The organism is Alicyclobacillus suci, assembly GCF_017329615.1.
In the GTDB taxonomy this organism is placed as follows: Bacteria; Bacillota; Bacilli; order Alicyclobacillales; family Alicyclobacillaceae; genus Alicyclobacillus; species Alicyclobacillus suci.
In genome coordinates this window covers 1-57,671 of the sequence record NZ_JAFMTW010000010.1, presented here as the reverse complement: position 1 = coordinate 57,671, position 57,671 = coordinate 1, and the positions used below count along the sequence as shown (strand labels likewise).

General features: G+C 54.2%; 63 protein-coding genes and 1 pseudogene (1 of these 64 running past the window's edge). 59 read left to right on the top strand and 5 right to left on the bottom strand.

The window, feature by feature from the left end; genetic code table 11:
- The 5 genes from dnaX to J3482_RS07500 form a co-directional block, all read left to right on the top strand.
- Positions 1–1,575, top strand: partial view of a DNA polymerase III subunit gamma/tau gene (gene dnaX / locus J3482_RS07520; RefSeq protein ID WP_146823559.1) — the 3' portion only. Its footprint begins 159 nt before the window's first position; the window shows 1,575 of its 1,734 coding nt (coding positions 160–1,734); the start codon falls outside the window, past its left edge; it ends in the stop codon at positions 1,573–1,575.
- 5 nt (positions 1,576–1,580) lie between these two features.
- The gene (locus tag J3482_RS07515; protein ID WP_146823557.1) at positions 1,581–1,886 is read left to right on the top strand and encodes a YbaB/EbfC family nucleoid-associated protein; all 306 of its coding nucleotides are present in this window, start codon (positions 1,581–1,583) and stop codon (positions 1,884–1,886) included.
- A gap of 1 nt (position 1,887) precedes the next feature.
- Positions 1,888–2,487 carry a recombination mediator RecR gene (gene recR, locus J3482_RS07510; RefSeq protein ID WP_146823555.1) on the top strand — a complete coding sequence of 200 codons (600 nt, stop codon included), beginning with the start codon at positions 1,888–1,890 and terminating at the stop codon, positions 2,485–2,487.
- A 109-nt stretch (positions 2,488–2,596) separates the two neighbouring features.
- Positions 2,597–2,944, top strand: coding sequence for a YaaL family protein (locus tag J3482_RS07505; protein WP_146823553.1), 348 nt, complete (start codon positions 2,597–2,599; stop codon positions 2,942–2,944).
- A 13-nt stretch (positions 2,945–2,957) separates the two neighbouring features.
- A complete protein-coding gene (locus J3482_RS07500; protein ID WP_206922233.1) occupies positions 2,958–3,230 on the top strand; it encodes a pro-sigmaK processing inhibitor BofA family protein in 273 nt (90 codons plus the stop codon).
- Positions 3,231–3,335: 105 nt separating this feature from the next.
- On the opposite strand, the gene J3482_RS07495 is transcribed toward J3482_RS07500, so the two are convergent.
- Positions 3,336–5,024 (bottom strand): putative polysaccharide biosynthesis protein, encoded by a 1,689-nt coding sequence (locus tag J3482_RS07495; RefSeq protein ID WP_146823551.1) that lies wholly within the window; start codon positions 5,022–5,024, stop codon positions 3,336–3,338.
- Between the two features lie 128 nt (positions 5,025–5,152).
- Here J3482_RS07495 and ytaF point away from each other — a divergent pair, with 128 nt between their 5' ends.
- The 9 genes and pseudogenes from ytaF to rsmI all read left to right on the top strand — a co-directional run bounded on the left by ytaF (position 5,153) and on the right by rsmI (position 11,629).
- Positions 5,153–5,761 (top strand): sporulation membrane protein YtaF, encoded by a 609-nt coding sequence (gene ytaF / locus J3482_RS07490; RefSeq protein WP_223204178.1) that lies wholly within the window; start codon positions 5,153–5,155, stop codon positions 5,759–5,761.
- 77 nt (positions 5,762–5,838) lie between these two features.
- On the top strand, positions 5,839–6,057 hold the full coding sequence (locus tag J3482_RS07485) for a sigma factor G inhibitor Gin (protein WP_146823550.1): 219 nt from the start codon (positions 5,839–5,841) through the stop codon (positions 6,055–6,057).
- Positions 6,058–6,235: 178 nt separating this feature from the next.
- A complete protein-coding gene (locus J3482_RS07480; RefSeq protein WP_146823548.1) occupies positions 6,236–7,648 on the top strand; it encodes an aminotransferase class I/II-fold pyridoxal phosphate-dependent enzyme in 1,413 nt (470 codons plus the stop codon).
- On the top strand, positions 7,645–8,298 hold the full coding sequence (gene tmk, locus J3482_RS07475; protein ID WP_206922232.1) for a dTMP kinase: 654 nt from the start codon (positions 7,645–7,647) through the stop codon (positions 8,296–8,298). Before J3482_RS07480 ends, tmk begins: the two co-directional genes overlap by 4 nt.
- A gap of 11 nt (positions 8,299–8,309) precedes the next feature.
- Positions 8,310–8,639, top strand: a complete 330-nt coding sequence (gene darA, locus J3482_RS07470) for a cyclic di-AMP receptor DarA (protein WP_146823545.1) — start codon at positions 8,310–8,312, stop codon at positions 8,637–8,639.
- Between the two features lie 59 nt (positions 8,640–8,698).
- Entirely contained in the window at positions 8,699–9,631 is a 933-nt protein-coding gene (locus J3482_RS07465) for a DNA polymerase III subunit (RefSeq protein ID WP_236017995.1), read from the top strand.
- Positions 9,624–10,262, top strand: a pseudogene (locus J3482_RS07460) (PSP1 domain-containing protein); the annotation flags it as partial. The gene J3482_RS07465 and the pseudogene J3482_RS07460, both read left to right, overlap by 8 nt.
- A gap of 39 nt (positions 10,263–10,301) precedes the next feature.
- The gene (locus tag J3482_RS07455) at positions 10,302–10,610 is read left to right on the top strand and encodes an initiation-control protein YabA (protein WP_021294665.1); all 309 of its coding nucleotides are present in this window, start codon (positions 10,302–10,304) and stop codon (positions 10,608–10,610) included.
- A gap of 152 nt (positions 10,611–10,762) precedes the next feature.
- A complete protein-coding gene (rsmI, locus tag J3482_RS07450; protein WP_146823543.1) occupies positions 10,763–11,629 on the top strand; it encodes a 16S rRNA (cytidine(1402)-2'-O)-methyltransferase in 867 nt (288 codons plus the stop codon).
- Positions 11,630–11,757: 128 nt separating this feature from the next.
- Here rsmI and J3482_RS07445 read toward each other — a convergent pair whose 3' ends face one another.
- Entirely contained in the window at positions 11,758–11,997 is a 240-nt protein-coding gene (locus J3482_RS07445) for an AbrB/MazE/SpoVT family DNA-binding domain-containing protein (protein ID WP_021294663.1), read from the bottom strand.
- 201 nt (positions 11,998–12,198) lie between these two features.
- On the opposite strand from J3482_RS07445, the gene J3482_RS07440 reads away from it, so the two are divergent.
- From J3482_RS07440 to J3482_RS07415, 6 genes are all read left to right on the top strand, one after another.
- The gene (locus J3482_RS07440) at positions 12,199–12,615 is read left to right on the top strand and encodes a hypothetical protein (protein WP_206922231.1); all 417 of its coding nucleotides are present in this window, start codon (positions 12,199–12,201) and stop codon (positions 12,613–12,615) included.
- A gap of 24 nt (positions 12,616–12,639) precedes the next feature.
- A complete protein-coding gene (gene metG, locus J3482_RS07435; protein WP_206922230.1) occupies positions 12,640–14,613 on the top strand; it encodes a methionine--tRNA ligase in 1,974 nt (657 codons plus the stop codon).
- On the top strand, positions 14,610–15,392 hold the full coding sequence (locus tag J3482_RS07430) for a TatD family hydrolase (RefSeq protein WP_146823539.1): 783 nt from the start codon (positions 14,610–14,612) through the stop codon (positions 15,390–15,392). The genes metG and J3482_RS07430 overlap by 4 nt, the downstream gene beginning before the upstream one ends.
- On the top strand, positions 15,385–15,966 hold the full coding sequence (gene rnmV, locus J3482_RS07425; protein WP_146823537.1) for a ribonuclease M5: 582 nt from the start codon (positions 15,385–15,387) through the stop codon (positions 15,964–15,966). The genes J3482_RS07430 and rnmV overlap by 8 nt, the downstream gene beginning before the upstream one ends.
- Positions 15,956–16,822 carry a 16S rRNA (adenine(1518)-N(6)/adenine(1519)-N(6))-dimethyltransferase RsmA gene (gene rsmA / locus J3482_RS07420; RefSeq protein WP_146823535.1) on the top strand — a complete coding sequence of 289 codons (867 nt, stop codon included), beginning with the start codon at positions 15,956–15,958 and terminating at the stop codon, positions 16,820–16,822. The genes rnmV and rsmA overlap by 11 nt, the downstream gene beginning before the upstream one ends.
- A 122-nt stretch (positions 16,823–16,944) precedes the next feature.
- Entirely contained in the window at positions 16,945–17,466 is a 522-nt protein-coding gene (locus tag J3482_RS07415; RefSeq protein WP_223204176.1) for a ribonuclease H-like YkuK family protein, read from the top strand.
- Here the strand turns inward: J3482_RS07415 and J3482_RS07410 are convergent.
- Positions 17,463–18,311 (bottom strand): hypothetical protein, encoded by an 849-nt coding sequence (locus J3482_RS07410; RefSeq protein WP_206922228.1) that lies wholly within the window; start codon positions 18,309–18,311, stop codon positions 17,463–17,465. The genes J3482_RS07415 and J3482_RS07410 overlap by 4 nt on opposite strands.
- 82 nt (positions 18,312–18,393) lie before the next feature.
- On the opposite strand from J3482_RS07410, the gene yabG reads away from it, so the two are divergent.
- The 25 genes from yabG (at position 18,394) to J3482_RS07285 (ending at position 40,982) form a co-directional block, all read left to right on the top strand.
- Complete coding sequence (gene yabG / locus J3482_RS07405) at positions 18,394–19,254, top strand: sporulation peptidase YabG (protein ID WP_146823532.1); 861 nt, start codon at positions 18,394–18,396, stop codon at positions 19,252–19,254.
- A 136-nt stretch (positions 19,255–19,390) separates the two neighbouring features.
- Positions 19,391–19,666 carry a biofilm formation stimulator Veg gene (gene veg, locus J3482_RS07400; RefSeq protein WP_031217611.1) on the top strand — a complete coding sequence of 92 codons (276 nt, stop codon included), beginning with the start codon at positions 19,391–19,393 and terminating at the stop codon, positions 19,664–19,666.
- Between the two features lie 209 nt (positions 19,667–19,875).
- Complete coding sequence (locus J3482_RS07395) at positions 19,876–20,061, top strand: small, acid-soluble spore protein, alpha/beta type (RefSeq protein ID WP_021294654.1); 186 nt, start codon at positions 19,876–19,878, stop codon at positions 20,059–20,061.
- Positions 20,062–20,258: 197 nt separating this feature from the next.
- Positions 20,259–21,101: a cyanophycinase gene (locus J3482_RS07390; protein ID WP_021294653.1), complete on the top strand. Its 843-nt coding sequence runs from the start codon at positions 20,259–20,261 to the stop codon at positions 21,099–21,101.
- On the top strand, positions 21,098–23,755 hold the full coding sequence (gene cphA, locus J3482_RS07385; RefSeq protein ID WP_206922227.1) for a cyanophycin synthetase: 2,658 nt from the start codon (positions 21,098–21,100) through the stop codon (positions 23,753–23,755). Before J3482_RS07390 ends, cphA begins: the two co-directional genes overlap by 4 nt.
- Positions 23,756–23,830: 75 nt before the next feature.
- On the top strand, positions 23,831–24,730 hold the full coding sequence (gene ispE, locus J3482_RS07380; protein WP_321198843.1) for a 4-(cytidine 5'-diphospho)-2-C-methyl-D-erythritol kinase: 900 nt from the start codon (positions 23,831–23,833) through the stop codon (positions 24,728–24,730).
- An 82-nt stretch (positions 24,731–24,812) separates the two neighbouring features.
- Positions 24,813–25,628 (top strand): pur operon repressor, encoded by an 816-nt coding sequence (gene purR / locus J3482_RS07375; protein ID WP_146823527.1) that lies wholly within the window; start codon positions 24,813–24,815, stop codon positions 25,626–25,628.
- A gap of 5 nt (positions 25,629–25,633) precedes the next feature.
- Positions 25,634–26,008, top strand: a complete 375-nt coding sequence (locus J3482_RS07370) for a Rid family detoxifying hydrolase (protein ID WP_188332282.1) — start codon at positions 25,634–25,636, stop codon at positions 26,006–26,008.
- A 227-nt stretch (positions 26,009–26,235) separates the two neighbouring features.
- The gene (gene spoVG / locus J3482_RS07365; RefSeq protein WP_021294648.1) at positions 26,236–26,541 is read left to right on the top strand and encodes a septation regulator SpoVG; all 306 of its coding nucleotides are present in this window, start codon (positions 26,236–26,238) and stop codon (positions 26,539–26,541) included.
- A 316-nt stretch (positions 26,542–26,857) separates the two neighbouring features.
- Positions 26,858–28,270 carry a bifunctional UDP-N-acetylglucosamine diphosphorylase/glucosamine-1-phosphate N-acetyltransferase GlmU gene (gene glmU, locus J3482_RS07360; RefSeq protein ID WP_206922226.1) on the top strand — a complete coding sequence of 471 codons (1,413 nt, stop codon included), beginning with the start codon at positions 26,858–26,860 and terminating at the stop codon, positions 28,268–28,270.
- Complete coding sequence (locus J3482_RS07355; RefSeq protein ID WP_021294646.1) at positions 28,260–29,204, top strand: ribose-phosphate diphosphokinase; 945 nt, start codon at positions 28,260–28,262, stop codon at positions 29,202–29,204. Before glmU ends, J3482_RS07355 begins: the two co-directional genes overlap by 11 nt.
- 31 nt (positions 29,205–29,235) lie before the next feature.
- A complete protein-coding gene (gene pth / locus J3482_RS07350) occupies positions 29,236–29,808 on the top strand; it encodes an aminoacyl-tRNA hydrolase (RefSeq protein ID WP_146823524.1) in 573 nt (190 codons plus the stop codon).
- 75 nt (positions 29,809–29,883) lie between these two features.
- On the top strand, positions 29,884–30,123 hold the full coding sequence (locus J3482_RS07345; RefSeq protein WP_146823522.1) for an anti-sigma-F factor Fin: 240 nt from the start codon (positions 29,884–29,886) through the stop codon (positions 30,121–30,123).
- Between the two features lie 186 nt (positions 30,124–30,309).
- A complete protein-coding gene (gene mfd, locus J3482_RS07340; protein ID WP_146823520.1) occupies positions 30,310–33,867 on the top strand; it encodes a transcription-repair coupling factor in 3,558 nt (1,185 codons plus the stop codon).
- Positions 33,868–34,008: 141 nt separating this feature from the next.
- Positions 34,009–34,551 (top strand): stage V sporulation protein T, encoded by a 543-nt coding sequence (spoVT, locus tag J3482_RS07335; protein WP_146823518.1) that lies wholly within the window; start codon positions 34,009–34,011, stop codon positions 34,549–34,551.
- A gap of 158 nt (positions 34,552–34,709) precedes the next feature.
- Positions 34,710–36,311: a putative polysaccharide biosynthesis protein gene (locus tag J3482_RS07330; RefSeq protein ID WP_146823516.1), complete on the top strand. Its 1,602-nt coding sequence runs from the start codon at positions 34,710–34,712 to the stop codon at positions 36,309–36,311.
- Positions 36,312–36,324: 13 nt separating this feature from the next.
- Positions 36,325–37,800, top strand: a complete 1,476-nt coding sequence (yabN, locus tag J3482_RS07325) for a bifunctional methyltransferase/pyrophosphohydrolase YabN (protein WP_146823515.1) — start codon at positions 36,325–36,327, stop codon at positions 37,798–37,800.
- Positions 37,730–38,137, top strand: a complete 408-nt coding sequence (locus tag J3482_RS07320; protein ID WP_223204175.1) for an HU family DNA-binding protein — start codon at positions 37,730–37,732, stop codon at positions 38,135–38,137. Before yabN ends, J3482_RS07320 begins: the two co-directional genes overlap by 71 nt.
- 2 nt (positions 38,138–38,139) lie before the next feature.
- A complete protein-coding gene (locus J3482_RS07315; RefSeq protein WP_021294638.1) occupies positions 38,140–38,436 on the top strand; it encodes an RNA-binding S4 domain-containing protein in 297 nt (98 codons plus the stop codon).
- Positions 38,437–38,626: 190 nt separating this feature from the next.
- Positions 38,627–38,890 carry a sporulation protein YabP gene (gene yabP, locus J3482_RS07310; protein WP_051189293.1) on the top strand — a complete coding sequence of 88 codons (264 nt, stop codon included), beginning with the start codon at positions 38,627–38,629 and terminating at the stop codon, positions 38,888–38,890.
- Positions 38,887–39,486: a spore cortex biosynthesis protein YabQ gene (yabQ, locus tag J3482_RS07305; protein ID WP_146823513.1), complete on the top strand. Its 600-nt coding sequence runs from the start codon at positions 38,887–38,889 to the stop codon at positions 39,484–39,486. Before yabP ends, yabQ begins: the two co-directional genes overlap by 4 nt.
- Before the next feature lie 24 nt (positions 39,487–39,510).
- Positions 39,511–39,858, top strand: a complete 348-nt coding sequence (locus tag J3482_RS07300; RefSeq protein ID WP_223204174.1) for an FtsB family cell division protein — start codon at positions 39,511–39,513, stop codon at positions 39,856–39,858.
- A gap of 147 nt (positions 39,859–40,005) precedes the next feature.
- Positions 40,006–40,476, top strand: coding sequence for a S1 domain-containing RNA-binding protein (locus tag J3482_RS07295; protein ID WP_146823511.1), 471 nt, complete (start codon positions 40,006–40,008; stop codon positions 40,474–40,476).
- 116 nt (positions 40,477–40,592) lie between these two features.
- A complete protein-coding gene (locus J3482_RS07290) occupies positions 40,593–40,793 on the top strand; it encodes a hypothetical protein (RefSeq protein WP_146823509.1) in 201 nt (66 codons plus the stop codon).
- 9 nt (positions 40,794–40,802) lie between these two features.
- Positions 40,803–40,982, top strand: a complete 180-nt coding sequence (locus J3482_RS07285; protein WP_146823507.1) for a hypothetical protein — start codon at positions 40,803–40,805, stop codon at positions 40,980–40,982.
- Between the two features lie 111 nt (positions 40,983–41,093).
- Here the strand turns inward: J3482_RS07285 and cmpA are convergent, their stop codons facing one another.
- A complete protein-coding gene (gene cmpA / locus J3482_RS07280; protein ID WP_146823505.1) occupies positions 41,094–41,204 on the bottom strand; it encodes a cortex morphogenetic protein CmpA in 111 nt (36 codons plus the stop codon).
- Between the two features lie 162 nt (positions 41,205–41,366).
- Complete coding sequence (locus J3482_RS07275; protein ID WP_146823503.1) at positions 41,367–41,810, bottom strand: deoxycytidylate deaminase; 444 nt, start codon at positions 41,808–41,810, stop codon at positions 41,367–41,369.
- 140 nt (positions 41,811–41,950) lie between these two features.
- Here J3482_RS07275 and spoIIE point away from each other — a divergent pair, with 140 nt between their 5' ends.
- From spoIIE to lysS, 14 genes are all read left to right on the top strand, one after another.
- On the top strand, positions 41,951–44,413 hold the full coding sequence (spoIIE, locus tag J3482_RS07270) for a stage II sporulation protein E (protein ID WP_223204172.1): 2,463 nt from the start codon (positions 41,951–41,953) through the stop codon (positions 44,411–44,413).
- A gap of 83 nt (positions 44,414–44,496) precedes the next feature.
- Positions 44,497–45,237 (top strand): vWA domain-containing protein, encoded by a 741-nt coding sequence (locus J3482_RS07265; RefSeq protein ID WP_223204171.1) that lies wholly within the window; start codon positions 44,497–44,499, stop codon positions 45,235–45,237.
- Complete coding sequence (locus J3482_RS07260) at positions 45,234–46,250, top strand: protein kinase domain-containing protein (RefSeq protein WP_206922225.1); 1,017 nt, start codon at positions 45,234–45,236, stop codon at positions 46,248–46,250. Before J3482_RS07265 ends, J3482_RS07260 begins: the two co-directional genes overlap by 4 nt.
- An 18-nt stretch (positions 46,251–46,268) precedes the next feature.
- Positions 46,269–47,732: a tRNA lysidine(34) synthetase TilS gene (gene tilS / locus J3482_RS07255; protein ID WP_206916421.1), complete on the top strand. Its 1,464-nt coding sequence runs from the start codon at positions 46,269–46,271 to the stop codon at positions 47,730–47,732.
- Positions 47,733–47,755: 23 nt separating this feature from the next.
- The gene (gene hpt / locus J3482_RS07250) at positions 47,756–48,307 is read left to right on the top strand and encodes a hypoxanthine phosphoribosyltransferase (RefSeq protein ID WP_021294625.1); all 552 of its coding nucleotides are present in this window, start codon (positions 47,756–47,758) and stop codon (positions 48,305–48,307) included.
- Between the two features lie 83 nt (positions 48,308–48,390).
- Complete coding sequence (gene ftsH, locus J3482_RS07245; protein ID WP_146823495.1) at positions 48,391–50,211, top strand: ATP-dependent zinc metalloprotease FtsH; 1,821 nt, start codon at positions 48,391–48,393, stop codon at positions 50,209–50,211.
- A gap of 133 nt (positions 50,212–50,344) precedes the next feature.
- Positions 50,345–51,427, top strand: a complete 1,083-nt coding sequence (locus J3482_RS07240; protein WP_146823493.1) for an HD-GYP domain-containing protein — start codon at positions 50,345–50,347, stop codon at positions 51,425–51,427.
- 27 nt (positions 51,428–51,454) lie between these two features.
- Positions 51,455–52,240 (top strand): type III pantothenate kinase, encoded by a 786-nt coding sequence (locus J3482_RS07235; protein ID WP_146823491.1) that lies wholly within the window; start codon positions 51,455–51,457, stop codon positions 52,238–52,240.
- A gap of 14 nt (positions 52,241–52,254) precedes the next feature.
- Positions 52,255–53,157 carry an Hsp33 family molecular chaperone HslO gene (hslO, locus tag J3482_RS07230; RefSeq protein ID WP_146823489.1) on the top strand — a complete coding sequence of 301 codons (903 nt, stop codon included), beginning with the start codon at positions 52,255–52,257 and terminating at the stop codon, positions 53,155–53,157.
- A 5-nt stretch (positions 53,158–53,162) separates the two neighbouring features.
- Positions 53,163–53,942 carry a dihydropteroate synthase gene (gene folP / locus J3482_RS07225; RefSeq protein WP_223204170.1) on the top strand — a complete coding sequence of 260 codons (780 nt, stop codon included), beginning with the start codon at positions 53,163–53,165 and terminating at the stop codon, positions 53,940–53,942.
- Positions 53,926–54,429 carry a 2-amino-4-hydroxy-6-hydroxymethyldihydropteridine diphosphokinase gene (folK, locus tag J3482_RS07220; RefSeq protein ID WP_146823487.1) on the top strand — a complete coding sequence of 168 codons (504 nt, stop codon included), beginning with the start codon at positions 53,926–53,928 and terminating at the stop codon, positions 54,427–54,429. The genes folP and folK overlap by 17 nt, the downstream gene beginning before the upstream one ends.
- The gene (locus tag J3482_RS07215; RefSeq protein ID WP_146823486.1) at positions 54,410–54,637 is read left to right on the top strand and encodes a helix-turn-helix domain-containing protein; all 228 of its coding nucleotides are present in this window, start codon (positions 54,410–54,412) and stop codon (positions 54,635–54,637) included. Before folK ends, J3482_RS07215 begins: the two co-directional genes overlap by 20 nt.
- Positions 54,638–54,864: 227 nt before the next feature.
- Positions 54,865–55,341, top strand: coding sequence for a transcription elongation factor GreA (gene greA / locus J3482_RS07210; RefSeq protein ID WP_021294617.1), 477 nt, complete (start codon positions 54,865–54,867; stop codon positions 55,339–55,341).
- Between the two features lie 70 nt (positions 55,342–55,411).
- Positions 55,412–56,944, top strand: a complete 1,533-nt coding sequence (lysS, locus tag J3482_RS07205; RefSeq protein WP_206916424.1) for a lysine--tRNA ligase — start codon at positions 55,412–55,414, stop codon at positions 56,942–56,944.
- Positions 56,945–57,671: the final 727 nt, after the last annotated feature.

Here is a 57,671-nt window from a genome sequence, read left to right as displayed (position 1 = left end):
GCGGCCAAATTGTTTGCGAAGGCCGTGAATTGTGAGCGTCGAAATGGCGCGGAGCCGTGTAACGAGTGTAGTGCGTGTGTGTCGATTACCAATGGCTCAAACGTCGATGTCGAAGAAATTGACGCGGCATCCAACCGCGGCGTCGATGAGATTCGCGAGTTGCGCGATAAAGTCCATTACGCACCGACTACCGTAAAGCGCAAAGTTTATATTGTGGATGAAGTTCACATGCTGACCACAGAGGCGTTTAACGCGCTCTTAAAGACGCTCGAAGAGCCGCCGGCACATGTTTTGTTCGTGCTTGCGACGACGGAGGCGCACAAGATTCCGGGGACGATTGTATCGCGGTGTCAAAGGTTTGATTTTCACCGCATCTCCCCTGAAACGATTGTCGAACGCCTACAGGAGGTCGTGGCGCACCAAGGCTGGACGTGTGATGTCGGCGCGCTGTGGAAATTGGCAGAGGCGGCAGACGGCGGGATGCGCGATGCCCTTGGGCTTTTGGAGCAAGCCGCTGCGTTTGGCCAGGGCACCATCAATGAGGCGCACGTGGCTAGTGTCATTGGCGGCGTCGACACAGGCGAACTGCTGGCATTGGTCAGCGACCTGATGGACGCTTCGTACCTCGAGGTGCTCAATCGAATTTCTTCGTGGTATGCCGGGGGCAAGGATGCGAGCCGCATTGCCTTCGACTTATTGCAAGTATTGCGCGATTTGTTTATTGTCATGCTATCTGCTGGTGATGACGCGCTGAACGGAAAACCCGTCGCCCCGTACCGATTCGTTACGTCGAAGCCCACTTGCAGCACAGACTGGTTACTTCTGGGCGTCTCCAAGTTAGGAGAACTATATACTCAGCTGCGCTATGTGGAACAACCGCGGTTGGCTTTAGAAGCAACTTTGATGTCGATTGCCACTGCGCCCAAGGTGAGTGCCGTGGCCGATGGAGCGGCGCCCGTGGTGGTTCAACGGAAAGATGAGGTGACGGCGGCAATGCCTGCGGCAGAGGCGTTGCGGGATGTCCAGCGGCCTCCTACGACGCCAGACGAAGCGCAGAACGAGAGCGCTCCACGGGTAGCGACGGAAGCAGAGGCGGTTGCAACGAAGCGGCGTTCACGGGCGGCTGAACAGCGAATTTCCGCTGCAGGGCGCAAACGAGAGACACTTGCGCGATTGTATCGAGATAGGCATCCGCAGGTGGAGGCGATGGTTCACGAGCGTTGGCCGGATATTCTGCACAAAGTCAAACAGGATCGAATTCAGTCGCACGCCTGGCTGATGCATGGCGAGGTTGCAATGGCCACGGAATTTGCCGTCGTATTGTCATTTGCGAGCCGCATTCATCGCGAGGCGGTGATGAAGCCGGTAGATAGACGGGTGATAGAATCTGCGGTATCGCTCATGATGGAACGCGAGATGCAGATTTTTGCACTCTTGAAGGAAGATTGGGACGAGTTTACTGCATCGCTGACCCGGGTGGACGATGGTTCTCAGCGGGCAGAGCAAGAGGATATTGTCGGTCGAGCACGTGCGTTATTCGGCGAGGATAAAGTGGTTGTAGAAACGAAGGAGTGAACCTCATGAAAAACATGAATCAGTTGATGCGACAGGCGAAGAAAATGCAAGAGGACATTATGAAGGCGCAGGAAGCCCTGGGTGAGCGCACGGTGGAGGGCACGGCCGGCGGTGGTGCTGTGAAGTTGGTGATGAACGGGCATAAGGAGCTTTTGTCGGTTGAAATTAACCCGGATGTCGCGGGGGATGTGGAAATGCTGCAGGACTTGATTCTAGCCGCATTTCAGGATGTCAATCAAAAGGTGACGGAATTGACGGAGTCGGAGATGGGCAAGTACACAAAGGGCATGAATATCCCGGGACTGTTCTAAAATGTGGGGCTATCCAGAACCTGTTTCGCGCATGATTGAGCAGTTTATGAAGTTACCAGGCATCGGGCCGAAGACAGCGGCCCGACTTGCATTTCACGTGATGGGGATGGAGCAAAAGGACGTTGATGAATTCGCCAAGGCTTTGAAGGATATCAAAACAAAATTGACGGAGTGCGCCATCTGCTGCAATATCACGGAAACGAGCCCTTGTTCGATTTGTGCGGATCCGCGCCGCGACAAACTGGTCATTTGTGTGGTTGGCGAGCCGCGAGATGTCGTCGCTATGGAACGCACACATGAATATAACGGTACCTACCACGTCCTGCACGGTGCCATCTCACCGATGGAGGGAATTGGCCCGCAAGATATTCGGATTAAGGAACTGGTGACGCGGATTGGTCAGGAAGATATTGATGAAGTGATTTTGGCGACCAACCCAAACGTCGAGGGCGAGGCGACCGCGATGTATATCTCGCGTTTGCTCAAGCCATTCTCTTTGAAGATCACGCGGATTGCACATGGTCTACCAGTCGGCGGTGATTTGGAGTATGCCGACGAGGTGACGCTCGCCAAAGCCTTGGAGGGCCGGCGAACGCTCTAGTCCTCTTCTGTCCCCTTTGAGGGTTTACTAACTTATTGACAGAGCTACAGGCATAATTCGCCTCCTTGCCAACTATGATTTACTAAGCTTTGGACAAGGAGGCCGTTTTATGACGTCGTCGCAATTACCAATCGAGGCGCAGGCCATCACCGGTGTGTCTAGTTCGTCTGACTCCCGCCCCCATCAAGAGACCCTTCCTCCAAGCCATCAGCTAGATTTGTCGCGGTTTGACAAGCAGTCGCTTCTCACAGAAATCCTGAAGAGTCGCCGCGAGCTTATGATAGCGAGACAACAATTTGAGCAGGTCTCTGATCCGCTACTGATTGACCATATCGTATTTCGCATCAGCGCGGCCGAGCGTCAGTTGAACTTCTTGTTCCGATTGGCCCGGGAAAACGGCGTTTCATTTGATGGAATACAGTGGCAGTGGCGAGACGAGACATGGCAGGTCGACTAGGGGAGGGCGTGCTATGCATATTCCGGCCATGTGGTTGTGGGTCTGCGTCATTGTCATCGTTGCATTTTTAATCGGTCAGTTCTTTCGCAAGCCGGGAACGGTCGCATGGTTGATTGTGCGGAATTGTGCGCTGGGATGTCTGTTTGTGTTCGCGGTGAACTGGGTGGGGACGTATTTACACTTTCATCTGCCGTTTAACCCAATTACGGCGCTTACCGCCGGATTTTTAGGGTTGCCCGGCATCGCAGCGCTGGTCGCGCTCAAGCTCTGGGTGTTTGCGGGGTAGTGCCTGTGTTAGTCCTGACGCGCAGCTCGATGCGTGGAATGGTGGTTGGTTGACGGTTAAGATAGGGGAACACCATATTGGGTAGTAAACCGCATGTGCGGTTTACTACCTTCTTCTTTTTGCTCGGGTACGTGCGGGGGGTTTTCGTTGTGTTCTAGCGATACGGCGGCCAAACTTACTCAAATACCTGCCGACACCTGGAACCGACTGAAGTTCATCTGTGCGCAGCGCGCCTGTTCTGATAATGGTGTATAGATACACCACGGCGCCAATCCCGCCCGCAATGAGCAATTGAAGGACATAAATGAACCGCTTGTCTCCAACCACGTCGACCAACGTCATGTGCGCAAGTGCGTTGACTACGAACAGGCAGACGACCAGGATGACAGAGGCCAGCAAGAACGGCCTCATGATTCTGCGGACAGAGAAATGCACCTGTCCATATTTTTTGACGGCCATGATATTGAGTGCCGACGATACCAAGTAGCCAATCGTCGTCGCCAACGCCGCACCAATTACCGAGTGCAATACGAGAATCAAAATGAAGTTAAAACCAGTCTTGATAGCGACGCCGAGAAACATATTCCGCACGGGGCGATACATTTTGCCGAGCCCTTGCAGAATATAGGTTGAAATCAATTCAAGACTTGAAAAGATACTCATGAACGAAACGGTTGAAATAATCGACCAGCCCGCCGACGCGCCAAAAATGGATTCGTTGATTGCCCGGCTGAGAACCAGGAGAACAGCCGCCGTCGGAAAGCTGATGAGAAACATACTGCGCAGGGTAAAGACAATGCTCTCTTGAATTTTTACGTGATTTTGACTTGCCTTGGCGGCGGATACTGCGGGTAACACAGAAACGCCAATCGCATACGCGAACGCCATCGGCAGTTGCACGAGATACATTGCCTGACGCGTGAGAATGCCGTAATTTGCGGTGGCTTCCTGAAAGGTTTGGCCAACACTTTGCAGCAGATTGGTCACCGTCCAAGAATCGACCAAGTTTGCAATCGGCACGACGAGCCCGCCTAGGCTGACCGGAATGGCCAGGCGGTAGACCATACGCAAAATCTGGCTGTCGCGGAACGGACTCTCTTCATAGCCGTATGTGCGCTCTGTGCGGCGGAGCGGTCGTACGGTCACAATCAGGAGAACGAGCCCGGCGACACCGCCCACAAAGCCGCCGAAAGTTGCAGCGGCTGCGCCCGCCACACTCTTACTTAACCCCCACTGATTGACCACGAGATACGCGCCGACGACCATCGCGATGACGCGGAATAGCTGCTCCACTGTCTGCGAGTAGGCGGGGCCGGAAAGTTGCTGAAATCCTTGCAGGTATCCACGTAGTCCGCTCATGGCAGGAATCACGAGGAGCATCAAGGACACCGCGTGAATCGAGGGGACGTTCTGTGCAATGGACGCTTTTGGGTCTTTAAATGAAATCAGATGCGCAAACAGCGGTGCGCCAAACCACATCAGTAAAAAAGCTATCACGCTGAAAACCATCAGGGACCGCATGGTCACACGATAAATATGCTCAACGATAGCCCGGTCACCAGTGGCGCGCCGTTCGCTGATAAGCTTGCCCATGGCGAGCGGAAATCCACTGGTCGCAAGCTGTTGAAGGATGTTGTAGACAGAATAGGCATTGGAGTAGATGCCAAGACCGGCGCCACCAATCAGTGCCGTGACAGGGATAATCCACACAAGGCCCAAGACCTTCGCGAGTGCGACACAGATAACATATAAAGAGGCTCCACGGGCGAGGTTCGACGAACCTGTTCGACTCACCTCTCCACCTCCGTTTCGACAAGCATTATAGCATAGCCATCCCGCATCACGCCGATGACTTCTGGCGATATCTGAAACAAGGCCAAGCGTTGCTCATAAGGTGTTGTGAAGACCGGGGGTGGGCACGCGTGATATCCAGTATTTTGACAATGGCAGCCCTCGCTGTCGCGGCAAATTTGGATAATGCCGGAGTCGGAATTGCATATGGTGTGCGCAATATTCAAATCTCCTCGGCCGCGAACCTTCTCGTCGCCGTGATTTCGGGCATTGCGACGATTTTATCGGGATGGGTAGGTCGCTTGATGAGCCACTATATTCATCCGTCTGTCGCGTCATACATCGGCGGTTTCGTGATGTTTGCGGTGGGGATATGGGTACTGAGCGAACCATTGCGCGCCAAGCGCAAAGAACGCAAAAAGCGGCAATCTGGCGTCATCGGCCGAATTCTCGAAGATCCCGTGGTCGCTGACTTTGACCAGTCACAGACAATCAGTTTGACGGAAGCGACCGTACTCGGCGCCGCGTTAGCGATGAATGCTTTCGCTGGAGGATTCGATGCGGGTGTTACCCACTTAAACGTATGGTGGACGGGATTATTTGTGGCGATGATATCGTACGTCTTGTTGGGGTTCTCCGCATTTTTTGGCCGCCGTTACGCAGCTCGGGCGCTTGGTAAACACGCAACGTTGTGTGCCGGATTGCTACTACTGGCCATCGGGGTTCATCAAATTTGGTAGCTAGGTATAGAAAAAAGCAAATAAAGTCAAGACTGACATTAGGTTATCAATTTCGGATTCGCGTGAGATGTAGGTAGGTGAGTGAGTTGGAGAAGCAGGTTGCGGCAGATTCATCCTGTATTATCTGTCATCTAGAAAAGCCCCATGGAATTCGCATTTGTGGTCAATTTATCTGCACCGACTGCGAACGCGACATTGTACATTCTGAGGTGAACGATGCGCATTATCAACACTATGTCACAGAGATGAAGCGCATCTGGTTATCCGCACAATCAACCTATACAGAAACGCCCTAGGCAGTGAAAAAAACTACGTGACAAGAAGCATCGGGGATTGTCTGGAATTTGCCAAACTAGTTGGTTGCAAATTCCGGAGTCTCCGATTGTCGTTTTTCAGTCCTATGTTTTCGTTGCTTCGGATAAACAATCATCCTATCATGAGAGAAGCGATTCTGAAGATAAGGACGGGCGACGTTTGCGAGATAGAAAAGTTTCGACACCCATTATCGACCAGTTGATTGCGCACGCGATGCGCGAAAAAGTTTCCTTGCACGTACCAGGGCATCATCAGGGTCGCACGCTCTTCGGCCCGCTTGCCCAGTGGTTGGGACAGGCTACCAAATGGGACGTGACTGAGTTGCCCGACCTCGATAATCTGCATCATGCCACTGGCTGTATTCGGGCGTCACAGGCGCTTGCTGCAGCCCACTATGGGGCAGATCATTGTTTTTATAGCGTGAATGGTGCCACGGCGTGTGTCATGGCGGCCATCGCCGCGAGTGTGCAAGCCACAGGGCGAAATCAAGTCGTCATTCTTGGGCCATGCCACATGAGTGCTTGGCGTGGGCTCGTTTATGCCGACGCCGGCGCGGTGTTTGTGCCAAGTCCCTGGCGGCAGGAGATTATGACCTTTGGGCCGCCTAATCCGGTACAGTTAGCGAATCAGTTGGCACAAATGCGCGATGTTGCGGCGGTTTTTGTCACGTCCCCGACTTATCAGGGCGTCGTGGCGCCGGTTGCCGAGATTGCACGTGTCGCCCACGAATATGGTGTGCCGCTGATTGTCGATGAAGCGCACGGGGCGCATTTCGGGTTGATTGACGCCTTTCCGCGCCACAGCGTGGAGCAAGGGGCGGATATTGTCATTCAGAGTCCGCATAAGACGCTTCCTTGCTTGACGCAGGCGGCGTGGGTACACGTCAGCGGGCCGTTGGTCGAAGCTAGGCTGGTTGAGGAGCGTTTGTTGTTTCTTGAGACGACCAGCCCATCCTATCTGCTTCTGGCGTCGCTGGACGGGGCGCAGGCGTGGTTGCATACAGAGGGCGCAGAAGCAGCGCAGCGGACGTTCGAGTGCCTTCAACAGTATCGGAGTGCCCATGCGCCCATTGGGATGGCAACCGACCCGATGCGGGAGTGGATTCCGACGGGAGCAGCCAACGAGAGCCAGCGGCTTGAGACGATGCTGCAAGAGCGCGGCATCTTCATAGAGTTTGCAGATGCCAGCGGCGTCCTCGCAATGTTTGGTTTCTCACAGCCCGCATATGAATATGGGAAATTTTTCGAGGTCCTGGAGGCGTGGCGGAAAACGCGTGTACCAGTCACGGCAGATTTTGCGCTGGTCGCAGAACTTTACCAGCTCGCAGGAAGAACGCGTGCAGTTCTCTCGCCAAGTGAAGTCACGCGGCACAGACGCGTAGCCGTGCCTATCGGCCAGGCAGCGGGGCGCATTCTGGCGACGCCGGTTGCGCCGTATCCCCCGGGTGTGCCCGCGCTGTGGCCGGGGCAGGAGATTGGCCAGGCGCTTGTCGATTCGCTTATTGCGTGGTTGCAGCTTGGTGGGACGGTAGTCGGAATTGACGAACAGTGCCAGTTGGAGGTCATTGAGTGACACGCGGGGTATTTATTACGTTTGAGGGCATTGACGGTGTTGGAAAGACGACACAGATTCAGTTGCTAGCGAGGGCGCTGGCCAAGGCCAACGTCGATGTCGTATGTACGAGAGAACCAGGTGGGACGCAGCTCGGTGATCAGATCCGGTCTTTATTGTTGAGTCGGGAGAACCAGTCGATGGCGCCGCGGACGGAGGCTTTGCTCTACGCTGCCTCGCGGGCACAGTTGGTTGAAGAGGTCATTGTGCCGGGCTTACAGGCGGGAAAGGTCGTGCTTTGTGATCGATATGTGGATGCGTCTATTGCGTATCAGGGCGGCGGCCTTGGACTCGGTGAAGAGGCGGTAGCGCAGATGAATGAATTTGCCGTGAACGGCGTGTTGCCTGATTTGACAATTTTGTTTGATCTCCCATTGGCCGATGCCAGGGAACGCCTGCGGCAATCGCGGGGGGCGGCCCATTTGGATCGCATTGAGTCCCGTGACGCTGCATATTTTAGTCGTGTACAGGCTGCTTTTGCCAGATTGTCTGCAAAGGCCAAATCGCGTATTCAAATCGTCGATGCGCGCCATTCCGTCGATGCACTGCAGCAGGAGATTTACCATATCGTATGGAAACACATCGCGAGGGAAAAAAATCTTGAACGGTAGGTGGAGCCGATATGAAGTTGGTAGTGGCTGTTGTGCAGGACAAGGATAGCGCGAAATTAGCCCAAAATCTCGTAAATGCCAATATTCGGGCGACTAAACTGGCCTCGACTGGCGGCTTTCTCCATGCAGGCAACACCACGTTTTTGATAGGTACGGATGACGATAAGGTCGACGAAGTCAAGCAGATTATTCAGCAGTCGTGTAAAGCGCGTGAACAGGTCGTCGCACCCATGTCTCCGATGGGAGCAAGTATGGAGTCCTATATTCCGTATCCGGTCAACGTCTCCGTTGGTGGAGCGACTGTCTTCGTGCTCGATATCGAACAATTTGATCAGTTTTAGGCGATACCAGCAACAATCGATAAAGGGTTGCGGGCAAAGCCGTGGAGGTGGAGTCTGCGATGACGCAAAAGATTATGATGCCGCCTTCTGATTCATTTATTTTACCGGACGCAATTGCCGAGGCTGTGGCGGCGGGCCGGTTGCCACATGCCACGTTGCTGGTGGGGCCGTCTCGGGCTACGATGACGGCTGCCCGCTATCTTGCAAAGGCGCTGTTGTGTGAAGATACGACTTGCCCCTGTGGGCGGTGCAGCGCGTGCATTCGATTCCAGGCCGGGACGCAAACGGATTTTTTTGAAGTCGGTGGTGAATCCATTAAAACGGCGGACATTGAAGCGATGCAGCGATGGTTGTCCGTGCGCGGACACTCCGGGAAAAAAGTGTATACGTTGTATGGTGCCCACCAGATGACCGGTGTCGCCGCAAATCGTATTTTAAAGACGCTGGAAGAACCACAACCTGGCGTGTACGCCTTACTGACCGCCACAGCGCGCCAGTCTGTTTTATCGACTATCCAATCCCGCTGTACCGTTTATCCTATCGCCGAGCCGGGGGTATCCGCACATACGGATGTCCAGGTCATCCCTTTATTGGAGGATGCGATGAAGGAGACGGAAAATCATTCGTTTGATGGGTTCATCAATAAAATGATAAAATGGGTGCAGATGTGGTTGGTCGATGGTACACAGGCCCTCATCTTGGCTGCCCAGTGGCAGATGATTTGTGAGGAAGTATCCGCAGCGGACAGTTTGACGCTGCTCGTCGAATACCTTCGTGACATTTTGCATACTCGTGTCGGTCAGTCGAACATTCGCTTTCAGGACTGGGAATCTCATATGAAGCGCGTCGCTCCCATACTTGAAGTGAGACAGTGGTCGCGTGCCATCGAGATTGTTCTCGATAGCCGTCAGCGAGTGGAATCTCATGTCGCAACCCTGTTGAACTTTGAGCAGATGTGCATCCGACTACGGGAGGTTCTGCCGGATGTATGAGATTGTCGGTGTTCGTTTTAAGCCTGCCGGGAAAATTTACTATTTTGACCCAGGAGATTTGCCGATACACAAGGATGCACACGTGATTGTTGAGACTGCGAGAGGCGTTGAATACGGAACGGTCGTTGTGGACAAGCGCGACGTGCCGGAGGATTCCGTCGTCTTACCCCTGAAACAAGTGATGCGGATAGCAACTGCGGAGGATTCGCAGACGGTCGAAGAAAACCGAGCGCGTGCGCGTCAGGCGATGCAGGTGTTCCGGGAAAAGGTGGAAAAGCATTCGCTGGAGATGAAGTTGGTGGATGCAGAGTACACGTTCGACCGCAACAAGTTGATTTTCTACTTCACGGCCGAGGGGCGTGTGGACTTCCGGGAACTCGTCAAAGATCTCGCGAGCGTGTTCCGCGTTCGGATCGAATTGCGTCAAATCGGCGTTCGAGACGAAGCCAAGATTTTAGGTGGCATTGGTCCGTGTGGGCGCCTGTTGTGCTGCTCCACATGGATGGGGGAATTTGACCCTGTCTCGATTCGCATGGCAAAAGATCAGAGCTTGTCGCTAAACCCATCGAAAATTTCGGGCCTGTGTGGGCGTTTGATGTGTTGCCTGAAATTTGAGAACGATTCTTACCAAGGCGAAGACGCAATGGCGTAAGCGGGGTCGGTACGGGCCATGGACAAACAGTCGTTATTCGTACAGGTCGCCAACCTCGAAGAGCGCATTGGCGAACTGTACGTAGAATTAGGTACGTTAAAGCAAAAGATTCAAGACTTGATTGAGGAGAACCAACGGCTTGAACGCGAGAACGAGCACTTTCAGCAGGAGTCGCTCGGGAAGCAAAGTGTGCATGAGCCGGGTTCTGCTCAGGATAACTTGTTACGTATTTATCGAGAAGGTTTTCACATTTGCAATGTCAAGTATGGGAGCTTGCGTACTGAAGGGGAATGTCTTTTCTGTCTGTCGTTTATCCAAAAGACGTAACCAATGGATGGCCGACGGGGTGATGCGAAAGAAAGAACGTAGTATCCCGTCTGCACCATATCACGCCCGTTCGAAAAGAACGGGCGTTTTTATCACGTCGCAAAGTCGGCGTTGGTTTCCGAGACACCTTACATGGGCGGTGGCATACATACATGGTTCAAGAGATGAAAAATAACGCGGGAGACGGCCCGAAGTTGTACGTATGCAGTACACCCGTCGGCAATTTGTCGGATGTCAGTTACCGGCTGCTTGACATCTTGCGCTCTGTTGACGTCGTGGCCTGCGAGGACACACGCCACACTCGCAAACTGCTGACGCACTTTGACATTCACCCGGATCAACTCATTAGCTACCATCAGCACAACGAGCAGGCGCGTACTGGATTCGTCGAGCGCATTTGGGAGGAGGGACGCTCTATCGCGCTCGTGTCCGATGCGGGCACGCCGCTTTTATCTGACCCGGGTGCAGTCTTGGTCGATCTCGCCATCACACGTGAAATCCCTGTCATTCCTATACCTGGCCCCAGCGCGCTCCTAGCGAGTCTCGTCGGCAGTGGGTTGCCGCTGACGCCATTTGTGTACCTAGGGTTCGCGCCGAGGCAGGGGAGTGCCGCTAAGGCGTGGTTAGCGCCATTTCTGTCGGTTGAGGCGACGTTTGTCCTGTACGAGTCGCCACATCGGTTACACGCTACATTACAGGTGTTGCTCGAACAATTGGGGGACAGGCCTGGCGTGCTGGCGAAAGAGTTGACCAAGCAGCATGAGACGTTTGTGCGGGGGACGCTGAGCGAGTTGGTCGAGTACACCGAGGAAAAAGACGCCAGAGGAGAATATGTGATTTTGGTTGACAATCGCGGTGGGCATGCCGAGCCAGAAAATGACCAGGCACGTATGGAAGAAGCCGTTGCATTTGTTGAAGCGCGGGTCGCTTCCGGTGAGCGTCACAAATCTGCCGTACTGGAGGCGGCTGAAAAGTACGGGGTTAACCGCCGAACACTGTATAACGAAACGCTGCCTTAAGGGAACTTGTACGCAGTTAATAAAATTCAAAAAAAGGCTGGCGTCAATGCGCCAGCCCCAGGATTCACTTTTCTATCATCATTCCATATGAATCCATGTGCGAGTCTCAATCATTTCGTGGCAATCCGTCAGGAACTCATTTCAGCAATACAGGACGGGCAGATGTTCTTTCCTTTGAAGTGGATAATTTCATCAGCCTGGCCACAGAAAATACATGCAGGTTCGTACTTTTTCAGAATGATGCGGTCGCCATCGACATAAATCTCGAGTGCGTCCTTTTCACCGATGCCCAGTGTACGACGGAGTTCAATCGGAATCACGACACGACCTAATTCATCAACTTTGCGGACAATTCCTGTAGATTTCATTGCTTGTACCATCCCCCGGTTCTAGGATTTTGGGTTCTCTGTGTCTAAATGAAGTAACTTGCGACCGTTCAGCAGGAATTCACTATCACAGCATGCAAATACTTCAATTGACTTAAATATAAATGATCACGCATTTTTTGCAAGTACTTACAGTTTAAATTCGGAACTTTGACACGAAAATTGACTCAAGAGAGTTTTCTCATGTATGGTAATGATGTAGACCGTCGGCTGCGTCTGACGGCAGAACGTCAGGCAACAATACAGGATATGTCGATGAAGGAATGGTACCCAGACAAGCCTTTGCGTGTCCCGTTTGGACGCTTCAGCGAGCCGGGGTGGTGGAAGCCGGTAATGGAGCTGCTGGGGAGTATGGTTCCGGAGGATGTGTGTCGAACGGCGCTAGCCGCCTTGAGGCACACACGGGAGGTTCCCGTTATAGAACTCAGAACGAGGCATACGTCGTCACGCGGCGGTGCGAAGTTGGGTGGTACCGCGAGTAACCCTCGTCCCAATGTGGACGGGGTTTTTTTGCGTTCAAAAATGTCGCAGGATGCCAAAGGTACGAAAACAGGATGTTTGGTGAGTGGCAGTTTGCAATCACGCAACCAACGGTTGTGAAACTTTTCTGAGGAAGGTGATTTCATGGACAAACCGACATTCTATATTACGACGCCGATTTATTACCCCAACGACAGGCTCCACATTGGTCACGCCTACACGACGGTGGCGGCGGACGCGATGGCTCGTTACAAACGCCTTCGTGGTTATGACGTGTTCTTTTTGACGGGGACCGACGAACACGGCCAAAAAATCCAAACGCGCGCTGCGCAGGCGGGATTGGCGCCGAAGCCGTTTCTTGATCCCATTATTGAGTGGATTCAAGGGCTTTGGAAAAAGCTCAACATATCTTATGACGACTTTATCCGCACCACAGAACCGCGACATACGAAGGTCGTCGAGGATATTTTTGAGAAGTTGCTGAAAAAGGGCGACATTTATCTCTCCGAGTACGAGGGGTGGTACTGTACGCCGGATGAATCGTTCTGGCTGGAGCGGGAACTCAAGGACGGCAAATGTCCCGAATGTGGACGAGAAGTTCAGTTTGTCCGGGAGGAGTCGTACTTCTTCCGCATGAGCAAGTATGTCGACCGACTCGTGCAATACTACGAGGAGAACCCAGGCTTTATCGAACCGATTGGCCGCAAGACGGAGATGCTGAAAAACTTCATCGAGCCGGGGTTGCAGGATTTGTGTGTCTCTCGTACGTCGTTCGACTGGGGTGTGCATGTCAAGAGTGATCCCAAACATGTCGTCTACGTTTGGCTGGATGCGTTGACCAACTATATTACGGCCATTGGTTATGGGGCGGATGATGCACAAAAACGCGCGCAGTTTGAACGCTACTGGCCGGCAGACGTCCACGTGGTGGGCAAGGATATCGTCCGCTTCCATAGCATTTACTGGCCTATCATTTTGATGGCACTGGATTTGCCGCTGCCAAAGAAGGTTTACGGTCACGGTTTCTTCTTGGCCAAAGGTGGCAAGATGAGCAAGTCTAAGGGCAACGTCATCGACCCCTTGCAGCTCGTCGATAGATACGGTCGTGACGCTTTCCGGTACTTTTTGTTGCGCGAGGTTCCGTTTGGCCAGGATGGCATCTTCACGCCGGAAGGGCTCGTTGAGCGATTAAATTACGATCTCGCCAACGACTTCGGCAACCTCATCCACCGCACAGTCGCGATGCTCACGCGCTTTAACGACGGTGTGGTGCCTGCGCCAGGTCAACGGGAAGCGGTTGACGAAGCGCTTCAACAGGTCGCCGCCGATGCACAAAAGGCGGTCGAGGAAGCGATGGACGCGATGCAGTTCTCGGTGGCGCTCACAGAACTCTGGACACTGGTCCGCCGGGCCAATAAGTATATAGACGAGTGTCAGCCGTGGAAATTGCACAAAGAGGGCGAGACAGAGCGCCTGTACACGGTGTTGTACAACATGGTTGAGGCGATTCGTCTCGCGACCATTATGGTTCAACCGTTTATGACGGACGCGCCAGTCGCGATTGCGAAGCAGTTCGGCTGGTCGGGTGATGCGTTCAGTTGGACATCGCTCTCGTTTGGCGAGGGCCCGAATGGGCAGAAGGTTACGGAGGAGAAGCCGCTCTTTCCACGGCTCGATGTAGAAAAGGAGATTGAAGCGTTGGAAGAGATGACAGGAGCAAAGGCACTGCAAAATCCGGAAGATGCGGGTAAGGATAAGGACGCCGCAAAGGGCGAAGTAAAGCCTACAGGCAAAGCGCAAATTGGCATTGATACGTTCGACCAAGTTGAGTTGCGCGTCGGGCAAATCAAGACGGCGGCGAAGGTCGAAGGCGCTGATAAGTTGCTGCAATTTCAGGTGGACCTTGGTTTTGAGACTCGCCAAATTGTTTCGGGTATCGCAAAGTATTTTACGCCGGAGGAACTGGTCGGTAAGAAGGTTATCGTCGTGGCCAATCTAAAGCCTGTTAAGCTGCGTGGCGTTGAGTCGCAAGGGATGATTCTCGCCGCGTCTGAGGGCGATACCTTGACCTTGGCGACCGTGCCCGACACGATGCCGAACGGGGCGATTGTCAAGTGACCTTGTTTGATACGCACTGCCATCTGATGGACGACCAGTTTGCGGATGATCTCGCTGCCGTTCTCGAACGCGCGCATAGCGCAGGCGTTTCCTACGTGGTCGTCCCGGCGGTGGACGTTCAGAGTGCGCGTCGAGCCATCGCGATTGCGGAGCAGCATGAAGGGGTGTATGCCGCCGTCGGGATTCACCCAGAGGCGGCGAAAGATGTGCCAGCGTCAGATTTTGACGAGGTGGAACGACTGGCCTTGCACGAGAAGGTCGTCGCTATCGGTGAAATCGGGTTGGATTATTATTGGGACGCAGCACCGCGGCCGGAACAGGCGGCTGTGCTGCGGCGGCAAATCGAGATCGCCAAGCGGGTGAAACAACCTGTCATCATCCACAATCGCGAATCGACACAAGATATCGTTCAGTTGTTGCAAGACTCCGGTGTGGATGAAGTGGGCGGCGTCATGCACTGCTTCAATGAGACGTTGGACGTGGCAAAAGCCTGCATGGCGCTTGGATTCTACATTTCGTTCGGAGGGCCTGTCACGTTTAAGAAGGCGGAGGATGTGCGTCAAGTGGCTGCGCAAATTCCGGATGACCGGTTGCTTGTGGAGACGGACAGCCCTTATTTGTCGCCGCACCCGTTTCGCGGCAAGCGCAACGAGCCAGCTCGTGTGCGGCTGGTGGCAGAGCAGGTTGCTCAAGTTCGCGGCGTCGGCGTCGACACGATTGCGGCGCTGACCACAAAGAATGCGCTGGCGTTGTTTCGAGGGGTCGTACCGAATGAATGAGGATGTCCAGCGCCCGGTTATTCATGAGATTGTAGTGGTGGAAGGGATTCACGATAAACAGGTCGTGGATGTCGCCGTCAAAGCAGACGTGCTCGTCCTCGGCGGCGACCGAATTGGCCAGCGGACAATGGACGTCCTCCGTCGCGCGGTGCGCACCAGAGGCGTCATCGTGCTGACCGACCCAGACGGCGCTGGCGAGCGTATTCGAAGGCGGATTGACCGCGCAGTGCCAGGATGCAGCCACGCGCACGTCGCTCGGCGTCAGGCCGTCAACCGTCAGGGCTTAGGCGTGGAACACGCCGACGCTAGGGCGGTGCGCGAAGCGCTCCTGCGCGCGCGGGGACAAGTTGCGCCAACGCGATTGGAAAACCGCGTGGAGTTTACGCAGGAAGATTTGTTGTCCGCGAGGTTGCTTGCTTGTCCTGAGGCCTCCGTGCGGCGGATGGTGATTGGCGACCAATTGGGCATTGGCTATGGGAATGCGAAGGCGTTTTTGAACAAGCTGAATACGCTTGGCGTCACTCGCGAGGAGTGGCGTCAAGCTTTAGAGAGGTTAGAACGAGATGACGGCTGAACAACGCCACCCGGGTCCAACCATGCGGGATTTGCTGGCGAAGCACGACTTTCACACGAAAAAGCAATTTGGTCAGAACTTCCTTGTCGACCGTAACGTCCTCTCGCGCATCACGGACGCACTTGGCGCAGATGATGAGACACTGGTGTTGGAAGTCGGTCCCGGGGCTGGGGCGCTGACGGCACAACTCGCAGAGCGAGCGGCCCAGGTCATTGCTGTTGAAAAGGATGAGACGCTGCGACCCGTGCTTGCCGAGGCGCTTGCACCTTACCCGAATGTCGAGGTGAAGTTCGCAGATGTCTTAGAACTTGATCTCTGTGCGCTCCTCAAACCGTATTTAACTGAAAATCGCAGGTTGTGTTTTGCGGCCAACCTGCCGTACTACATTACGACACCCATTTTGTTTCAGGTGCTGGAGTCGAATTTGCCGATGGAACGCGCAATCGTCATGGTGCAAAAAGAGGTGGCCGACAGGATGGTCGCGCAACCTGGTGGCAAGGCGTACGGCGTGTTGTCTGTGGGGATTCAGTACCGGTCCCGGGCGACGCGGCTGTTTACGGTTCCGCCAGCGGCGTTTGCACCACAGCCTGGCGTGGACTCGGCTGTCGTCCTACTCGACTGCACGCAGCGGGCCGATGTCTTTGTCGAGGATGAAACGTGGTTCTTTCGCGTGGTGAGAGCGGCGTTTTCCACGCGTCGCAAAACACTCTTAAACGCGTTATCCAATAGTCTTTCGGTCGGCAAGGATGCGTGCCGAGCGTGGATTGAGGCGGCTGGTATCCAACCGGATGCGCGGGCGGAGACGCTCTCTATTGCACAATTTGCGGCGCTTGCGAACCAGTACCCGCGGACGTAAGGGGAATCAGCTAAGGGAATCAGACGTCTCTCTGGCGCAGGCGCGGGTGGGCACCCCGCCCTGCGCCTTCTCTAAATCTGACAAGTTGGAATATACTAATGTCAGACAGGGGGGGATTGGACGTGTTGTTCTTAAGCCCGACGCGTGGCATGCTCAGCCTGGAGGATGTTGCATACGACATCCTGAGAGAACGAAGTATGCATGCCGACGCGGACTACAAGTTGGTCGTCGGCACTGACTCGCAATTGCATGGAAATGGTTCTGTGGCGACGTTTGTGACGGCCATCATCCTTCATCGAGCAGGAAAGGGCGCGCGTTACTTCGTCCACAAATCCATTCACGAACACCTCACCTCTCTTCGTCAGCGAATGTTTACCGAAGCTGCGCTGTCCCTCCAAACAAGCGGCCAGTTGATGGAGCAATTGCAGAACTTCAGCCAGCCAGAAACGTTTTCCACCCCTTATTTTCCTGCGCGTTACGATGAATGGCACGTCGAAGTCCATCTGGATATGGGCGAACGAGGCGAGACCAAACAGTGGATTCGCGAGATTGTCGCCTGGATTGAAGCAAGTGGCTACGAAGTGCGTATCAAGCCGGACTCGTACGGGGCTTCGACGGTGGCGGATCGATATACGAAGCACTAACCACGGTAGGTTTTCGGGGCGCGCACTCTTTTCGTGCGCGGCAGAGGCCATGTGGCTTGTGCCGCGCAACTGAGCAGGGCGGCGAAGTTGCGGGGGGGAATGCCACTTGGGGATGGGGTGTTTTTGCACCGCCGCCCGCTCAAAATGGCGTGCGCTGTGTGCCCATCCAACGCGATGCGCGCCCGCATCGCTTGTGCGTGCTGACGATTGCGACTGCGGTGGCCGGTCAATCGCTGGTCCCAAACGTCGAACGTGTGCCAGGAAATGCTTTGCAACATTGCACAACGTGCGATAAAGACGCCTGGATGAGCGAGCAGGAGGGGCGACAACTGGTGAAACAGGCGCGTGTGCACAAGCATTGGCACCATGAACGGGAGTGCGTCGACAGGCACCACTTGTTGCAGCGTGAGCGCCTGTTGCCAGGATGTCGCTGCAGTGCGCATCGCGTCGTCGACAAGGCACGTTCTGGATAACGATAAGACGTCGGCGTCGCGCTCGATTCCGAAGGTGATGAAGTCGTGTAAGGCTGGGCCAAACGCCCCTGACCAATCGCCATCAATGTACAGACACAGGGCCTCTGCGCCCACGGGCAGTCGCCGCAACAACGCGTAGGTGCCGACTGCGCGGGCCACATCGTGGCCGAGTGGAGAGGGGATGGAGGTCGCGCAGATAGGATATGGCGAAGTGCGGGCTATCGCCTGTGTGCGCTCGTAACTTTCGTCTGTGCAGCCGTTGCAGATGACCATCGCCCCTGCCACTTTGCTGCGCCAGAGCTGTCGTAGGACATTCTCAATGCTGAGCGCTTCGTCTTTCACACCGATAATCGCGTAGACTGGCTTGTTCACCGCAAATCACTCCACGTTTGTCACAAAGGCGGGTACGTGACATATGGTAAGGGCAGATGAGCCTCGGAGGAGGGGTGGTTTCATGTGGAGAATAGGCGACATGGTCACGCGAAAATCATACGGGAAGGACGTCTGTTTCGTCATCGTCGAATTGGATGACGCGTCCGAGACGGCCATTTTGAAAGGCCTTGATGTCCGTTTGATGGCCGACGCCCCGTATGAAGACCTGGAACAGGTCAGTGACGATGAACTGCGCCAATTCGAAGCCGCTCGCACACAGGTCGAAGGCGAGTGTCTTCGGCTAATTCAGTCGCGTCGCGCAATGGAACATGAAAAGCGTGCGCTGCGTCGGGAAAGTCGCTTCCAAGCCAACCCGGATTTTTTTGAGCGGCCCGGTCGGGTTCTTCACCTAGATGGTGATGGAACGTACCTGAAAAAATGCATGACAATGTATCGTGAACTCGGTATCCGGGCGATCGGACAACATGTACCGGAAGCGCAAATGCCCAGCTTGGTCAATTCTCTTCTGCAACAGTATGAGCCAGACATTTTAATTATTACGGGACATGATGGGGTCATTCGGAAGGGCAAGGACTGGGCGGACATTCAGAACTACCGCAACTCACACAACTTCGTGCGGACGGTGGCAAATGCGCGTAAGCACGCGCGAAATATGGATGACCTCGTCATTATCGCGGGCGCCTGTCAATCGCATTTTGAGGCGATTTTAGATGCAGGCGCTAACTTTGCGAGTTCTCCGCAGCGCATTATGATTCACGCGCTCGATCCGGTGTTTATTGCTGAAAAAATCGCTTTTACCCCGATTCACGAGACGGTGGATTTGTACGAGGCGGTCAAGTCGACGTACACGGGGACAGACGGGATTGGTGGATTGGAGTCCCGCGGGAAATACCGTTTGGGGGTGCCGAAGTCAACCTACTAAGGCGCCTCAAAGGAATGAAAAAGGTTATAAAATACCCATTGACAATAAAATTCATGCGCTGATATAATTATTCTCCTTGTGTTGACAGGACTGCTTTTTTCGTGCTATACTGATGCACGGAAAGAGGTGGTGTGTGTTGGCAAAAAATGCGCTCCACGAAATTAAAAAGAGTCTAGACGGACTCATCGGCGAACGCGTGCTACTCCGCGCCAACGGGGGCAGAAGAAAGACAGTTGAACGCTTCGGAGTCTTGGAAGAGACTTATCCATCGGTATTTGTTGTGAAGTTAGATCCACCCGATGGGTCGTTCGAACGTGTTTCGTACAGCTATGCGGATGTCTTGACGGAAACAGTAGAGCTCATGCTTTGTACGGAAGACGGCAACACGTCGAAGTTTGCAGTCGAACAGTAACAAAGCGGGAACTTGGATATGGGATAGACGAAGAGGCGGAAACGCCTCTTTCTTTATGATTAAATTTCCTTCGATTTCCTCCTTTACTTCCTCCGTTGTCCGTTTTTTCTACATAATTATTCCAATTAGACAAGGTTTGACAGCGTATTTGAAAATTTCTTCGCGCATGCTACGTTTTGTCGTCATCACTGTGATAGGGGGCGAACGGCATGGCGAGACGCAGGACAATGTCAGAGGCGTTCAAAGTGGAACTTGCAAAAGACCTTGGATTCTATGACACAGTCGCACAAGAGGGCTGGGGTGGCATTCGAGCGCGCGATGCAGGGAACATGGTGAAACGTGCCTTGGAAATTGCTGAACAAGCTATGGCGAAATCCAACCACACAACAGGATGACGGCACAGGCTGAGGATATCCTCAGCCTGCCTGTAGTGGATATAGGAAGTTCGTATGAGGCTCCTGAATGAGGTTCAACCGAGGTTCAATCGAACCAAAAATATGAAGCCGACCGCATAGACAGACGCGTTCTGGGAAATCATAGCCGTGTATTTTTTACTCTAGACGTGAATGCGTGGAGTCAGGGAGGGAACCACTTGGCAGGCCAAATTGGCCCCTTAGTCATTGTGGGCGGGGCTGAAGACAAGAAGGGCGAATGCAGAATCCTACGGCGCTTTGTGGAGCTAGGTGGCGGAAAAAATGCCCGTGTGCTCGTCATTACTGTGGCTACAGAGTTGCCGGTTGAAGTTGGCGCGGAATATATCGAAGTGTTTGAGCGCATCGGCGTCGGCGATGTTCGCACGTTTGACGTCTCCAAACGAGATGCGGCTAATTTGGATAGTGCGGTCAAGATGATTGAAAACGCGTCCTGCATTTACTTCACTGGCGGAGATCAGTTGCGCATCACCAAATTGCTCGGCGGAACGCGCGTCGATGCAGCCTTGCATGAAGCGGCTCATCGCGGCGTGACATTGGGTGGTACGAGCGCCGGCGCTTCGATGATGTCGAGCACCATGATTGTCGAAGGTGAGGCAGAGACGAATCCGCGGGTTAGTATTGTCGATATGGCACCAGGTATGGAGTTTCTCGACGGCGTCGTGATAGACCAACATTTCGCTCAACGCGGTCGACTTGGACGACTTTTGTCGGCAGTGGCCCAGTATCCACATCATCTGGGTCTTGGTATTGATGAGAACACCGCGGTCATTGTTCAAAACCATGTTCTTGAGGTCATTGGCGAAGGCGCTGTCAGCATTGTCGATGCAGGGAGTGTGACTTACTCCAATCTCGATAGCGTCAGCAGGGATGAATCGCTTGCCCTTTGTGACGTGAAATTGCACACGCTACCCGAGGGGTGCGGTTTTGAGTTGAGAGAGCGAAAACCGATTCCGGACTTTCAAGATTGGGTCCGTAAACACAACAAGGAGCTGTCCTCATGAACATCGTATCGGTTCGCCATATTGCCGGCCCGAACGTTTACTTGTACAAACCAATTTTGGTTGCACGTGTTCATTTGGAATCCTATACGGAAAAAGAAAGTTTTGATTTCCCCGGTTTCACCGAATCGCTTCTGGAACTGTTGCCGGGGCTTTGTGAGCATCATTGTGCTAAAGGGGAGCCTGGCGGCTTTGTCGAACGACTCCACGGCGGAACGTACTTTGGGCACATTGTCGAGCATGTGACGATTGAGTTGGCGACGTTAGCTGACTTAGATGTCCACTATGGCAAGACTGTATATGCCGATGGCCCAGGTATCTATGACATCGTGATGGAGTGTAAGTCGTTTGCCGCACAAAAGTATCTGCTTCATGAGGCGTTAGAAATCGTCGTCCGTTTGACTCAAGGGCGACGCGACGGTTTGGACGAGCGGGTGCAGGCAGCAGTTTCGCAGGCCAAGCGAATTGTGGCCGAAACGCAATTGGGACCCAGTACGCAAGCAATTGTCGATGCGTGCAGGAGGCGGCAGATTCCCGTACGCCGAATTGGCGATGGAAGTCTTCTGGAACTCGGGTATGGCGTACATAAAAAGCGCATATCGGCGACCATTACCGACCAGACTTCTTGCGTAGCTGTGGACATTGCATCGAACAAACAGCTGACCAAGGAAATTCTCCGGGAAGGCGGAATTCCGGTGCCCTACGGGGGGGTGGCGGAATCATTAGAGGACGCTTTGCAGTTGTTTCGAGAGCTGGGGAAATCTGTCGTCGTCAAGCCATTCGATGGGCGACAGGGGCAAGGGGTGAGCCTCAACATCTCTGCGGAAGCGGAGGCAGCTGAAGCGTACGAGATCGCGCGGATGTATGCCGATGAGGTACTTGTCGAATCGTATGTCCCTGGTGAAAATGTTCGGCTGCTCGTGGTCGCAGGGTCCTGTGTAGCCGTGTCGCAGCGTCATCCCGCACATGTTGTGGGCGATGGGGTACACACCGTCGCGGAGTTGATTGACTTGGCGAACGAAGATCCGCGCCGCGGTGACGGACATGAGCTACCGTTGACCAAATTGCACGTGGACGACGTCGTTGAGGCGACCTTGGAGAAGGCAGGGATTGCGCTCACGACCGTTCCAGAGGCTGGCCAGCGCGTCTTGTTGCGAGAAAGTGCCAATCTGTCCACGGGTGGAGAGGCAACTGATATCACGCGGCAAATTCACCCCAGCTATAAGCGGTTAGCGGAGCGCAGTGCGCGTTTGATTGGACTCGACGTCTGTGGCGTCGATATGGTCGTAAAGGAATTGAACGAGCCAGCGACTCCAGACAATTGTGCGGTCATCGAGGTGAATGCAGCGCCAGGGATTCGGATGCATCAACATCCGTCCCACGGGATGTCGATTGACGTGGCGGATTACATCGTTGAATCGTTGTACCCGCATGGACACAATGGCAGAATCCCGATTATTTCGGTGACCGGTACAAATGGAAAAACGACGACGACGCGACTCATCGCGTACGGGATGCAGCAGGAGGGGAAAGCCGTCGGGTACACGACCACCGGCGGCGTTTATCTCAACGATGAGTTGATTCAACGTGGGGACACGACTGGGCCGCGCAGTGCGCAACTCATTTTGTCTAACCCGGACGTCGAGGTCGCTGTGTTAGAGACGGCGCGTGGGGGAATTATGCGCGGCGGTCTGGCGTACGACAAGGCCGACGTCGCGGTGATGACAAATATTTCGTTAGATCACATTGGTCAGGATAACATCGACACGATTGAGGATTTAGTGCATGTGAAGTCATTGGTTGCAGAGTGTGTGCATCCCGAGGGAACCGTTGTGCTTAATGCTGACAACGAACACCTAGTCGCCTTGATGTCGCGTCTACAATCGAACCTGGTTCTCATATCCTCCCGTTCGGACAACCCGGTGGTTGGGCGTCATTTAGCCACAGGCGGGACGGCACTTTATGTCGAGGGCGGCTATATTGTGGAGGCGAATGGCGCGATGAAGCGCCGACTGATAGCCGTTGCCGATATCCCCATCACAATGCGGGGGACGATTGGTTTTCACGTCGAGAATGCGTTATTGGCGGCGGCAGCGCTGCGCGCAATAGGGCTGTCGCGCCGCTCCGTGACGTTGACGTTGCAGCGGTTTCAACCTGAAGCGAATCGTGGGCGCTGTATGATTTATCAGATGCCTGGTGGTTTCCACGTGATTTTGGACTATGCGCACAATGCGGCCGGATTTCGGGGCATTGGCGAGTGGGTGAATCAACTGCCACATCGGCAGTTGTACGGCATCGTGGGGGTGCCTGGGGACCGGGCAGATTCGGTGATTATCGAGTCAGCGCAGGCACTTGCTCCGATGTTCGACGCGTTTATTGTCAAAGAAGATGCAGACAAGCGAGGGCGTCGAGACGGCGAAGTGGCCCATATCATGGTACAGACGTTGCGCCAAGTGGTACCGCAAAAATCGGTCCGGACGATTCTTTCGGAGACGGACGCCTTGGTGTACGCGTTAGAGACGCTTTCGCAAGGAGACATCGCGTGTCTGTTTTACGAGTCGGCGGAGCCGCTTGAACGTTTGTTGCTGGAACGCGGCGGCAGGCGCGTGACCGACATCGCTTTGGCGCCCAAGCGGGCCTCGTACGCGATGTTGTAGCCGTACGGCCGCCAAATTTTCCGTCTAATGACTTGACTTTGTCTTCCCACCTCGGCATGCTTAGTCCATGTCGAGGTGGGAATTTTGCTGTTAGAACGGGCATACGCAAAAGTGAATCTGACGCTGGATGTGCTTGCGCGGCGTCCTGACGGTTATCATGAAGTGGACATGGTGATGCAGAGCATCGATTTGTCCGATTTGGTGTGGCTTGAGCGCCAGTCGGCGCCAACCATTGTACTAGAAAGTAACGCGACGTACGTGCCGACTGACGACCGGAACCTGGCTGTTCAAGCTGCACAGGTGTTTTTGCAAGAGACCGGAATTGTGTCGGGCGTGCACATTAATTTGGAGAAAAACATCCCAGTGGCGGCTGGTTTGGCGGGCGGATCGAGTGATGCAGCTGCGACGCTGCGCGGGATGAACCGGTTATTCAACACGGGGCTGACACTGGATGAATTAGCGGAAATGGGCGCGAAGATAGGGTCGGACGTCCCATTCTGTGTGTACGGGGGCACGGCGATTGCGCGTGGCAGGGGCGAGCAATTGACCCGCATAGACCACCGTTGTCACATGTATGTGCTTTTGATACATCCGCGCGTCTTTGTGTCGACTGCGGATATTTATCAAGGGCTTAATCCCGCTGACTTCACGAACCAGCCACTCAGTACGCGCATGGTGCAGGCGCTGCTTGAGGAGCAAGTCGATGTGATTCCGGGGCTCGTCGACAATCGGCTGCAGTCGGTGACGTTCGCCATGTATCCGGAAGTCCAGCAACTGTCGGAGAAGGTTGAGATGGTTACGCGCCACCCGGTTCATATGTCTGGAAGCGGGCCGACCCTCTTCTTGTTGGCGCCGACGATTCAACAGGCGAATCGGATGTACAATGCCCTGCGGGGGATTATGCGCGACGTCTATTTTTCGCAGTTTGTCGGCACGGTTTCATCGCTGGCGAATTTGCAGTCAAGGCCAGAGTGATGGTGGCGGAAGACGAATTGAGCTTGTATCGCACAGAAAATGTGGCTAGCATGAGAGATGTACGAAGATGGAGGGCAAGGGTGTGCAACGTTCCGAGCGTTTAATCCGATTAACTCAATTGCTTGTGGAGCGACCGAGGCAGGCGCTGTCACTTGCGCAATTATCGGAGGCTTGGGGGATTGCAAAATCGTCCTTGAGCGAGGACGTTGCTGTCATCCGAAAGACCTTGACGGAGGCTGAACGTGGTACAGTGGAGACGAGCGTCGGTGCGCAAGGGGGCGTTCGTTTTCACTCCGGCATGCCGTCGGCCGAGTCGCAGGCGTTCCTCGAGGGGCTGGCAAAGAAACTGTCCCAACCGGACCGCGTGCTGCCGGGGGATTTTGTCTATTTGTCGGATGTGCTGGGAGATCCAGATGTGCTCGACACGGTGGGGCGGTTGGTTAGTATGCAGTTTGCCAATCGCGGGATTAACGTCGTGGTTACGGTCGAGACGAAAGGCATTACGCTTGCGACCTCGACGGCGCGTCATTTAAACGTGCCGATTGCCATTGTCCGGCGCGAGCAACGGGTGACTGAAGGGCCGACGATTAGTACCCATTATGTGTCGGGGTCAACCAGGCGCATTCAGACGATGTCCCTAGGTAAGCGGACGATTCCTGCGGACGCCCGAGCGCTCATCGTCGACGATTTTATGCGTGCAGGTGCTACGGCGCGGGCGGTGGAGGACTTGCTCAAAGAGTTTTCTGCGACGGTGGTCGGGACCGCTGTCTTCATGGCGACGTCGCAACCAGCTGCGAAAATGGTCAGCGAGTATTTCGCGTTGTTGCGTGTCCATGAAGTCAGTGAACAGCGGGTGCATGTGGAGCCTGCTGCACTGAACGAACAAAGGGAGAGATGATGACGATGAACATGATTCAAACGGACAAAGCGCCAGCGGCCATTGGGCCATATTCGCAGGCGGTCGAGGTCGGACCGTTTCTGTATACGTCTGGGCAAATTCCTTTGACACCTGCTGGGGAAATGGTCGACGGTGGTATTGAGGCACAGGTGAATCAGGTATTCGCCAACCTCGACGCAGTGTTGGCTGCGGCATCGGCTGCGCGCAACCAGGTCGTCAAGGCGACTATCTTTATGACGGACTTGGCGGATTTTGCGGTCGTCAACCGCGCGTGTGAGACGTTCTTTGGTGAACATAAACCGGCGAGATCTACTGTGCAGGTTGCGGCGCTCCCACGTGGCGCCCAAGTTGAAATTGAACTCGTTGTCTATAAAGGATAACTAGCTTTTTCGCGCCGTCGGCCGCTGGGTCGACGGCTTGTTTTTCGGACGTGGCCGACGTTTGCGCAGTGACGCTCCTTTCATTATCCGCCATTTATCCCCTTGATTCGACACGGTTAGGGACAGTTTAAAAAATTGTGACTTGTGTGCAGGAGATTATCTGGGAATGTTGAATTGTGTCAAGAGGGAGAATCGCCCAATGGGTATGATAGGGTGGTGAATGAAGGGTGCAAATTACGGATGTACGGCTGCGCAGGGTAAGTACGGACGGTCGAATGAAGGCGATTGCGTCCATTACGATTGACAGCGAGTTTGTCGTTCACGACATCCGCATCATCGACGGAAACAACGGTATGTTTGTCGCGATGCCTAGTAAAAAGACACCCGATGGTGAGTTCCGCGATATTGCTCACCCCATCTCTTCGACGACGCGACAAAAAATACAGGAAGCGGTTCTCCAAGCTTATTATCGCGTCGGGGATCTACCGGGGGAAGAAGACGAGGAATCGATTGTTGAAGAGCCCACGGCTTAATCGAATAACCAGTGAACCCTGGCGAATCGTCAGGGTTTTTTGTGCGAACGAGGACTGGGCGATTACACCAGAATTGTGTCCAATTCAAGTCTATCACGTGAGATTACGTGACCCATTTCGTCGAGACGTGTAAAATTGAAATCGTCTTTGTCCATCGGGTACACTGAGGGGCGACGATTGTCGAATGATACCGGATGGCTGAGGGAATCTGCGGCGAAAGACCTTGCTTCGCGCGGCCTGTCGAAGATGTTCTGCGGGTGGTGTGCGAGCTGGGGAGAATCGCTTGGATGACCTGTCACGTCACGGAGGAGATAGCATGACGAGAAGTGCCATTGTGCTTGCGGCTGGACATGGAAGTCGGATGAAGTCGCAGAAGCACAAGGTCTTGCATGAAGTTTGTGGGAAACCGATGATTCTGCATATTTTAGATACACTTGAAAAAACCGGTCTAGATCAGGTAATTGTCGTGGTTGGACAACATCGGGAGAAGGTCATGGAAGCGGTTGCGGGCCGCGCGGACATCGCAATCCAGGAGGAACAGCTCGGCACGGGCCACGCGGTACAGGCGGCGTTGCCGCATGTGCGCGAGGATGCGGAGTCGGTCGTCGTGCTTTACGGCGATGCACCGCTGATTCAAAGTGAGACCTTGGAGCAGCTGTTCACGGTCCGCGAGGAAGCACAGGCGGCTGTCAGCGTACTTACGGCAGACGTGGCGGACCCGACGGGACTTGGTCGCGTGTTCCTGGACGAGGCCGGATTTGTTTCGAAAATTGTGGAAGAAAAGGATGCGACACCGGATGAGCGGCAGCATCACGTGATTAATACCGGTATTTACGCGTATGCTGCTGACGCACTGCGGCGCTCGGTGGCGCAGTTGCGCCCGGACAACGCGCAGCGTGAGTACTATTTGACGGATACGCTGGCGATTTTGCGCAAAGATGGGCAGCCGGCGATACCAGTCGCCGTTCGCGATGTCGACGAAATCGCGAGCGTCAACGACCGCTTGCAATTGGCCAATGTGGAGCGGCTCTGCCGCCGCCGCATTATTGAAGGATGGCTCCGTGCCGGTGTGACAATGGTCGACCCGGACAGCACGTATATTGATGCCACGGTGCAACTTGCACAGGATGTTACGTTGCTACCAGGCACCATCTTGAAAGGACAGACAGTCATCGGGGCATTTTCGGAAATTGGGCCAAACACCCGGCTGACCGACGTCGTCGTGGGCGAGCACGCGGTGGTACAATATTCGGTTGCGGTCGACAGCCGAATTGGTGCGGGGACACAAGTGGGCCCGTTTGCGTACCTGCGGCCGGGCAGTGATGTCGGTGAGCGCGTCAAAGTTGGAGATTTCGTCGAGATCAAGAACAGTCGAATTGGAAACGATACGAAAGTCAGCCACCTCACCTATGTGGGCGACGCCGAAATTGGTGCCAACGTCAACGTGGGATGCGGTGTGATTACCGTCAATTACGACGGGGAAAAGAAGCACAAGACGGTTGTTGGTGACAATAGTTTTGTCGGCTCCAACGTCAATCTCATCGCACCGGTGACGATTGGCGAAGGAGCTTATATCGTGGCGGGAACATCGGTGACGGAAGACGCCGGGGACGATGCATTTGTCATCGGCCGGGTGCCGCAGGTGACCAAACCAAATTACGTTCGGGCGTGGAAGGCCAGAAAGAAATCAGCTACATCACCGGAAGGCGGGGACAGTCGTGGCCATTGATGGCGATCTCAAAATAGTGACGGGCAATTCCAATCCCGCGTTGGCGCAGGAAATTGCAGACTATATCGGCGTGGCGTTGGCCGAGTGTCAGGTAAACCGGTTCAAGGACGGGGAAGTGCAAATTAACATTGGCGAGAGCGTGCGCGGCAGCAACGTGTTTATCATTCAGCCGACGAGCGCGCCGGTCAATGAGCATTTGATGGAGTTGCTCATCATGGTGGATGCCTTGAAGCGGGCATCCGCACGCGCAATTAACGTCGTCATTCCGTACTATGGTTATGCGCGGCAAGATCGCAAAGCGCGGGCGAGAGATCCGATTACGGCGAAACTCGTCGCCAACTTGTTGGAGAAGGCGGGTGCGACCCGCGTCATATGTATGGATCTGCACGCGGGGCAAATCCAGGGATTTTTTGATATTCCGCTCGACCACCTTATCGGGATGCCAATTTTAGCGGATTACTTTCTGGACAAGCAACTGGAAGACCCGGTGGTCGTGTCACCGGATATGGGCGGGGTCACCCGTGCGCGCCAGTTTGCAGAACGACTCGGTGCACCGCTTGCTATCATCGACAAGCGGCGTCCGGCAGTCAACGTTGCACAGGTGATGAATATCATTGGCGACATTTCCGGGAAGACGGCGATTCTCATTGACGACATGATTGATACGGCAGGCACGATTACCGCAGGGGCGAGGGAATTGCTCAATCGTGGGGCGAAGGGCGTATATGCCTGTTGTATTCACCCCGTGTTGTCGGGGGATGGTGTGCAACGCCTTCAGAACTCGGAAATCAAGGAAGTTGTCGTCACGAATACAATTGCTTTGCCGGAACACAAACGAATCGACAAAATTCGCGTGCTATCTGTGGCAGAATTGATTGCAGAGGCGATTATTCGGGTCCACACGCAGCGTTCCATCAGTCAGCTATTTGACTGAGCTGTGAGATGGCATGTAAGGGGACACGAGTGTGAAAGTCATCGTTGGCCTCGGGAATCCCGGCCCGAAATATGAACAAACGCGGCATAATGTCGGTTTCTGGGCCATTGACCGATTGGCGGCCAAGCTCTCTGTAGCGGTTACGAAGGCTAAGTTCCAGGCGCTTATCGGCGAAACGCGCATCGGCGCTGAAACGGTATTGTTGATGAAGCCGCAGACGTTTATGAACCTAAGTGGCCAGGCCGTGAGCGAGGTCGTTAATTATTACCGATTGCAGCCCGAAACGGACATTGTCGTCATTTATGACGACATGGACTTTGCGCCCGGTCAGTTGAAACTGCGGATGCGTGGCAGTTCAGGCGGCCACAATGGCATCAAGTCGATTGTGGCACATCTGCATACGGAAGCGTTTTGCAGGATGCGCATCGGCATTGGTCGACCTGCGCCCGGGACGGACGTGATTGGGCACGTGCTCGGCGTCTTCTCGCAAGCGGATAAAGAGCGCGTGGAGAAGGCGGCAGACGCCGCGTCTGAGGCGGCGCTGTACAGCATTGAACATGGTTTTGAACGCGCCATGAACGAGTTTAACCAAGTCTCGTTCTAAACGTTCTTTCAGGTATGCCGACCGTGTTCTACCCCCATACTAGAATCAGAAAGACAATTCGAGGTGGGGGAACCTATGCGGTTTGAATATGTGTGTCGGTACTGTAAGCAACCTGTTGGAACGGTCGAACACAAAGCCTGGTCCTATGCAGAGGGTGTCGAGCACCTGGCCCTTCATCACCTCAGTCGCGACCATCAGCGAGAAGTCATCGAATCGACTGGTGAGACTGTCAAAATTCACACGGTCTGCGAGCATTGTGAGCAGGCCGTGAATATGAATCCAGAGTTGCTTGTCGAGGGTCACATCATACAGTAGTCATGTGGCGTGTCGACAACGCGCCGAACCAGTGCGTATGTGCGCGCTGGTTCGGACAACTCACCCGCGCCCTAGGCGTTATCCAGCAGCGGGACATGTACCGAAACATGCACCAACGTGCGTGTAGGCCTTGGCTATTTTGCTAAGGTCCTTTGTGCGTTTGCACCTGAGAATTGGAGGGGTATCGTGAAGGGTCTCGTTCACCTCGCAGCCGCGGATGAAGCGTTGCAAGCTTTAGCGCTACAGATTGGACCGGATAGGCATGATGCGCTAATCACTGGCGTCACAGGTGCCGGTCGCCAACTGTTCATGGCAGCGCTCTATCAGTTGCGTAACCAGAAGCTCGCGCATGAATCGATGTTGGTTGTCACACATACATCCAGTCAAGCCCAAACGATTTGGGAGGATTTAAAGGAATATTTGCCCGATGTGCAGGTGCTGTTGTTCCCAGAGCGGGAGAACGCGCTGGTTGACGTGGTCGCGTCGTCTACAGACGTCGTGTCGGAGCGAATTGATATCCTTGAGCATCTCACCAAAGGGACGCCGACCATCGTCGTGACAACGCTTCCGGCGGCTGCCCAGCCATTGACGTCGAAAGCCCAGTTTTTGCAGCAATCGCTCAAACTCAAAGTTGGCGACACAGTTGTGATGGACAACGTGATCGAGCGAATTGTCAGGAGTGGCTACGAACGCGTAGAACTCGTGGAGACGCGCGGCCAGTTTAGCTTGCGCGGGGGCATATTGGATATCTTTCCGATGTCTGCCCAGCACCCTTACCGAATTGAGTGGTTCGATACCGACGTGGACAGCATCCGCACGTTCGATCCGGCCTCTCAACGCTCCCTGGAAAAATTGGATGAGATTTCGGTCGGACCGGCCTCTGACTTACTGGTGCCACCCGCCGCGGCGAAGTTGGCAGCCAGCAAACTGGAAAAGCACCTAGAGGCACGCCTGCGAACGGTCACGGACTTAGAGGTGCGTGATCGGTTGCAGACGGTGGTCGGCGCAGACATCCGTAAATTGGAGAGCGGTCAGGCGTTTTCAGGACTGGCTCGATATAGCGCGCTGTTTGGAAACGAATTAAATACGCTGTTTGACTACATGCCAGGCGATTATTTTATTTGTCTGGATGAGCCTTCGAGGCTCGGCGAGCGGGCGAAGTCCCTCGAAAAGGAGTTTTCCGAGTGGATGTCGGACGCGTTGATGCGCGGTGACCTATTGTCTGGGACGGTGGAACCCATGGACTACGAGGCGTTGCTGGCTGACGTGCCTCGTGGGAAAGTTCAGTTTTCGACGTTTACCCGGGCAGGGTCCGGCCAACGTTTTAGCCAGGTGCTCAACGTCACGGCGAAAAGTATGCAGAACTTCCATGGGCAGATGAACGTCCTCAAATCGGAGGTCGCTCGCTGGCAGAAGAGCGGACTGCACATTGTGTTCGCCGCAGCTACGAAAGAGCGCGCAGATCATCTGGAACGCGTGCTTGAGGACTATCGAATCGATGCCACGCGCGTCGAGGAATTTACTGAGGCAACGGCTCCGCAGATTCTAACGGCGAATTTGTCGAGTGGTTTTGAACTGCCGCTGCATCGATTGGTCGTCGTCGTCGAGACCGAGGTATTTACGGCGAAGCGCAAGCATCGGCGCTCACGTGTCGAGTTGACGGATGCGGAACGCATCAAGAGTTATCAAGAGTTGAATGTGGGCGACTACGTGGTCCATGTCAATCACGGGATTGGCAAGTACTTAGGTATCAAGACCTTGGAAGTCGACGGTCGCCACAAAGATTACCTGTATCTGAGTTACGCCGGCAACGACAGTTTGTATGTGCCCGTCGAGCAGATTGACCAAATTCAGCGTTACATCGGGTCCGGCGAAAAAGAGCCGAAACTCTATCATCTCGGCGGGAGCGAGTGGCAGAAAGTCAAGTCCCGCGTCAGTAAGACTGTCAAGGATATCGCCGAAGACCTCGTCAAGTTGTACGCGGCGCGCGAGGCGACGCCCGGTCACGCATTTTCGCCGGATACGCCGTGGCAAGTCGACTTTGAGAACATGTTTCCCTATGAGGAGACGCCGGATCAATTGCGGGCGATTGCCGATATTAAACGGGATATGGAACGATCCCGCCCGATGGATCGCCTACTTTGCGGCGACGTCGGTTATGGGAAAACCGAGGTGGCTGTGCGCGCTGCTTTTAAAGCGGTCATGGACGGCAAACAGGTGGCGGTGCTAGTCCCGACTACGATTCTTGCGCAACAGCACTACGAGACCTTTAAGGAACGCTTCGCTGGGTTCCCAGTGACCATCGATATGTTAAGTCGTTTTCGCACGCGCAAGGAGTCGCAGGCCTGCATTAAAGGGCTCAAGGATGGCAGTGTCGATATTGTCATTGGGACGCATCGATTGTTGCAAAAGTCGATTCAGTTCAAAGACTTGGGGCTCCTAATTGTGGATGAGGAGCAACGCTTTGGCGTAACCCACAAAGAGCGCCTCAAGCAACTGCGCGCGAACGTCGACTGCCTGACGCTAACGGCGACGCCGATTCCGCGGACGCTGCACATGTCGATGATGGGCGTTCGCGATTTGTCAGTCATTGAGACGCCACCAGAGAACCGCTTCCCGGTGCAAACCTATGTGGTGGAATACAACGAGGGCCTCATTCGCGAAGCGCTGGAACGTGAATTGAGCCGTGGCGGGCAGGTGTACTTCGTGTACAATCAGGTGCAGTCGATTCACGGCATGGCCGAGCGCATTGGTCGATTGGTCCCTGACGCGCGCATCGCAGTGGCGCATGGGCAGATGGCGGAAGACGAGCTCGAACGCGTGATGCTCGACTTCTTGGAGGGCGAGACGGACGTTCTGGTGACGACGACTATCATCGAGACGGGGCTTGATATTTCAAACGTCAATACGCTGATTGTCTACGACGCGGACCGTTTTGGACTGTCCCAGTTGTACCAGCTGCGTGGACGGGTTGGTCGCTCGAATCGCATTGCGTATGCGTATTTCACGTACCAACGCGACAAGGTACTCAACGAAGTCGCGGAAAAACGGTTGTCCGCCATCAAGGAATTTACGGAACTTGGCAGCGGATTTAAAATCGCCATGCGCGATTTGTCCATTCGCGGGGCCGGCAACTTACTCGGTGCCGAACAGCACGGATTTATTAATTCAGTCGGCTTTGACATGTACAGTGAAATGCTGGCGCAGGCCGTTCGCGAATTACGTGGAGAACAGGTCAAACAAGCGCCAGAACCGACGATTGATTTGCCCGTCGAAGCGTATTTGCCAGATACTTATATTCGTGATGCCGCGCAAAAAATTCAGATGTACAAACGCTTTAAACACGTTCAGACTCTGAGTGAGGCCAATGACTTGGAGGAGGAACTGGAAGATCGCTTTGGTGATTTGCCGGCGGAGGTTCGCAATTTGCTGGATGTCACCCGCCTAAAAAGCCTTGCGGTCCAAGCTGGTGCAGACCAGATTTCCGCGCATGGTGCCGAAACAGCCATCCGCTTCCCTGGTGACACCGGCACGCCGATTGACTATGGCAAGTTGCTGTCGATGACGATGAAGCATCAGGGGCAGCCAACGCGCCGCCCGAATGGGCTCTTGTTCGTCTCATTCCGGACCAAGGGCATGTCCGACCAGGAGCTGTTGAAGAAACTGCGGGACTTCCTTGGTGACTATGTGGAGAGCTTACGCGGTGCAGAGGGTACCGTGGAAACGGTGGCAAAGGTCAAATGACAAGTCGAGAACGTTGATGGTACAATCCCTCTCCCCCCATGCCTTTGCACGACTGGTGCATAGAGGACAAATTGGTGTCACATAATACAGTCACGTCAGACATCCGTTGCACCAAACTTCATGAGGGTGAGGGATCATTTCTTGAAAGCAACAGGCATCGTACGGAGAATTGATGACCTCGGTCGCGTGGTGATTCCGAAGGAAATTCGACGCACGCTGCGGATCCGCGAAGGCGATCCCTTGGAGATTTTTGTCGATCGCGACGGAGAAGTCATCCTGAAGAAGTACTCCCCGATCGGCGAACTCGGGGACTTCGCAAAGGAATACGCCGATTCGTTGTCCGACTCCACGGGGCACATCGCACTCATCGCTGACCGTGACGTCTTCATTGCAGCTGCAGGTTCCTCGAAGAAGGATTTCCTGGATAAGCCAGTGAGCGAAGACGTTGAACAGGCGATGGAAGATAGGAAGACCATCGTGAACACGACACCTGGTGACTTTTCCGTGGTGAAAGACCGCACCGAGCATTTTTCGGCGCGCGTCATTGCTCCTATTATCGCTGCAGGCGACCCGATTGGCGCCGTCGTCATGATTTCGCGTGAAGACAACGTCAAAATGGGTGAAACGGAGACGAAGTTGGCTGAGACAGCGGCCGGGTTCCTCGCCAGACAGATGGAACAATAGGTTCCGGAGCAATAGGTCTAATGGATTTGCATCGTGTACATCTTCAGTTGGACAAGGCCTGTTGCAGGGTGACTGCAATAGGCCTTTTGCCTATTCAGGACTAACTCCGGCGCCTGTCCCATAGATATGGGACAGGGCAGCTTTGAGGGGGGATTGTCTTGAATGGGTCACGCAGTTTTGTCCGTGGTGCCATGCTCTTGGCTGGCGCCGCGATGTTCTCTAAATTTCTCGGTTCTGTATATACTATCGTCCTTCAAAATATCATTGGTGATCACGGCATGGGTCTGTTTCAGATGGCTTACCCGATTTATGCCACATTGCTCGCTGTGGCCACAGCAGGTTTCCCTGTCGCAATTTCAAAACTGGTGGCAGAGGAACTTGCGCACGACAACATCGGTGCCGCGAGATACGTCCTCCGGGTATCTGCTTGGTTGCTGTCGCTGGGCGGGGTCTTCGCTTTCCTCATCTTGTACCTGTTTGCGCCGGCGTGGGCCGTGTTGGCAGGCGACCCACAAAGTGTAACCGCGATTCGCGCGATTTCCCCTGCGTTGTTAGTGGTCCCTTTACTCTCAGCAGTCCGTGGCTATTTTCAAGGGTATCAATGGATGGAACCCACGGCCTTTTCACAGGTGCTGGAGCAGTTCGTCCGCGTAGCCACTATCATTGGGTTGTCGATTTACTTTGTGAACGTTGGTGCGTCGGAGCGCGTGTCTGCCGCAGGTGCGGCATTTGGCGCGGTGACTGGCGCACTGGCTGGGTGTTTGACCATTTTCTTTTATTGGCGCCGCCGCCATGAGCAAATTCCTGCGGATACACAGCGCGGGGTGATGCAGCGCGGAGCGGTAACAAAAAAGTTGATCTATTATGCATTTCCCATTAGCATTGGCGCGTTGGTCGTCCCGCTCTTGCACAACGTAGACGTCATCACAGTCGTCAACTTGCTCAAGCGCGTCGGCGAGGGTCAAAATTTGGCTACTACGCAATTTGGCCTGCTGAGCGGTCGTGCGTTTAAGCTCGTGACGCTGCCGACAACGCTTGCTGCGGGGATTGGTGTCGCGGTGATGCCTGCCATATCGGATGCGTTTACGAGAGGTTATCGCGACCTGCTCGTCAATCGCGTTGATATGGCGTTGCGACTGACGGTGTTGTTTGCGTTGCCAGCCACGTTGGGGTTGTTGGTGGTGGCCAAACCAATCAATGTCGCACTATTTACGGACGCACAGGGCACCGGCGCGATTCAAGTGCTTGCCCTATCTATTCTATTTGCGAGTCTGCAAACGACGACGGCGGCGGTGTTGCAGGGGGCAGGCTGGATTTATCGGCCCATCGTGTATATGCTGATTTCGTGTGTGGTCAAACTGGTGGCAAACTTTATCTTCGTGCCGCGCTTTGGGATTGCTGGCGCCGCGCTGGCGACCGTATTGAGCTACTTTGTTGCGGCCGTTCTCAACCTCCTCGCAGTTCGGCGGTTGTTTGGTGCGCTGGATTGGGGCCGGTGGTTGTATCGCCCCATGTTGGCGACGACAGTGATGAGCGGGGCGGTTTTTGCGCTTGCTCGCCAGTGGGATAAATTTGGCGGCGAGGCGCTTGGAAGGTTGCCTGCGGTCGGCGCAGTGATACTGATTCTCAGCGTGGGGGTTATTGTCTACATATTTGCTATCTTGGTGAGTGGGTCACTTTCCGAGGAAGAACTGATGTCTGTACCACATATCGGACCGTTTCTGGCGCGGGTGTGCCGGCGGTTCTTTGCGAAGCATTGAAAGGGTGGAAGATGTGGCCGTAATCCATGTTGTGGGCTTGGGCCCTGGTGATTTAAGTGGTCTTCCGATGGGGACATATCAACTGTTGACAAGTGGTTTGCCTGTGGTGCTGCGCACGCGCATCCATCCGGTTGTGACGCAATTGGAGGAACAAGGACTCGTCTTCGAATCGTTTGACGATTTATACGAGACGGTGGACGAGTTTCAACAGGTCTATTTCGAGATGGCGCAGCGACTGTTGGCGAAAGCGGCACAGGGTCAAGACTTTATTTACGCTGTGCCAGGGCATCCACTGGTCGCTGAACAGAGTGTTCAAAACTTGTTGCAGATGCAAGCGCTTGGGGTAGACGTCAAGATAGGGCCTGGGCAAAGTTTTCTCGATATCGCTGCCGCGAGATTGCAAATTGACCCCATCGATGGCTTGCTGTTACTGGATGGGACGACGCTCGTAGATAGGGCACTCAATCCAGCCGTGCACCTTTTGATTGCGCAAGTTTATCAGCAGGCCATCGCCGCCGAGGTGAAACTGACGTTGATGGAGGTCTACCCGGATGACTACGAAATCACGGTGATTCGTGCGGCGGGTGTCACGAATGAGGAGCGCATTGAGCGGATACCGTTGTATGAATTGGACCGAATTTCCTGGGTGGATCATCTGACGACGGTTTACGTCCCACCGATGGATGAGCAAGCGCAGCGCTTGCGAGATTTGTGGGAGGCCGTCGACATCGTGGCGCGCCTGCGTGCACCCGATGGCTGTCCGTGGGACAGAGAGCAGACGCACGCAAGTCTTCGCAAATACGTCATTGAGGAAGCGTACGAGGTCGCACAAGCTATCGACGAAGAAGATGAGGAACAGCTTGCGGACGAATTGGGGGATTTGTTATTACAGGTGCTGCTACACGCGCAAATTGGTCGCGAGTTCGGAGAGTTTACGATTCGCGACGTGTTTGCGAGACTATCCGCAAAGTTGATTCGTCGGCACCCGCACGTGTTTGGTTCGCGGGAGGCAGAAGACGTCATGGTCGCCAACCAGTTGTGGAATGAGGTCAAACGGCAGGAACGAGGTGACCGAAGCGCGACGGGAATTCTCGCAAACGTGTCACTGAGCGGTCCCGCGCTCATGGTTGCAACCGATGTGCAGAAGGCTGCCGCAAAGGTTGGATTCGACTGGAAGCAAGTAAAAGATGTATTAGAGAAGATAAATGAGGAAATGACTGAACTGCAAGAGGAACTGCGTGTCGACGAGCGTAGCGAAGCGGTTGACGAAGAGCTTGGAGATCTGTTATTCGCGTGTGTAAATTTAAGCAGGTTCTGCAAACGGGACGCGGAGGCCTTGCTCATGCGCGCCACGCAGAAGTTCGTAAAGCGGTTCAATTGGGTCGAGTCATCCGTTCAGGCGTCAGGAAAAGATTGGAGTGCGTTTTCGGCAGACCGCCTGGACGATTTGTGGCGCGACGCGAAAATCGCACTGCGCGATAAAAACTAGCAGGAATCAGCGGGCAAAGAACGAATTAAATTCCCGACATTCCCATGAAAGGGGTAACCCACAAGTGAATAAGATGGAACTCATCAATCGAGTGGCCGACAAGACAGGCCTGAAGAAAAAAGACGCCGAGCAGGCGGTTAACAGTGTATTCGAAATTATTGAGGAGGCGCTCGGCGCCGGCGAGAAAGTCCAAGTGATTGGATTCGGCACGTTTGAGACGCGTGCGCGTGCAGCCCGCTCCGGCCGTAACCCGCAAACGGGCGAGGTCATTGAAATTCCAGCTTCCACGGTGCCGGCGTTCAAGCCAGGCAACAAGTTGAAGGAAAGTACCCGTTAACATTGCGACTCGATAAATTTTTAAAAGTCTCGCGTCTCATTAAACGCCGTACGCTTGCCAAACAGATTTGTGATGCAGGCCGGGTGACGGTCAACGACCGTACAGCCAAAGCGTCTACCGATGTTCAAGTCGGTGATACGCTCGCCATTCGATATGGCAACAAAACTGTGACGGTGGAGGTTCGCAAACTCGCAGAACACCCCCGTCGCGATGAAGCGCTTGAACTCTATCACGTGGTGTCTACAGAGGCCCGTGAGGTGGTAGAGCAGGAATACGTGGACGATGAAGAAGAGGCGTAATCTCAGATTCACATGCCACTAACTTCGTTGTTGTTCGTCAGGGCGGGTTGTCCAAATGCGTTTTCCACGCGTGGACAGTCCGCTTTTGTCGTTCCTAAGCCTTGTACAGGTTTTGGGCCTCACTGGTTCTATCTTGGGCTTGTGTTCATAGACTAAGGGGGACAACTTGGACAGCGTGGGGGTGCTGGGTTTGAGCGCACAAGACGCACATCACGTCCGTTTAATCGGGCGAACGGCGCTCGAAATCACAGGCGTGGAACGTGTTTCGAGCTTTGACGTGAATGCTTTTGAACTGGTGACCACACTGGGCAATCTCTATATCGAAGGCGAGTCGCTGCACATGAAGCAGTTTGACGTGGAGTCCGGATTAGTCCGCATTGAAGGGAACATATCCGCCTTGCAGTATGCTGATGATTCAAAACGGAAGGGATTTGCGAGGCGGTTGCTGCGATGACGAATACCATGATGAACGCCTCATACGTCGCTTGGATGTTGATTAGCGGCTGGTGTATGGGCACTGCCTTTGACTTTTATTCGACGGTGACAGGTGCAACGAAGCTGTTGCGATGGATTCGTCCGCTTCTCGACTTGTTCTTCTGGGTGGCTTCCGGGTTTTTTGTCTACTATCTCACCTTCATTACGATACAAGGCACCTTTCGGGTGTATACGTTTTTGCTGATTGGTGTAGGTTATGTGGTGTATCGATTTTTGTTTCGCCGGGTTGTCGTCGGCAGTGCTTTTGCCATCGTTCGGTTTGCACGTGCGCTGGTGACATTTGTGGCGCGACTGTTATATCGTCTCATCGGGTTACCGATTGTGGTCACCTGGCGGGTGATGTTTCGCCTGCTGCAAATTCTGTACCGATTCGGCTGCCACATCGAAGACGGTGTTGTCGCGGTGGTTCGTTTGGTACTGCGCATCGTATGTTTCCCCGTACGCGGATTTCTCAGTCCAGAACGCGCTTGGCGAAAAAAACTTCAAGCACTTGAGCAGGTGTTTTGGGACTGGCTGTCGAATGTGCTGAAAAAGAAGCCAGGTTCGGTTTCGTAAATCACCACAAGGAGCGTTGCGCTCGTGCTTGCATATCGCCAAAACGGAAAGCCACTCGTCAGCTCAAACGCACGTCCTCGAATGCGACATCCGTTGTTCCGTTTACGCTACTTGGCACTGGTTGTCATCTGTGGTTGGTCGGTATTCCACTATCTGCATACAGAGCGCCCTCAATTGGTCAAATTACAGGCGCAACATCAGCAATATGCGTCACAGTTGAGCAAACTCAAGACACAGAACGAAAGTTTGCGTCAACAGGAACAACAATTGAACAGCGATGCGTATATTGAAAAGTACTCCGCACAGAACTTTGGCCTCACCATGCCGGGTCAGGTACCATTTGATTTGCAAAATAGCAGTCATCACGGCTAATATTGACGTAATTGATGCAATCGGAGTACAGTCGCTCCGGCTCAGCAATCGGGGCTTGGCACCGGCTAGGGGCTCGGCATCTCGTGCACATCAGGAATTATTATTTTTTCATTCGTTTCGACGCGAATAGGGAGGAACGGCGTCTTTATGGCCATTGAGGTCGGCAATAAGTTAACAGGCAAAGTGACAGGAATTACTCGATTTGGCGCTTTTGTGACTTTGCCGGAGGGTGCAACGGGTCTCGTTCACATTTCGGAGATTTCAGACAGCTACGTAAAAGACGTTCACGACTTTTTGCATGTGGATGACGAGGTGACAGTGAAAGTTATCAGCGTTGGCGCTGATGGGAAAATTGCACTTTCTATCCGACAAGCAAACGAATCAGCGACAGGGGCGTCATCTAGTCGTCCATCCTATGGCGGCGGTAACAGCCAAGGTGGATACGAACGACGCAGTGGTCGCGGACAAGGCGGCAATCGCGGTGGCGGCGGTGGCGGCGGGCACCGCGGATCGTTTGATCAACTGATGAATCGCTTTTTAAAGGACAGTGAGGAGCGTTTGTCAGCGCTGCGTCGCAATGAGTCTAAGCGCGGCGGGCGCGGTGGTCGCAGGGGCTGAACCTCTGCTATACTCGTACCATGCGAACCGGGCAGTGTTGGCTGCCCGGTTTCTTGCGTTCATCGGCAATGGGATGTTTGCGGGTACAGGCGAAGTGCACCTTAGGGGGGAACTATATGGCAGAAACAGAAACCTATTACCTGGAGTATCAATTGGAGAATGGTGAACAAGTCATTATGGGGTTTGCTGATATCAATGACCGAGACGGCTGTCACATCTCGTTAGATATGTACAAAGGGCAGCTTGGCCCGGTGGATGAGGACGTGTTACAGCGCATCTTAACGAAGTTTCGAGGTCGCGTGCTCAGTCGACATTGAGGACCGTTCATGCGTCCGATGATTCCGTCAGCTCACCTCGTGCCGTTCGTATGCTTTCTCATCCTGTTGACTTGTGTGGTCGTCTTCGCAGTCATCTGGAATTTGCGCAGATGGCGCGTGAGGTCTGCCGTTGTACTGCTGATTGCGTACGCAATTTTCGTGCTAATGACCGTCCTTGCGGCGACGTAAAACCGGAGCGTGGCTCCGGTGAGGGTGTTGTCCATGGACGAACCGGGACTAGGGAGTTGCCTGAAGGCCACCCGTCGCAGCGCTCAGGCAACTCTCCATCCACGACAGGCATCAAGTTTGACGGTTGCGGTATCGAAAGAACGCCTGGTTGAGCATCTGGATGGATTTTCTATCACGATTCTGGAACGCCCGCCGCAATTGACTCCGTAACCACTCCGGCATTCCATTCACCTCGCCTTTGACAGTGTTGTCGTTGTTTCTCCCTGCCTAGGTTTGATGTTAGTTTACGCAGAACTAGGCGTTTGTGCCCTGCGAACAACCCTTTATCCGTCAAAATTCTCTTTGATTCGTCCACATCTGCCGCTTCTTGTCACAGCAAAACGACTATCGCCCTTTGTATTGTTCACACAAAATGCCTTTTTCGGCTAACACTTGTTGGCCCAGTGATTCGGTGTATTCATCGGCGTATACGACACGTGAGACGCCTGCGGCAATCAGCAATTTAGCACAGTTCACACAGGGGGCCGCTGTAATGTAAATGGTCGCTCCATCCGTACTGACACCGTGTAAGGCAGCTTGTGCAATCGCGTTTTGTTCCGCATGGATGGTGCGAATACAATGGCCGTCGACTTCCCAACACCCGACTTCCGTGCAATGGGGCATGCCCGGCGGTGATCCGTTATAGCCCGTGGTGAGGATGCGCTTGTTGCGCACCATCACTGCGCCTACTTTTCTTCGATTACACGTGGCCCGTTGGGCCACCACATCGCGGGCCATCATCATAAAATACTCGTCCCACGAAGGCCTATCTTGCGATTGCTCCACCATGGTTCTCCTCCTTGTTGACTTGTGGATGTATACAGAAAAAATTGTCGGAATTTTTATCGGTATCGATGACGCCGTTTGACAAAATATTTGTCATCCCCTTCGTATAATGTCCATACACATTACTGGAAGGAGCGCGTGTCATGGCGCAATTATCCCTGATGCACAACAGTGCAAAGGAAAATCGGACAAGCAGCTCAAAAGTCGTTCCCTTGCCGCGTTGGACTTGGCATGCGTGGAGGCGTGTACTAGTCCTGACCGCGATTGGATTTTTGCTCGGACGTGCCAACATCGAACATGTCGTCTCCCCATTTGGGCTCGCCTATTTCGCGGTGCTTTCGGAAGTAGCAGGTCGCAAAAAAGCCTGGCCCGCTTACTTCGCCGTCGCCGGCAGTTTTACAGAGGGCGGTGTGCTAGGGGCCATCACCATGTTGGTAGAACTTGTCCTGTACCGTGTTGTCCGCCGATATGTCTTCCGCAAAAAGTCACCCGACTTGCACTACATTCCAATCACGGCGGGTGTGGTGTCGCTGGTGGCGAAACTCGCGATGATTGGCACTGTGTGGACGGGCTACGACGTTCTGGTCGCCCTCGCAGAGGCGGCACTTGTCACCATCTTATCGTTGATTTTCATTCAATGCATGAGTTTGTTTGTCGGTCAGGAACATACTCGTACATTGAAGTACGAACAAATTATCAGCGTCGTGATTTTGGTGGCATCTGTGGTGATGGGGTTTAGTGGATTGAGCGTCAAAGGCGTTGCCCTATCGGGTATCGCCATCGACTGGATTGTCCTCGTGATGACTTGCGGTGGAATAGGTGTTGGTGTCGCCGGTGCAATTGTCGTCAGCATGTTATCGTTACTCAATCACGAAGCGTCGTTATCGACGGTTGCGATACTGGGGTTCGCCGCCTTGCTAGGTGGACTTTTGCGCGATACCAATCGGTTCTTTGTCAGCTTCTCGTTTGTACTCAGCACGACTGTACTGACCGCGACGTATGCCCATAGTATCCATACACTCCTGTTGACCCTGCTCACTTCATCCATTGCATCCGTCCTGTACTTTGCGACACCGAAGCGGCTGGAGAACGAATTGCGCACATATGTGCCAGGCACTCGCGAACACACGCAGTCCGAGCGCGAGCGGGTCCAGCGCGTCAACGCATTGTTAACCGAGAAAATCCACGAAGTCAGTCAAGTGTTCGAGGAGTTGTCCAACTCGTTTCAAGACACGGGGGAAAACGAGTATGTGGCGGCGCAACAGCTCGTCACACAAATTGTTTCTGCCACCTCGCAGAGCGTCTGTACGCTTTGTCCGCGCCGAGCGAAGTGCTGGGATAAAGAGAGTATGCAGACGTATCACGCGATGGCCAATACGTTGCGCAACATTGAGTCGGCAGGCGGCCGCCGCGCCAATCCGAGTAACGAGATGAAGGAGCGGTGTATACGAATTGATCCCCTGATGAGCACATTGCGCTACAATCTCGACGTCACCAATCGGGACGCGAAATGGATGAAAAAGTTGCGCGAGCAGCGGACGTTGCTCTCCGCACAACTCTCTGGCGTGGCATCGGTGGTGCGTGGCATGGCGATGGAATTGGAGGAGGGGCACAAGTCGTCGCTTTCAGAGGAGGAGCAAATCATTGCGGCGCTTGAACAACTTGGGTTGTACGTGGACGACGTACACATTGTCAGCCTTGAGCCCGGCAAAGTCGAAATTGAAGTCACGCAGCCGACCGAAGGTGCGTATGAGAATTCGTCCCGCATGATTGCGCCGCTCTTGTCAGGAATTCTCGGCGAGCATATCAGCGTGTCGCAAGTTCATCAACAAGTCGAGGGTGGACCGTGTACTAGCGTCTTCGCCTCTGCTCGGTTGTTCCGAGTCAATACTGCGGTGGCTACGGTGGCGCGGGATGGGCGGATTGTGTCGGGTGACACATATACCAGTGTCGACCTAGGCAACGGGCGGCATGCGGTCGCGGTCAGCGACGGTATGGGCAATGGCGAGCGCGCCAAACGAGAGTCAAAGGCGGCTATTGATTTGTTGAAGAAATTGATGAAGGCGGGCTTTGACGAAAAACTCGCCATTCGGACGGTCAATTCGACCTTGCTCTTGCGATCGCGAGATGAGATGTTCACTACACTCGATATGGCGCTCGTCGACTTGTTTAACGCGAAAGCCGACTTTTTGAAAATCGGTTCTGCGCCCAGCTACGTCAAGCGAGGCAGCGAGGTCGTGGAAATCACCGGCGACAATGTGCCCATTGGCATCTTGCAGGATATCGAGGTGCAGTCTATCGAGCATCAGTTACAAGCAGGCGATATTCTTGTGTTGATGTCCGACGGCCTTTACGATGCGCCGCCACACAGTTATGACAGGGAAAGTTGGCTGCGGTCGGCGATTGCCAAACTGGAGACGACTGACCCGCAGGCGATTGCGGATACCCTCATCGAGACTGCAGTCCGGATGAATCACGGCACGATTCGCGATGACATGACCGTGGTCGTGGCTGTGGTGGAACACCAGGAACAGGAGTGGGCGGCGATTAAGCTGCCTAGTGTCCCGAGCCTGCGCAAAGCCGCGAAACGACGGCGTGGCGCGTAATGGAGGTCTCACATCAAATTTCATAGGCACAAGTGAATGAAGCCCACCTCTCGCGTCCATACTGGACTTAGAACAACTCGGAGGTGGGTTCATTGAGTAAAGAGGCAATGATTCGTCAGATTCTCGTGATTACCGACGGGTACTCGAATATCGGGGAAGACCCGATTCAGTGCGCAAGTGAGGCGCGTCGCCAAGGAATTGTGGTCAATGTCATCGGCGTTGTGGACAAAGGGGACATGGGCGTGGTCGGCCGCGACGAGGCGATGTCGATTGCAGACGCCGGAGGCGGCATGTGTCGCATCGTTCACCCAGTGGATTTGTCGGCGACGGCGCAGATGATGACGCACCAGACAATGCAAATGACGCTCCAGCAGGTTGTCAATCAGGAATTGCAAAGTGTCATGGGCAAGTCGACGGAGGAGCTACCGCCAGCCGACAGGAGTCGAGTCATGCAAGTGGTCGACAAACTGGAAGAGGAAGTGGGGTTGCATGTCGTCGTCGCGATTGACACGAGTGCGAGCATGAAGGACAAAATTCCGACGGTGCGCGAAGCGGTGCGGGACCTCGCGTTGTCCTTGCAGGTTCGCCTGGGGACGTCCCAAGTTGCGGTTATCGCCTTCCCGGGAGCGGGTGAACAGTCCACCAAATTGGTTCAGGACTTTTCAGATGAAGTGGATATGCAGGGGTTGGAGGCGTCTTTGCAGGCGCGCGGGGGGACGCCGACAGGTCCTGCGATACGCCATGCTATCAGCCTTCTGAAACAACTGCGACATGATACGTCGGCGGTTGAATTTGAGGATGGCCCACGGCGCGATTACGCATGACACAGGGGGTACATCCACGCCTGACGAAGGGCAGCAAAGTGCTTGGGAAATGGACCCGGCAGCAGTGGGTGGTTCAGGGAGCGCTCGGTGTGGGTGCCAACGGTGCTGTTTATGCGGTGCGTGGGGCGGATCACCAGCGGTATGCGATGAAGGTATGTGAGGATGCAGGGGCTGTTGCCTTTGAGTGGGGCCTTTTGGAACAGTTGAGCGCACATGGCTTCGCGTTTCCAAAGCCCCACTGTATAGACGACAGTGCCGCACACCCATCGCTTTACTTTTACGTCATGGAATTGGTCGATGGGCAGCCGCTCGACGTCGTGTGGCCGCGTTTAGATGCAGCTGGTGTGAAGCGGATTCTCTTGGCTACCGCATATGCTTTGCGTCATTTGCACAAATCGAGCCACGCCTTTTGCGATATCAAGCCGCAAAACTTACTTGTCAACCTGCATGAAAATCAGTGCGTTCGATTCGTCGACGTCGGAGGGGTCACGCCGTTTGGCAGATCTGTCCGGCAATTTACACCAACTTCCGACGTGGCGTTTTGGGGACTTGGGGAACGGCGGGCATCTGCGCGTTACGATATCGCAGCTTTGGCGTTGATGGTTGCGACCTTGTGCGAGACTCCGCCGAAAACCTTGTCGCAATGGCCGCTTGAACGACGGCAAGCTTGGATGCTCAGAACCATTCGCGGGCTGCGCCAAAAACGACTCAGTACGCTCCTGGAAGATGCGGTCTATGGGCGGATTAATCACGCGGACGAACTGATTCACCGTGTGTACGATTTACCGGCCGACCGGCGACCGGTCGTTGCAAAGGCGCACCGACAAGCGGCAGCCACCGGTGCGGTCGCGTCGGGCAGCACCGCGCTAGGCCAACAAAAACGCAAGTCGCAGCCCAGACGACCAGGCAAGTCCACCGCCGGACGGGCGGATTGGACGGAACGGCTGATGTGGTACGCGCTCACCTGTGCTATGATTTCTACAGCAGGTGCGTGGGCAGAGTACCTTCGATAGGCGGAGTGAATCATCGGGATGCAGGTTCGAGAGATTGTTCGGCGCTTTCTTCAACAACATGTGGATGCACAGAATACACTGATTCTTGGTGTGTCGGGCGGGTTGGACTCCATGGCGATGCTGCATGTAATGCAGGCGTTGTCGGGAGAGCGGCCGCCCCTTTTTCGATCCCTCTTGGTCGTCCACGTGCACCACGGCCTTCGCGAATTGGCGGATCACGATGCAGCTTTCGTCCGCTCGTACTGCCAAGCACACGGCATTGCCTGCAAAGAAGTTCGCGTTACAATCGACGCGCAGAGCAAGATGGGCATCGAGGCGGCCGCTAGAACCGCACGGTATGCTGCACTCACTGAAGTGGCACGGGCGTACCCGCATCCAGTCATCGCGCTGGCCCATCATCAGGGCGACCAGGTGGAGACGGTGTTATTGCGTTGGTTGCGAGGCGCTGGATTGCACGGGCTATCCGGCATGCGCGCCGTGAGTCAGCGGGCGGGGGTTTGTTTGATTCGTCCCTTGCTTGCGCTGTCGAAAGAGGCGCTGGCGGCGTATGCACGTGAACATGGTGTCCCGCATGTGGAAGACGAGACCAATGCGGATGATCGATTTACCCGAAATTTTCTACGGCGGCACGTGGTTCCACAGTTGGCGCGCCTGCAGCCTGAAATCGGTGCCGTCACGGCGCGGTTGACGGAGACGTTGCAGGACGATGACGACTATCTTCGAGCGCAAGCCCAAAAACTTCGGGAATTGGTGGTCGACGAACCTGCGACGGGGTTGTTTCGGATTCGCCGGAAGGCACTGATTGCCGCGCACGTTTCTTTACAACGTCGACTGATTCAAATACTATTGAATTGTTTCGCATTGACAGGTTGGTCTTCGCGCCATATTGAAGCTGTGCGACACCTCACCGAAACAGACGGTGGAGAAAGCAGTGTTCAACTCCCGCACGGCGTTGAAGCATGGCGGAGTTATGAAAATCTGTACATAGGGCACGCGAAACCACGTATGAGGCAGGACGAGACGCCCATGGTCGTCTGGAACCCTGCACAAATGCATCGGCTCACCGTAGACGGCACGACTGTGCGGTGGCGATTTTTCGCGGTTCGCATGCGTCGGCGTGATGTCTTGCGCCACCACTTTACGGGATTGTGGCGGATTTACGTCCCGGTAGGGGTTCAACTGGAAATCCGACTTGGCGTGTCCACTGCTGTGCGCGTTCGCCCCTTGGGGCTAAACGGATCGAAGAAATTGCAGGACATATACACGGACAAAAAAATCCCCCGTACTTTCCGATCACAGTGGCCTATTGTCTCCGTCGACGGCCGAGTGGTTTGGTTGCCGGGCCTTGTTCGCACGGAAGCGGAGACGGTAGAGGGAACGGACGATGGGGATGTGTTCGTCATCGTAGCGCATATGAATCGAGCCGCTCGTGATGAGATTGGGACATTCTCACGGGAAACTCGACGTATGATAAGTGAATAACAGACACGTACTAGGAGGCACACATGCATCCCGACCTGGAAAGCATTTTATTTGACGAAGAAACGATTCAAAGTAAAGTCCGCGAGCTCGGTCAGCAATTGACGGAGGACTACAGGGGGAAAAATCCTCTGTTTATTTGCATTCTTAAAGGTGCGACGCTGTTTATGGCGGACTTGGTGAAGCGGGTAGAAGTCCCCATGGAGATGGACTTCATGGCGATTTCCAGTTATGGGACGTCGTCGAAATCGTCTGGCGTGGTCAGAATCTTAAAGGATTTGGACCGGTCTATCGAGGGTCGTCACGTGGTGATTGTCGAAGACATTGTGGATACAGGCCTGACGTTGAAGTACTTGCGTGAGACGCTGATGCATCGCCATGCGGCTTCTGTCAAAATCGTTTCGCTCTTTGATAAGCCGAGCGGACGCAAAGTCGACATTGCCCCAGATTACTACGGATTTACTGTGCCCAATGCCTTTATTGTCGGTTATGGTCTCGACTATGCTGAGCAGTACCGCAACTTGCCGGTCGTGGGCGTCCTTAAATCTGACATCTATGCGACAAGCGATACGGACTGACGGGAAGCGGGCTGTACGCGACTAGGAAGGGCCACAATGCGTATGGTACAATTATTCCCGCCATAACCGAGAGGAGGTAAGGCATGAACAAGTTTTACCGGAGTATCGTGTTTTACGTGCTCATTTTATTAGCGATTGTCGGTGTCGTGCAGTATCTGACTGGCTCGGATCACTCGCGGCAGACGATTCCATACAGCCAATTTGTCCAGGAGATGAAGCAAGGGCAGATTAGTTCTAGCCCCAAGCAGCCAGTTCAGGTCACGCCTGAAGGCTTGACGGCGACCCTGGATGGGCAATTGAAGAACGGCAGCAAGTTCGAGACAAGGGCGCTGTATGATGATAATTTGCAGCCGACGTTGACGAAGAACAATATTTCGTTCACCGTTTCGCCGCAGCCGAAGGCCAGTGTCTGGATTCAATTCCTTGAGTCCGTTGTGCCGTTCGTCTTCCTGTTCATTGTGATGTTCTTCTTGTTTAATCAGGCGCAGGGTGGCGGCAGCCGCGTCATGAACTTCGGGAAGAGCCGTGCACGCCTGTACTCAGAGGAAAAGCGCAAAGTTACGTTTGCCGACGTTGCGGGTGCGGATGAAGAGAAGGAAGAACTGGTCGAAATTGTGGAGTTCCTGAAAGACCCAAAACGGTTTTCCGCATTGGGTGCGCGGATTCCGAAGGGCGTCTTGCTCGTCGGCCCGCCGGGAACCGGTAAGACGCTATTGGCGAGAGCGGTCGCCGGTGAGGCGGGCGTGCCGTTTTTTAGCATCAGCGGTTCGGATTTCGTCGAGATGTTTGTGGGTGTCGGTGCATCGCGTGTACGCGATTTGTTCGAGAACGCGAAGAAAAATGCACCGTGTATCATCTTTATCGACGAAATTGACGCTGTCGGTCGGCACCGTGGTGCGGGGCTCGGCGGCGGACACGACGAACGAGAACAAACGCTCAACCAGTTGCTCGTCGAGATGGATGGGTTCTCTGCCAACGAGGGCATCATCATCATCGCAGCGACGAACCGGCCGGACATTCTCGACCCGGCGTTGCTTCGTCCGGGCCGGATGGACCGCCAAATTATCGTCAATCGACCGGACGTCAAGGGGCGTGAGGAAATCCTTCGTGTGCATGCTCGCAATAAACCGTTTGCGCGGGATATTCGGATGGATGTTATCGCGAAGCGCACGCCTGGGTTTACGGGTGCGGATTTGGAGAACGTGTTGAACGAGGCGGCGTTGTTGGCAGCGCGTAAACGGGAACGCGAAATTACCAACAGCGATATTGACGAGGCGATTGACCGCGTGATGGCAGGGCCTGAAAAGCGTAGTCGCGTGATTAGTGAACACGAGCGCAAATTGGTCGCATTCCACGAGTCAGGTCATGCGGTCGTCGGATACTTCTTGCAAACTGGGGATACGGTGCACAAGGTGACCATTATTCCGCGCGGTATGGCTGGCGGCTATACTGTGACGTTGCCCAAAGAAGACCGTTTCTTCATCACACGCCAGAACATGTACAACCAGATTTGCGGGTTGTTAGGGGGGCGTGTCGCTGAAGAAATCGTCTTGGGTGAAATCAGTACAGGCGCTTCCAACGACCTCGAACGGGTGACTGCTATCGCGCGCAGTATGATTACCGAGTACGGGATGAGCGAAAAACTTGGGCCAATGCAGTACGGCAGTCGCCAGGGCGGTCAAGTGTTCTTGGGCAAGGACATTCAAGGTGAAGCCAATTACAGTGACCAAGTCGCCTTCGAGATTGATCAGGAAATGAAGCGTATTATTGAGACGTGCTATGAACGGACGCGGAATATCCTGACCGAGAAGCGCGCATGTTTGGATGCACTGGCCAATCGTCTACTAGAGAAGGAAACGGTTGACGAAGAGGAAATTCGTGAGATTATGGAAGCCTACAAATAACGTGCGACAGACGTTTTAAACGTCACGAATTGCATATTTCGGCCCCCGAGGCAGGAACTCGGGGGCTTTTCTGTGAATACAAAAGGGGATGAGTTTGATTACTGCAGGTTAGCTCCGCTGTGGAGGGATGAATGTGCGATGGGTCGCACTAAAATACATCAAGCCGGGGGCCGTCTTAGCGCAACGAGTGGCTGACGGGCGCGGGAGAACTCTGCTTGCGCGGGGCATCGTACTGACGGATAGCCTGATTATGCGATTAAAGCGGGTAGGAATTCGAGCTGTTTGTATTGAGAACGCCGGTACGGAAGACGTCGTGGTGACGGAGATGGTTGAAGAGCAGACGAAAATTGAGATCCTTTCGATGACGTATGAGACCTTGGCTGCGCTGTCCTCTTCAACTAGTTTTTCATACAAGGTGAAGCCGACTTTTTTGCGTAGTCAGTTTGGTCCGCTGTTGTCGGAAATCATTCATCAATTGAGGCAACATAACGGCGCTGGGGAGCAATTGGGTTCTGTCTACCTATCGGATGGTGAGTTGTTTCATCACTCTGTGAATGTGACATTTTACGCGTTGACGCTCGGTTTGCAGCAGCAGATGTCTGAGACGGATTTAATTGACCTAGGTATCGGGACGCTACTGCATGATGTGGGGAAAATGCGGATTCCGCAGGACATTCTGCGCAAGCCTGGTCGACTGAGCCACGCGGAGTATCGTACTGTTCAATTGCATGCGCAATTTGGTTACGACATCTTAAAGGACATCCGGGACATCTCGACGAAATCTTCGCTGGTCGCGCTGCAGCATCACGAACGTCTGGATGGTAGCGGCTACCCGTGGGGGTTGAAGGCGCCAGAAATTCATCCGTTCGCACAGTTGACTGCAGTCGCCGATGTCTACGAGGCCCTCACGGCGAACCGAGTTTATCGCCAAGCCTACCTCCCTCACGAGGCGTACGATATTTTACTGGCTGATAAAGGGACAAAGTTGTCCAGTGCGGTCATCGATGCATTTGCGCAAACGATATCGATTTATCCAATTGGCATGAGCGTTCGTTTATCCAATGGCGATGGAGCAGTGGTCATTAAGCCATCTGCGGACAATCGGCAAGTGCCGATTGTCCGCGCTATTGAGAACGAGCGCGGGGAGCCAATCAGGCCCTATGAGTTGAATCTTGCTACTGCTTCTGATATTCATATTGTGACTTGCGAATCCTAAAGCGCACGAAAGGTCGGACAGACAATCATGGAGACGCTGCTTGTACTCGACGTCGGCAATACAAACACCAGTGTGGGTCTGTACCGTGGAGAGCGGCTGCTTGGGGCTTGGCGCATTGGGACCGACATCAGATGTACTGCCGACGAGTTCGGGCTCAAGCTGCAGATGCTGCTGTCGACGGTGCCGACAGCTGAAGAGGTGACCGCCAGTGTCCTCAGTTGCGTGGTGCCACCATTGTTAAATATGTTGGTCCACGCAGTACAGCAGTATTTCCAAGTGACGCCGCTGATTGTCGGCCCTGGCATCAAGACAGGTATTCCCATACGTTACGAAGATCCGCGAGCGTTGGGGGCGGATCGGATTGCAAATGCCGTGGCAGCGGTTGACGTCTATCAATCGCCGGTAATTATTGTCGATCTCGGCACGGCCACGACACTTTCCGTGATTGACGACCAAGGTCAATACTTAGGCGGCGCCATTGCGCCCGGTGTGATGACCGGTGCCAATGCCTTATTTGCTGCGGCGTCGCGGTTGCCTCAAGTGGAGATGGCGTGGCCGGATACACTTGTACAGCGCAACACGACCTTGAGTATGCAAGCCGGCATTTTATATGGGAATGCCGCAATGGTCGACGGCCTGATTGAACGCGCCAAGCGGGAATTGGATTTGCCGTTTCAGGTGGTCGTCACGGGTGGGTTGTCGCATGTGATAGCGGACCATCTTTCTACACCACATCACGTTCATCCACATTTGACCCTTGCTGGGCTTCGATTGCTGTGGGGACGTAATCAGCAGAGATCACATACATCGTGAGGGGGAAATTTTCATTGGACAAGGATACAGTCATCCGTGGAACAGCGCGTGACGGACGCGTGCTGATTCTTGCTTGCTTAACTACGAACCTTGTCGCAGAGCTTCAACGGCGGCATGACACTTGGCCCGTTGTAACCGCCGCGTTGGGACGAACCGCCTCCATCACGGCCATGATGGCGATGATGTTGAAGAATGAGGAACGGATTACGGTAAAAATTGATGGGGACGGTCCAATCGGACAAATTTGGGTGGAGGCCACGCCCGACGGCGACGTTCGGGGATACGCCGATAATCCACACGTCGATTTGCCCTTAAATGCTGTTGGAAAACTCGATGTGGGCGGTGGCGTCGGTCAAGGGCAGTTATACGTGATTCGAGACACGGGGCTACGCGATTTCTATACGGGTAGCAGCGAGCTGCAAACTGGAGAAATCGCGGATGATTTCACGTATTATTTCGTGGCATCGGAACAAATTCCGTCCGCTGTGGGCGCGGGCGTTTTGGTGGGCACGGATTTAAAACCCATTGTCTCTGGCGGTTTTCTAATTCAATTGTTGCCGGGGCATGATGAAGCCGATATATCGTATATCGAGGAGCAACTGAAGGGAGTCCCGAGCGTCACGAATTTCTTGCAAGAAACGCCATCGGCGGAGGCCTTACTTCGCAAGCTGTGCCCAGACGCCCACATTCACGGCATACAGGATGTGCGGTTCCAGTGTACCTGTTCGTACGACCGATTGGAGCGCGTCCTTATCAGTCTAGGGCACGATGAACTCGTGACCTTGCGAGATGAGGATGGGCATGCCGAGCTCACCTGTCACTTTTGCGGAAACGTCTATCAGTTTTCGCGTGCCGACCTGGATCGGATGATTCAACATATCGAGGAGAGTCAGTCTGCCAATCGGGAAGGGGAGTGAGCGTTGTGAACGTTCGAGTTATGGGAATTCTCAACGTCACGCCGGACTCCTTTTCGGATGGTGGACGTTATGTAGAGCCTTCTGCGGCGATTCAGAGAGCGCATGAGATGATTGAAGATGGGGCCGATATTCTCGACATTGGTGCCGAAAGTACGCGTCCCGGCTATACGCCGCTCGATGCGAAGACCGAGTGGGCCCGTTTGGAGCCTGTGCTGCGGGCGCTCCTGCCGGACGTTTCCGTTCCCGTGTCGGTGGATACTTATCACGCCGAGACCGCGGCGCGGGCCATCGACGTGGGCGTTACTATCATCAACGATATCTCGGCTTGCGCCGACAAAGATATGCCTCGCGTGTTACAGGGGAATACGGCACAGTACGTCTACATGCACAATCGGCCACAGGTGGATGGTGCGCTGTCCGTGTCAGATATTGTCGCCGAAGTGCGGGCTGGCGTTGAGCGCTTGTTGGATGCGGGGTTGCATCCGTCGCGTTTGATAGTCGACCCTGGCATTGGCTTCGCCAAAACGTACACTCAAAACTTAGCCTGTATTCGCCACATTGGACAGTTTGGTCAACTTGGCTATCCTGTGCTGCTGGGCACGAGCCGCAAGCGATTCATCGGGCATGCGTTAGGGCTCGAGGTCGAGGAAAGGCTGGAGGGCTCCCTTGCCACTGTGGCCTATGGGGTTTTACACGGGGCGACGATGGTTCGCGTCCACGATGTGCGAGAGACTGTCCGCATGTGCAGGATGTTAGAGGAGATACATCATGTCGACGCCTGCTAATCGCCGGCATGAGGTGTACGTGGGCGTCGGATCAAATCTTGGGCGGCGAATTCAGTATCTTGATTTCGCTGTGAAAGAACTGGCGAAGCTTGGCGTTTGTCGATGTTCGTCGGTTTATGAGACGAAGCCGGTCGGCTATACGGAGCAACCGGATTTTCTGAACATGGTGGTTCAGTTGCGCACCGTGTTATCTGCCCGCGAACTGTTGACCGCGCTGCAGGACATTGAAGCCCGTGCCAATCGCGTCCGTGAGATTCGGTTTGGGCCGCGCACGCTTGATTTGGACGTCTTGTTGTACGATAACGACTACATCTGCTTTGGCGATTTTCAGGTACCGCATCCGCGGATGTGGTCGCGGGCGTTTGTTCTTGTACCCCTCGCAGAACTCGCGCCATCGCGGAGAGGTTTGGGCGGTGAGCGGATGGCCACCCTTGCTGCTTTGCACAGACAGAAAGACGAGGTGCACCATGTCGGACGTTTTTGGTAGAAAAATGCGTGCTTATCGCAAGTTGAAGCATTTGACTCAAATTGAACTGGCGGAACAGCTTGGGGTGAGCGTCGCCATTGTCGGGAGTTTGGAGCGAGGGACTCGCATGCCGACGCCCCAGATGGTCGAGCGCTTGACCGAGGTGTTGAACGTGACGGAGACAGAACTATTTGGTGAGTCGGACAGTGACTTGGATGGTCTGGTGTGACGCTTCTTGTTTCACGCTGTGTGATTTCCAGGGGGCGGTCTGGACACTTGGATTGATTGACAATGTGTGGGGCCGTCTCTATAATGGCGCATAGACGTTGGCGCCTGTCGGTGCCTCGTAGAACGATTGATCTGAGAAGTGGCACATACGTTGTACTGACTGAATGGGGATTCGCCTTCACGCATATGTATCTGTTCGACTGGTCTTATAAAGGAGCGGAAGTTTAGATGGCCGAAAAAGAAGTCCTCTTAACACCAGAAGGATTAAAGAAGCTCGAGGATGAACTTGAGCAACTCAAAGGCGTGAAGCGACGCGAAGTGGCTGATCGCATTAAATTGGCAATTAGTTACGGCGACATCAGCGAAAATTCCGAATACGAAGACGCAAAAAATGAACAAGCTTTTGTCGAAGGTCGGATTATGACGCTTGAGAAGATGTTGCGCAACGCGCGTATCATCAACGAGGATGAAGTGGATACAGACGTCGTCAGTATCGGCTCCACAGTGACGCTCAAGGACATTGAGTTCGACGAAGATATTCAGTACACCATTGTCGGCTCGGCTGAGGCAGATCCGGCGCAAAACAAGATTTCAAACGAGTCTCCGGTCGGTCGAGCGCTATTGGGCAAGAGTGTTGGTTCGCTTGTCGAAGTGAATGTGCCTGCTGGCGTGATCCAATTTAAAATTCTGGAGATTAAACGATAACGTTTTCAAGATACATGATTCCCGCCCGGACGAGGACTTTCCTCGTCCGTTTACCATTGGAGAGGTGACTATGGAAGAGCAGGACTTGATCCAAACGCGGATCGACAAGATGAATCAGATGTCCGAACAGGGGATAGACCCATTTGGACATCGCTACGACGTCACACATCATGCGGCGGACATTCTCGAGTTGGCCGCAGATTTGGACAAGGAGCAGTTGGAAGCGGCGAATCACCGCGTGCGCATCGCCGGCCGCTTGATGGTTCGGCGTGGGCACGGCAAGGCGTCGTTCGCCGTCTTGAACGACCGCTCGGGTAGTATCCAAATCTATGCGAAAATCGATGTGCTCGGGGAAGCGCAGTATCGTCTGTTCAACCTGCTAGATCTCGGCGATTTCATTGGGGTGGAGGGGACTGTGTTCCGTACCAACCGCGGGGAGATAACGGTTCTTGCGGAAAAATTGGACATGCTGGCGAAGGCGCTACGGCCGCTTCCGGAGAAGTTCCACGGGCTCAAGGATGTGGAGACGAGATACCGTCAGCGCTACTTAGATCTCATTGTGAATCCGGAAGTTCGCGATATCTTTATTGCGCGGTCGCGAATTATTCAGGCCATTCGTCAATACCTCGACGAACGCGATTACCTGGAAGTGGAGACGCCGACGCTCCATGCGGTGGCCAGTGGTGCACACGCACGCCCATTCACAACGCATCATAACGCGTTGGATATGGATTTGTATTTGCGTATCGCCATTGAACTTCACCTCAAGCGACTGATTGTCGGCGGGCTTGAACGGGTCTATGAAATCGGTCGCGTCTATCGCAACGAGGGGGTTTCCACTCGTCACAACCCCGAGTTCACCATGCTTGAACTGTATCAGGCCTACGCGGATTTCCACGACATAATGGATCTCACCGAGGGCATGATTCGCCATGCTGCCCAAAAGGTTGCTGGGACGTTACACATCGCGTATGGAGACGAGACGATTGACCTGGAGTCCCCGTGGCGCAGAGCGCATATGGCGGATTTGGTTCAGGAGTACACGGGTGTCGATTTCCGGGCCGTGACTTCCGACGAGGAAGCGCGGGCGTTGGCGAAGGAGCATCATATTCAAATCACGGATTTGATGACATATGGTCACATTCTTAACGAGTTTTTTGAGCAACGCGTCGAGGACAAGCTAGTTCAGCCGACGTTCGTCTACGGCCATCCGGTGGAGATTTCCCCGCTGGCGAAGATGAATCGCGAAGATCCGCGCTTCACGGACCGTTTTGAGCTGTTTATCGTCGGTCGTGAGCATGGGAATGCGTTTAGTGAGTTGAATGACCCGATTGATCAACGCAATCGCTTCTTAGCCCAGCTCAAGGAGCGCGAGGCCGGTAACGATGAGGCGCAAGATCTCGACGAGGACTTCCTGACCGCGCTGGAGCACGGGATGCCGCCAACGGGTGGGTTGGGTATTGGCATTGATCGCCTAGTCATGTTGCTCACTGGCCAGCCCTCGATTCGTGACGTCTTGCTCTTCCCGCTCATGCGCGAACGTACGGAACGCTCAGATGCCGAGATGGAAGCGACGGATACGGCTTCGGGTGCCATGACCTGAGTTATGCAATGCGGCCTTAGTTTGACTTTGTCAACTGCTTTGACATAGAGCTGCGTGGATGGTCATCGATTCACTTTGAAATTCGTTGGAATGCGGTTAACGTCCATCATTTTCACGCTCCGCCGTACCATTAGGGCGATTAGAGTGATTCCTGTAGGGGCCTGTCGTTTGATAGGTCCCTTTTGTCGTTTGATAGGTTCCTTTGTGATGGGGGGCATCTGATAGGACATCTTTTGTATTTTTTAGTTATATTGTTGTAGTTGTATTGTTGCGCATGTCGCGTGGTTTGCTGTCGCCTTGTTGCCATTTTGTTGTCGTTAGTCTATCGGAGTATCGTAAGAGAAATATAGAGGTTCAAGAAATTCGTATGGAGTGGTTGACGAGACGCATGACGCATGATATATTGTTTCACGTCGCTTCGGCGGCACAGCTTATCTAAAGTGTACGATACGCGTCATCGTGCGATGTTTCGTTCCTTTCAGAGTTCAGCAGAACTTGGATGAAATGAAACACTTACCGTTGACAACGAACGTCAGTTCGTGATATTGTACTTAGGCTGCTTCGACAGAAGCGGCACTTGCTCGAAAGAATCACGTCATCTGATTCCGCATTATGTTTCGCAGAATCTGCGTTCGTGGGGCTTTCATAGCAGGTTTGGTTCCTTGAAAACTGAACACACACGCCTAAAAGTTTCGGTCGACGTGACCTTGGTCACAGCGACGATGGA

Coding starts and splice junctions, on each gene's coding strand:
- J3482_RS07515 (WP_146823557.1), top strand. CDS start 1,581: ATGAAAAACATGAATCAGTTGATGCGACAGGCGAAGAAAATGCAAGAG.
- recR (WP_146823555.1), top strand. CDS start 1,888: ATGTGGGGCTATCCAGAACCTGTTTCGCGCATGATTGAGCAGTTTATG.
- J3482_RS07505 (WP_146823553.1), top strand. CDS start 2,597: ATGACGTCGTCGCAATTACCAATCGAGGCGCAGGCCATCACCGGTGTG.
- J3482_RS07500 (WP_206922233.1), top strand. CDS start 2,958: ATGCATATTCCGGCCATGTGGTTGTGGGTCTGCGTCATTGTCATCGTT.
- darA (WP_146823545.1), top strand. CDS start 8,310: ATGAAGTTGGTAGTGGCTGTTGTGCAGGACAAGGATAGCGCGAAATTA.
- J3482_RS07465 (WP_236017995.1), top strand. CDS start 8,699: ATGACGCAAAAGATTATGATGCCGCCTTCTGATTCATTTATTTTACCG.
- J3482_RS07455 (WP_021294665.1), top strand. CDS start 10,302: ATGGACAAACAGTCGTTATTCGTACAGGTCGCCAACCTCGAAGAGCGC.
- rsmI (WP_146823543.1), top strand. CDS start 10,763: ATGGTTCAAGAGATGAAAAATAACGCGGGAGACGGCCCGAAGTTGTAC.
- J3482_RS07445 (WP_021294663.1), bottom strand. CDS start 11,997: ATGAAATCTACAGGAATTGTCCGCAAAGTTGATGAATTAGGTCGTGTC.
- J3482_RS07440 (WP_206922231.1), top strand. CDS start 12,199: ATGTATGGTAATGATGTAGACCGTCGGCTGCGTCTGACGGCAGAACGT.
- metG (WP_206922230.1), top strand. CDS start 12,640: ATGGACAAACCGACATTCTATATTACGACGCCGATTTATTACCCCAAC.
- rnmV (WP_146823537.1), top strand. CDS start 15,385: ATGAATGAGGATGTCCAGCGCCCGGTTATTCATGAGATTGTAGTGGTG.
- rsmA (WP_146823535.1), top strand. CDS start 15,956: ATGACGGCTGAACAACGCCACCCGGGTCCAACCATGCGGGATTTGCTG.
- yabG (WP_146823532.1), top strand. CDS start 18,394: ATGTGGAGAATAGGCGACATGGTCACGCGAAAATCATACGGGAAGGAC.
- J3482_RS07395 (WP_021294654.1), top strand. CDS start 19,876: ATGGCGAGACGCAGGACAATGTCAGAGGCGTTCAAAGTGGAACTTGCA.
- cphA (WP_206922227.1), top strand. CDS start 21,098: ATGAACATCGTATCGGTTCGCCATATTGCCGGCCCGAACGTTTACTTG.
- J3482_RS07370 (WP_188332282.1), top strand. CDS start 25,634: ATGAACATGATTCAAACGGACAAAGCGCCAGCGGCCATTGGGCCATAT.
- glmU (WP_206922226.1), top strand. CDS start 26,858: ATGACGAGAAGTGCCATTGTGCTTGCGGCTGGACATGGAAGTCGGATG.
- J3482_RS07345 (WP_146823522.1), top strand. CDS start 29,884: ATGCGGTTTGAATATGTGTGTCGGTACTGTAAGCAACCTGTTGGAACG.
- yabQ (WP_146823513.1), top strand. CDS start 38,887: ATGACGAATACCATGATGAACGCCTCATACGTCGCTTGGATGTTGATT.
- J3482_RS07295 (WP_146823511.1), top strand. CDS start 40,006: ATGGCCATTGAGGTCGGCAATAAGTTAACAGGCAAAGTGACAGGAATT.
- J3482_RS07290 (WP_146823509.1), top strand. CDS start 40,593: ATGGCAGAAACAGAAACCTATTACCTGGAGTATCAATTGGAGAATGGT.
- J3482_RS07285 (WP_146823507.1), top strand. CDS start 40,803: ATGCGTCCGATGATTCCGTCAGCTCACCTCGTGCCGTTCGTATGCTTT.
- cmpA (WP_146823505.1), bottom strand. CDS start 41,204: ATGCCGGAGTGGTTACGGAGTCAATTGCGGCGGGCGTTCCAGAATCGT.
- J3482_RS07275 (WP_146823503.1), bottom strand. CDS start 41,810: ATGGTGGAGCAATCGCAAGATAGGCCTTCGTGGGACGAGTATTTTATG.
- spoIIE (WP_223204172.1), top strand. CDS start 41,951: ATGGCGCAATTATCCCTGATGCACAACAGTGCAAAGGAAAATCGGACA.
- J3482_RS07260 (WP_206922225.1), top strand. CDS start 45,234: ATGACACAGGGGGTACATCCACGCCTGACGAAGGGCAGCAAAGTGCTT.
- tilS (WP_206916421.1), top strand. CDS start 46,269: ATGCAGGTTCGAGAGATTGTTCGGCGCTTTCTTCAACAACATGTGGAT.
- hpt (WP_021294625.1), top strand. CDS start 47,756: ATGCATCCCGACCTGGAAAGCATTTTATTTGACGAAGAAACGATTCAA.
- ftsH (WP_146823495.1), top strand. CDS start 48,391: ATGAACAAGTTTTACCGGAGTATCGTGTTTTACGTGCTCATTTTATTA.
- J3482_RS07235 (WP_146823491.1), top strand. CDS start 51,455: ATGGAGACGCTGCTTGTACTCGACGTCGGCAATACAAACACCAGTGTG.
- folK (WP_146823487.1), top strand. CDS start 53,926: ATGTCGACGCCTGCTAATCGCCGGCATGAGGTGTACGTGGGCGTCGGA.
- J3482_RS07215 (WP_146823486.1), top strand. CDS start 54,410: ATGTCGGACGTTTTTGGTAGAAAAATGCGTGCTTATCGCAAGTTGAAG.
- greA (WP_021294617.1), top strand. CDS start 54,865: ATGGCCGAAAAAGAAGTCCTCTTAACACCAGAAGGATTAAAGAAGCTC.
- lysS (WP_206916424.1), top strand. CDS start 55,412: ATGGAAGAGCAGGACTTGATCCAAACGCGGATCGACAAGATGAATCAG.